This window comes from Paraburkholderia sp. (assembly GCF_028283785.1).
Taxonomy (GTDB): domain Bacteria; phylum Pseudomonadota; class Gammaproteobacteria; order Burkholderiales; family Burkholderiaceae; genus Paraburkholderia.
In genome coordinates this window covers 250,687-308,357 of the sequence record NZ_JAPWKB010000019.1, presented here as the reverse complement: position 1 = coordinate 308,357, position 57,671 = coordinate 250,687, and the positions used below count along the sequence as shown (strand labels likewise).

51 protein-coding genes, 1 tRNA gene and 1 riboswitch (2 of these 53 only partly in view) are annotated in these 57,671 nt (G+C 64.1%); of the genes, 32 read left to right on the top strand and 20 right to left on the bottom strand.

Features of this window, described 5'->3' with window-relative positions:
• Positions 1 to 1,110: the 3' portion of an acyl-CoA dehydrogenase gene (locus PW947_RS23680; RefSeq protein WP_299634837.1), read on the top strand. The gene continues 81 nt to the left of window position 1, outside the view; only the last 1,110 of its 1,191 coding nucleotides appear in the window; the start codon falls outside the window, past its left edge; its stop codon occupies positions 1,108 to 1,110.
• Between the two features lie 118 nt (positions 1,111 to 1,228).
• Here the strand turns inward: PW947_RS23680 and PW947_RS23675 are convergent, their stop codons facing one another.
• On the bottom strand, positions 1,229 to 1,870 hold the full coding sequence (locus PW947_RS23675) for a peroxiredoxin (protein WP_299634836.1): 642 nt from the start codon (positions 1,868 to 1,870) through the stop codon (positions 1,229 to 1,231).
• Between the two features lie 340 nt (positions 1,871 to 2,210).
• Between PW947_RS23675 and PW947_RS23670 the strand changes: the two genes are divergently transcribed.
• From PW947_RS23670 to PW947_RS23660, 3 genes are all read left to right on the top strand, one after another.
• Positions 2,211 to 2,513: a DUF883 family protein gene (locus PW947_RS23670; RefSeq protein ID WP_299634835.1), complete on the top strand. Its 303-nt coding sequence runs from the start codon at positions 2,211 to 2,213 to the stop codon at positions 2,511 to 2,513.
• A 155-nt stretch (positions 2,514 to 2,668) separates the two neighbouring features.
• Positions 2,669 to 3,052 (top strand): phage holin family protein, encoded by a 384-nt coding sequence (locus PW947_RS23665; protein ID WP_299634834.1) that lies wholly within the window; start codon positions 2,669 to 2,671, stop codon positions 3,050 to 3,052.
• A gap of 99 nt (positions 3,053 to 3,151) precedes the next feature.
• Positions 3,152 to 3,601: a DUF3318 domain-containing protein gene (locus PW947_RS23660; protein ID WP_299634833.1), complete on the top strand. Its 450-nt coding sequence runs from the start codon at positions 3,152 to 3,154 to the stop codon at positions 3,599 to 3,601.
• Positions 3,602 to 3,705: 104 nt separating this feature from the next.
• Here PW947_RS23660 and PW947_RS23655 read toward each other — a convergent pair whose 3' ends face one another.
• The 7 genes from PW947_RS23655 to glyA all read right to left on the bottom strand — a co-directional run bounded on the left by PW947_RS23655 (position 3,706) and on the right by glyA (position 8,682).
• Positions 3,706 to 4,197 carry a type IV pilin protein gene (locus PW947_RS23655; protein ID WP_299634832.1) on the bottom strand — a complete coding sequence of 164 codons (492 nt, stop codon included), beginning with the start codon at positions 4,195 to 4,197 and terminating at the stop codon, positions 3,706 to 3,708.
• Positions 4,198 to 4,218: 21 nt separating this feature from the next.
• A complete protein-coding gene (locus PW947_RS23650) occupies positions 4,219 to 4,755 on the bottom strand; it encodes a hypothetical protein (protein WP_299634831.1) in 537 nt (178 codons plus the stop codon).
• Positions 4,752 to 5,627, bottom strand: coding sequence for a PilW family protein (locus PW947_RS23645; RefSeq protein ID WP_299634830.1), 876 nt, complete (start codon positions 5,625 to 5,627; stop codon positions 4,752 to 4,754). The genes PW947_RS23650 and PW947_RS23645 overlap by 4 nt, the downstream gene beginning before the upstream one ends.
• Positions 5,624 to 6,151 (bottom strand): hypothetical protein, encoded by a 528-nt coding sequence (locus PW947_RS23640; RefSeq protein WP_366146141.1) that lies wholly within the window; start codon positions 6,149 to 6,151, stop codon positions 5,624 to 5,626. The genes PW947_RS23645 and PW947_RS23640 overlap by 4 nt, the downstream gene beginning before the upstream one ends.
• Positions 6,148 to 6,714, bottom strand: coding sequence for a GspH/FimT family protein (locus tag PW947_RS23635; protein ID WP_299634829.1), 567 nt, complete (start codon positions 6,712 to 6,714; stop codon positions 6,148 to 6,150). The genes PW947_RS23640 and PW947_RS23635 overlap by 4 nt, the downstream gene beginning before the upstream one ends.
• Before the next feature lie 231 nt (positions 6,715 to 6,945).
• Complete coding sequence (gene nrdR / locus PW947_RS23630) at positions 6,946 to 7,428, bottom strand: transcriptional regulator NrdR (RefSeq protein ID WP_299634828.1); 483 nt, start codon at positions 7,426 to 7,428, stop codon at positions 6,946 to 6,948.
• Between the two features lie 6 nt (positions 7,429 to 7,434).
• On the bottom strand, positions 7,435 to 8,682 hold the full coding sequence (gene glyA / locus PW947_RS23625) for a serine hydroxymethyltransferase (protein ID WP_299634827.1): 1,248 nt from the start codon (positions 8,680 to 8,682) through the stop codon (positions 7,435 to 7,437).
• Between the two features lie 167 nt (positions 8,683 to 8,849).
• A riboswitch (ZMP/ZTP riboswitch) is annotated at positions 8,850 to 8,949 on the bottom strand.
• 280 nt (positions 8,950 to 9,229) lie between these two features.
• On the opposite strand from glyA, the gene ydfG reads away from it, so the two are divergent.
• The 13 genes from ydfG (at position 9,230) to PW947_RS23560 (ending at position 20,332) form a co-directional block, all read left to right on the top strand.
• On the top strand, positions 9,230 to 9,976 hold the full coding sequence (ydfG, locus tag PW947_RS23620) for a bifunctional NADP-dependent 3-hydroxy acid dehydrogenase/3-hydroxypropionate dehydrogenase YdfG (RefSeq protein ID WP_299634826.1): 747 nt from the start codon (positions 9,230 to 9,232) through the stop codon (positions 9,974 to 9,976).
• Positions 9,977 to 10,168: 192 nt separating this feature from the next.
• Positions 10,169 to 10,693, top strand: a complete 525-nt coding sequence (gene ybgC / locus PW947_RS23615) for a tol-pal system-associated acyl-CoA thioesterase (RefSeq protein ID WP_299634825.1) — start codon at positions 10,169 to 10,171, stop codon at positions 10,691 to 10,693.
• Between the two features lie 193 nt (positions 10,694 to 10,886).
• On the top strand, positions 10,887 to 11,564 hold the full coding sequence (gene tolQ, locus PW947_RS23610) for a protein TolQ (RefSeq protein WP_299634824.1): 678 nt from the start codon (positions 10,887 to 10,889) through the stop codon (positions 11,562 to 11,564).
• A 10-nt stretch (positions 11,565 to 11,574) separates the two neighbouring features.
• Positions 11,575 to 12,021 (top strand): protein TolR, encoded by a 447-nt coding sequence (tolR, locus tag PW947_RS23605; protein ID WP_299634823.1) that lies wholly within the window; start codon positions 11,575 to 11,577, stop codon positions 12,019 to 12,021.
• On the top strand, positions 12,018 to 13,055 hold the full coding sequence (gene tolA, locus PW947_RS23600) for a cell envelope integrity protein TolA (RefSeq protein ID WP_299634822.1): 1,038 nt from the start codon (positions 12,018 to 12,020) through the stop codon (positions 13,053 to 13,055). Before tolR ends, tolA begins: the two co-directional genes overlap by 4 nt.
• Before the next feature lie 131 nt (positions 13,056 to 13,186).
• A complete protein-coding gene (gene tolB / locus PW947_RS23595; protein ID WP_299634821.1) occupies positions 13,187 to 14,479 on the top strand; it encodes a Tol-Pal system beta propeller repeat protein TolB in 1,293 nt (430 codons plus the stop codon).
• Between the two features lie 17 nt (positions 14,480 to 14,496).
• Positions 14,497 to 15,006 (top strand): peptidoglycan-associated lipoprotein Pal, encoded by a 510-nt coding sequence (gene pal, locus PW947_RS23590; protein WP_299634820.1) that lies wholly within the window; start codon positions 14,497 to 14,499, stop codon positions 15,004 to 15,006.
• Between the two features lie 15 nt (positions 15,007 to 15,021).
• The gene (gene ybgF / locus PW947_RS23585) at positions 15,022 to 15,771 is read left to right on the top strand and encodes a tol-pal system protein YbgF (RefSeq protein WP_299634819.1); all 750 of its coding nucleotides are present in this window, start codon (positions 15,022 to 15,024) and stop codon (positions 15,769 to 15,771) included.
• Positions 15,772 to 15,999: 228 nt separating this feature from the next.
• Positions 16,000 to 16,075 (top strand) — tRNA-Lys (locus PW947_RS23580).
• 243 nt (positions 16,076 to 16,318) lie between these two features.
• Positions 16,319 to 17,599 (top strand): HPP family protein, encoded by a 1,281-nt coding sequence (locus tag PW947_RS23575; protein ID WP_299634818.1) that lies wholly within the window; start codon positions 16,319 to 16,321, stop codon positions 17,597 to 17,599.
• A 46-nt stretch (positions 17,600 to 17,645) separates the two neighbouring features.
• Positions 17,646 to 18,065: a MarR family winged helix-turn-helix transcriptional regulator gene (locus PW947_RS23570; protein ID WP_299634817.1), complete on the top strand. Its 420-nt coding sequence runs from the start codon at positions 17,646 to 17,648 to the stop codon at positions 18,063 to 18,065.
• Positions 18,066 to 18,119: 54 nt separating this feature from the next.
• The gene (locus PW947_RS23565; protein ID WP_299634816.1) at positions 18,120 to 19,898 is read left to right on the top strand and encodes a chloride channel protein; all 1,779 of its coding nucleotides are present in this window, start codon (positions 18,120 to 18,122) and stop codon (positions 19,896 to 19,898) included.
• A 26-nt stretch (positions 19,899 to 19,924) separates the two neighbouring features.
• Positions 19,925 to 20,332, top strand: coding sequence for a hypothetical protein (locus PW947_RS23560; RefSeq protein WP_299634815.1), 408 nt, complete (start codon positions 19,925 to 19,927; stop codon positions 20,330 to 20,332).
• A gap of 139 nt (positions 20,333 to 20,471) precedes the next feature.
• Here PW947_RS23560 and PW947_RS23555 read toward each other — a convergent pair whose 3' ends face one another.
• Complete coding sequence (locus PW947_RS23555; protein WP_299634814.1) at positions 20,472 to 21,143, bottom strand: VTT domain-containing protein; 672 nt, start codon at positions 21,141 to 21,143, stop codon at positions 20,472 to 20,474.
• Positions 21,144 to 21,389: 246 nt separating this feature from the next.
• On the opposite strand from PW947_RS23555, the gene mutL reads away from it, so the two are divergent.
• Together mutL and miaA are read left to right on the top strand one after the other, a co-directional pair.
• A complete protein-coding gene (gene mutL / locus PW947_RS23550; RefSeq protein WP_299634813.1) occupies positions 21,390 to 23,498 on the top strand; it encodes a DNA mismatch repair endonuclease MutL in 2,109 nt (702 codons plus the stop codon).
• Positions 23,499 to 23,509: 11 nt separating this feature from the next.
• Entirely contained in the window at positions 23,510 to 24,469 is a 960-nt protein-coding gene (gene miaA, locus PW947_RS23545) for a tRNA (adenosine(37)-N6)-dimethylallyltransferase MiaA (RefSeq protein ID WP_299634812.1), read from the top strand.
• Between the two features lie 104 nt (positions 24,470 to 24,573).
• On the opposite strand, the gene purM is transcribed toward miaA, so the two are convergent.
• A complete protein-coding gene (purM, locus tag PW947_RS23540; RefSeq protein ID WP_299634811.1) occupies positions 24,574 to 25,629 on the bottom strand; it encodes a phosphoribosylformylglycinamidine cyclo-ligase in 1,056 nt (351 codons plus the stop codon).
• A 197-nt stretch (positions 25,630 to 25,826) separates the two neighbouring features.
• On the opposite strand from purM, the gene hda reads away from it, so the two are divergent.
• From hda to panB, 6 genes are all read left to right on the top strand, one after another.
• Entirely contained in the window at positions 25,827 to 26,582 is a 756-nt protein-coding gene (gene hda / locus PW947_RS23535; RefSeq protein WP_299634810.1) for a DnaA regulatory inactivator Hda, read from the top strand.
• Complete coding sequence (locus PW947_RS23530) at positions 26,575 to 27,261, top strand: HAD family hydrolase (RefSeq protein ID WP_299634809.1); 687 nt, start codon at positions 26,575 to 26,577, stop codon at positions 27,259 to 27,261. Before hda ends, PW947_RS23530 begins: the two co-directional genes overlap by 8 nt.
• Complete coding sequence (pcnB, locus tag PW947_RS23525) at positions 27,258 to 28,874, top strand: polynucleotide adenylyltransferase PcnB (RefSeq protein WP_299634808.1); 1,617 nt, start codon at positions 27,258 to 27,260, stop codon at positions 28,872 to 28,874. Before PW947_RS23530 ends, pcnB begins: the two co-directional genes overlap by 4 nt.
• 48 nt (positions 28,875 to 28,922) lie before the next feature.
• Positions 28,923 to 29,498: a 2-amino-4-hydroxy-6-hydroxymethyldihydropteridine diphosphokinase gene (folK, locus tag PW947_RS23520; protein ID WP_299634807.1), complete on the top strand. Its 576-nt coding sequence runs from the start codon at positions 28,923 to 28,925 to the stop codon at positions 29,496 to 29,498.
• Positions 29,495 to 30,175: a deoxynucleoside kinase gene (locus PW947_RS23515; protein WP_299634806.1), complete on the top strand. Its 681-nt coding sequence runs from the start codon at positions 29,495 to 29,497 to the stop codon at positions 30,173 to 30,175. The genes folK and PW947_RS23515 overlap by 4 nt, the downstream gene beginning before the upstream one ends.
• 64 nt (positions 30,176 to 30,239) lie before the next feature.
• Complete coding sequence (panB, locus tag PW947_RS23510) at positions 30,240 to 31,055, top strand: 3-methyl-2-oxobutanoate hydroxymethyltransferase (RefSeq protein WP_299634805.1); 816 nt, start codon at positions 30,240 to 30,242, stop codon at positions 31,053 to 31,055.
• Positions 31,056 to 31,073: 18 nt separating this feature from the next.
• Here the strand turns inward: panB and pabB are convergent, their stop codons facing one another.
• From pabB to hrcA, 8 genes are all read right to left on the bottom strand, one after another.
• On the bottom strand, positions 31,074 to 33,008 hold the full coding sequence (gene pabB, locus PW947_RS23505; RefSeq protein WP_299634804.1) for an aminodeoxychorismate synthase component I: 1,935 nt from the start codon (positions 33,006 to 33,008) through the stop codon (positions 31,074 to 31,076).
• A gap of 25 nt (positions 33,009 to 33,033) precedes the next feature.
• Complete coding sequence (dnaJ, locus tag PW947_RS23500) at positions 33,034 to 34,170, bottom strand: molecular chaperone DnaJ (RefSeq protein ID WP_299634803.1); 1,137 nt, start codon at positions 34,168 to 34,170, stop codon at positions 33,034 to 33,036.
• Positions 34,171 to 34,432: 262 nt separating this feature from the next.
• Entirely contained in the window at positions 34,433 to 36,391 is a 1,959-nt protein-coding gene (gene dnaK, locus PW947_RS23495; RefSeq protein WP_299634802.1) for a molecular chaperone DnaK, read from the bottom strand.
• A gap of 152 nt (positions 36,392 to 36,543) precedes the next feature.
• Complete coding sequence (locus PW947_RS23490; RefSeq protein ID WP_299634801.1) at positions 36,544 to 36,930, bottom strand: thioredoxin family protein; 387 nt, start codon at positions 36,928 to 36,930, stop codon at positions 36,544 to 36,546.
• Positions 36,931 to 37,035: 105 nt separating this feature from the next.
• Positions 37,036 to 37,614 (bottom strand): nucleotide exchange factor GrpE, encoded by a 579-nt coding sequence (gene grpE, locus PW947_RS23485; RefSeq protein WP_299634800.1) that lies wholly within the window; start codon positions 37,612 to 37,614, stop codon positions 37,036 to 37,038.
• Positions 37,615 to 38,116: 502 nt separating this feature from the next.
• Positions 38,117 to 38,524 (bottom strand): RNA-binding S4 domain-containing protein, encoded by a 408-nt coding sequence (locus PW947_RS23480; RefSeq protein WP_299634799.1) that lies wholly within the window; start codon positions 38,522 to 38,524, stop codon positions 38,117 to 38,119.
• 54 nt (positions 38,525 to 38,578) lie between these two features.
• Positions 38,579 to 39,649 (bottom strand): ferrochelatase, encoded by a 1,071-nt coding sequence (gene hemH, locus PW947_RS23475; RefSeq protein WP_299634798.1) that lies wholly within the window; start codon positions 39,647 to 39,649, stop codon positions 38,579 to 38,581.
• 219 nt (positions 39,650 to 39,868) lie between these two features.
• Complete coding sequence (hrcA, locus tag PW947_RS23470) at positions 39,869 to 40,888, bottom strand: heat-inducible transcriptional repressor HrcA (protein WP_299634797.1); 1,020 nt, start codon at positions 40,886 to 40,888, stop codon at positions 39,869 to 39,871.
• Between the two features lie 269 nt (positions 40,889 to 41,157).
• On the opposite strand from hrcA, the gene PW947_RS23465 reads away from it, so the two are divergent.
• Together PW947_RS23465 and recN are read left to right on the top strand one after the other, a co-directional pair.
• Positions 41,158 to 42,063: an NAD kinase gene (locus PW947_RS23465; protein ID WP_299634796.1), complete on the top strand. Its 906-nt coding sequence runs from the start codon at positions 41,158 to 41,160 to the stop codon at positions 42,061 to 42,063.
• Positions 42,064 to 42,183: 120 nt separating this feature from the next.
• Entirely contained in the window at positions 42,184 to 43,851 is a 1,668-nt protein-coding gene (gene recN / locus PW947_RS23460) for a DNA repair protein RecN (protein WP_299634795.1), read from the top strand.
• 88 nt (positions 43,852 to 43,939) lie between these two features.
• Here the strand turns inward: recN and glnE are convergent, their stop codons facing one another.
• Positions 43,940 to 46,732 carry a bifunctional [glutamate--ammonia ligase]-adenylyl-L-tyrosine phosphorylase/[glutamate--ammonia-ligase] adenylyltransferase gene (glnE, locus tag PW947_RS23455; protein WP_299634794.1) on the bottom strand — a complete coding sequence of 931 codons (2,793 nt, stop codon included), beginning with the start codon at positions 46,730 to 46,732 and terminating at the stop codon, positions 43,940 to 43,942.
• 539 nt (positions 46,733 to 47,271) lie between these two features.
• Here glnE and PW947_RS23450 point away from each other — a divergent pair.
• The 4 genes from PW947_RS23450 to aroG all read left to right on the top strand — a co-directional run bounded on the left by PW947_RS23450 (position 47,272) and on the right by aroG (position 55,790).
• Entirely contained in the window at positions 47,272 to 51,696 is a 4,425-nt protein-coding gene (locus PW947_RS23450; RefSeq protein WP_299634793.1) for an AsmA-like C-terminal region-containing protein, read from the top strand.
• 69 nt (positions 51,697 to 51,765) lie between these two features.
• Positions 51,766 to 52,626, top strand: coding sequence for a carbon-nitrogen hydrolase family protein (locus PW947_RS23445; protein WP_299634792.1), 861 nt, complete (start codon positions 51,766 to 51,768; stop codon positions 52,624 to 52,626).
• 215 nt (positions 52,627 to 52,841) lie between these two features.
• A complete protein-coding gene (gene tldD / locus PW947_RS23440; RefSeq protein ID WP_299634791.1) occupies positions 52,842 to 54,308 on the top strand; it encodes a metalloprotease TldD in 1,467 nt (488 codons plus the stop codon).
• 408 nt (positions 54,309 to 54,716) lie between these two features.
• On the top strand, positions 54,717 to 55,790 hold the full coding sequence (aroG, locus tag PW947_RS23435; RefSeq protein WP_299634790.1) for a 3-deoxy-7-phosphoheptulonate synthase AroG: 1,074 nt from the start codon (positions 54,717 to 54,719) through the stop codon (positions 55,788 to 55,790).
• 63 nt (positions 55,791 to 55,853) lie between these two features.
• Here the strand turns inward: aroG and PW947_RS23430 are convergent, their stop codons facing one another.
• Positions 55,854 to 56,486: a cob(I)yrinic acid a,c-diamide adenosyltransferase gene (locus PW947_RS23430; RefSeq protein ID WP_299634789.1), complete on the bottom strand. Its 633-nt coding sequence runs from the start codon at positions 56,484 to 56,486 to the stop codon at positions 55,854 to 55,856.
• A gap of 182 nt (positions 56,487 to 56,668) precedes the next feature.
• Between PW947_RS23430 and PW947_RS23425 the strand changes: the two genes are divergently transcribed.
• On the top strand, positions 56,669 to 57,671 hold the 5' portion of the coding sequence (locus PW947_RS23425; protein WP_299634788.1) for an FAD-linked oxidase C-terminal domain-containing protein. The gene runs 416 nt beyond the window's last position; 1,003 of the gene's 1,419 nt are visible here — the first part of the coding sequence; it begins with the start codon at positions 56,669 to 56,671; the stop codon falls past the right edge of the window.

The window sequence follows — 57,671 nt, the reverse complement described above, 5'->3', positions numbered from 1 at the left end:
GACGCCGCGCGCGCCTACGCGCAGGACAAACTTGCGCCGCGCGTCACCGAAGCCTTCCGCCACGAAAAAACCGACATCGAAATCTTTCGTGAAATGGGCGAACTCGGTCTGCTCGGCCCGACCATTCCTGAGCAATACGGCGGTCCGGGTTTGAACTACGTGAGCTACGGCCTGATCGCGCGCGAAGTGGAACGCGTCGATTCCGGCTACCGGTCGATGATGTCGGTGCAGTCGTCGCTGGTGATGGTGCCGATCTACGAATTCGGCTCCGACGCGCAAAAGGCGAAGTACCTGCCCAAGCTCGCGACGGGCGAATGGATCGGCTGCTTCGGGCTGACCGAGCCGAACCACGGCTCCGATCCGGGCAGCATGGTCACGCGCGCGAAGAAAGTGGACGGCGGCTATTCGCTGTCGGGCGCGAAGATGTGGATCACCAATTCGCCGATCGCCGACGTGTTCGTCGTGTGGGCGAAACTCGAACGCGACGGCAAGGACGAAATCCGCGGCTTCGTGCTCGAAAAAGGCTGGAAGGGTTTGAGCGCGCCGACGATCCACAGCAAGGTCGGTCTGCGCGCGTCGATCACCGGCGAGATCGTGCTCGACGAGGTGTTCGTGCCGGAAGAAAACATGTTTCCGGAAGTGCGCGGTCTGCGCGGACCGTTCACGTGTCTGAATTCGGCGCGCTACGGCATCGCGTGGGGCGCGCTCGGCGCCGCCGAAGCGTGCTGGCACACCGCGCGTCAGTACACGCTCGACCGTACACAGTTCGGCCGGCCGCTCGCCGCGAACCAGTTGATCCAGAAAAAACTCGCCGACATGCAGACCGAAATCACGCTCGGCCTGCAAGGCGTGTTGCGGCTCGGTCGGATGAAAGACGAAGGCACGGCCGCTGTCGAGATCACATCGATCATGAAGCGCAACTCGTGCGGCAAGGCGCTCGACGTCGCACGGCTTGCCCGTGACATGCTCGGCGGCAACGGCATTTCGGACGAGTTCGGCGTCGCGCGACACCTGGTGAATCTCGAAGTCGTGAACACGTACGAAGGCACGCACGACATTCACGCGCTGATTCTCGGACGCGCGCAAACGGGGATTCAGGCGTTCTTCTGAGTCAGCGATGGAAGTCAGCTAAGGATGCGTGAACGGAAATAAAAAGGCCGACCGGTTGCCCGGTCGGCCTTTTTTGCTTTGGTTCACGCGTTGCGTTGTTGCTCGCTTGCGTTGCCGCTTATTTCAGGTCCGGCTGCGGCGTCATGCGCAGATACGGACGCAGCGCCTTATAGCCCTTCGGGAATTTCTGCTTGATCACTTCTTCGTCTTTCAGCGACGGCACGATCACGACGTCATCGCCCTGCTTCCAGTTGCCCGGCGTCGCCACCGAGTGACTGTCGGTCAGTTGCAGCGAGTCGATCACGCGCAGCACTTCGTCGAAATTGCGGCCGGTGCTGGCCGGATACGTGATGATCAGGCGCACCGTCTTTTTCGGATCGATCACGAACAGCGAGCGCACGGTCAGCGTGGCATTCGCGTTCGGGTGAATCATGTCGTACAACTCCGACACCTTGCGGTCGCCGTCGGCCAGAATCGGAAAACCGACGCTCGCGGCTTGCGTTTCGTTGATGTCCTTGATCCACTCGCCATGCGACTCGGCGCTATCCACCGACAGCGCGATCGTCTTGACGTTACGCTTTTCGAACTCGCCCGCCAGCTTCGCGGTCAGGCCGAGTTCGGTGGTGCAGACCGGCGTGAAGTCGGCCGGATGCGAAAACAGCACGCCCCAGCTATTGCCGAGCCATTCGTGGAACTTGATACGGCCAATGCTCGAATCCTGTTCGAAATCCGGCGCGATATCGCCCAGACGTAGACTCATGATGCAGCTCCGTGAAATGTTCGAACCACCCCGTTCAGGCAAGCCTGTGGGTCCGCGAGATTGAAAGCATACGGGAACACCAAGTCACAATGAACCATTATCCCGTTAGAACTTTATGAATTTTTGTAATTTCGGGCGCGATGAGGGAAACTTTGCGGGACAGATCAACTCAATCAAGTGCGAGATCATCTGCCCACGTGATGCATCATTAGCGTGAAGCAAACGGAGCCGCCATTGCAGGAACGTTTCGTGCGTTCTGTTGCACGAGGCGTACTGTCCTCGCCAGCGGCGGTTTCTTTAGCTACGATTCATGCGTGGCGTGACACGAAGGGAGCAGTCAATGTCAGAAGTCAACAAGGAGAGATTGATGTCCGATATCAAAACCGTCCTCTCGGACGCGGAAGACCTGCTGAAACAGGCCGCGAGCGCCACCGGCGAGCGCGCTTCCGAGCTGCGCGAAACCGCGCTGTCCCGGCTCAAACAGGCCAAGGAAAAGGCGGCGGACGTGCAGGTCGTGGTCGTCGAGAAAGGCAAGAAAGCCGCTCGTGCCACGGACGACTACGTGCATGAACATCCGTGGTCGTCGATCGGCATCGCGGCCGGTATCGGCGTGCTGGTCGGCTTGCTGATCAACCGCAAGTAAGCACGCCGGTACGCGTCGCAGCGCCTGCGGGCGCTCGCCGGCGCATACGTGGCGTCGCTGCCGGAGCCGCTTCCGGCTTGTCGCTGAACGAACCGTCCGGCACCCTTCGCCGGGCGCCGCGTTCAGCGTACCTCCACGCGCACCGCACATAAGCCATGACGATCGATACACAATCGCAGCGCGGAGATCACGGCCCATTGCGCCGCATCCTCGGTTCCGTTTTTTCGATTCTGCAAACCCGGCTCGAACTGGTTGGGATCGAACTCGCTGAAGAAAAGACACGCCTGCTGAGCGTGCTGTTCCTCGGCCTGGCGGCCATGATGCTCGCAACGATGGCGTTGATCGCGCTGACCGCCTTGGTCGCCATTGCGTTTTGGGACACTTACCGCTGGCAGTCGCTGGCGGGCATCACCGGCGTCTACGCGATCGCCGCAGTGGTCTGCGCGATGAAAGCGCGCAACGGCATCCGTCACGCGCCGTTTGTCTTCGAAGCGACGCTGGCGGAATTCGACAAAGACCGCGATCTGTTTCGAAAGTAATCACGTTAGGGCGGCTCGCGCCGCCCGATACGGTTTCGATGCTTTCGTCGTGGTCATATCGCCGATCCCTTTCCAGTCACTACTCACCGCCCCTCTGCCATGAGCAACCCTTATCCGGACAATGCCTACCGCACCAGACGCCATGCGCCGAAGGACCTGAGCGCGCCGCATATGCGTGCGCTGCGCAAGGAACTGCTGCTCGTGCGGGCCGATGTGGAGCGCATGGAACTCGCCCAGGCCACCGTCGAACTGCGCGAAGCCGTCACGCATTTCAGCTGGCTCAAATTCCTCGTGCCGGGTTTTGCCGGTGCACGAATGGGCACCAAATCGGGCAGCATGGCCGGCTTCGGTGCGCTGCTGAAGGAATATCCGTTGATCAGTTCGCTGGCGTCGATGGCGCTCGCCAAGCCGCTGCGCTCGACCGTCGCCGCAGGCGCGAAGCCCGCGCTCAAGTGGGGCAGCCTCGCGCTGGCGGCATGGGAAGGCTACCGGATCTACAAACAGGTCCGCGACGAAGCCAGGTCCAAACCGCCCGCAGCGGATCGTTGAGCGCGGATTTCCGGATGGCGCGATAACCGCGCCTTTCGTCGTGCGACGTGCGGTGTACGGTTTCTGCGAAGGTTCGCGCAACTCCCGCCGCATTCGCTGCATCGTCATTTAGCGTTCCAGCAGTTCATGTTGTCGGCTGCGGCATTGCCGTCGGGGCCGCGATTGGTGCGCAGACCCGTCGCGTCGAGGATGAAAACGCCGCACGCATCGTCGCGCATCGGGCCGGTTTCCGACGGACGCGCCTCGACCGCATAGCCACCGTTGGTTTGATCGGCGGGCAGGATGCTCAGCCGATAAATCGCCGCCCCGAACGACGGCGCCTGATCCACACCAACGGGCAACACCGGCACGCCGCCGTTTTGCGAAGCGCCGCCCTGCGTTGCGCTCACGCCCGCCGACGTGTCGGCTTCGACGAACTGCGCCGCGCGATACAACGCCGTCGCCGCATCGACCCGATGCGTGTGCACGACATGCGTGCGATACGACGGCACCGCGAACGCCGCAAGGATCGCGGCAATCGCCAGCGCGATCACCAGTTCGATCAGCGTGAACGCGTCGGCATACGCGGTTTCCGTTCCATTCTTCATCTTCTTCATCGTCATTTCCATCGTCTCCATCTAGAACGGCCGCGACGCGATGCGCCGCCAGTGCCGTTCGACCTGGTCGCCATCGACGGCCAGTTGCAGCTGCAACCACGCCTGGATGTCCTCCGATTGACCGTAGCCACGCGCCGTCAAAAGATAGCCACGCACCGACGGTCGCCCGGCGATCTGCCACGTTTCCGCGACGCATTGCGGCGGCTTGGCCGTTCCCGGCCACGACGCGGACGACGCCGCAAACGACGAGACCGCGCGACTATCGAACGTGGCGGACGACTTCCACGCGACCGGCTCCGTCGTGACACCCGGCGTACCGGCGACGACAGTCGCAGCGCCGCTGAGCACGGCACGCGCGCACACGCGCAGCATCGAATCCGCGGCATGAAACGCGCTCACGTGACCGGCGATGTTGCGTGCCGCGCGCGCCGCCGCCAGCGACGTGTCGAACCACGCGGCGGCCGTGGTCAGCATCATCGATGAGATCAGCAGCACGATCGGCAGCGCAGCGCCTCGGGCACGTACACCGGTCGTGCCGGGTCTGACGCGCGAGCTCACGACGCGCTCCGTTCGCGATTGCGCACCGCAACCCTGCGCCAGAAGGTCTGCCGCGCGCGCAGGTCCGTGCCGAGCGTGCTTACGCCGTCGCAATCGACGTAGCGAACCCGTCGGGCTTGCGGCGCGCCGCGCACCAGCACGCACATATCGACGGCGACCACATCGGCCCACTGTGACGACGTCACCGCCGACGCGTCGAGCGCGCCCGGCGTGCCGTCGATCCAGTAACGAAACCGCAGACGTTCGACGCCTTCGACCAGCGGTTGCGCCGAACCCGTCTTGCCATTGCCTTCGCAATACAGCTCCGGCTCGCCGGTCGATGCGCTTGGCTTGGCGTAGTAACGGTTGACGATCAGCACGCCCTGCGCGCCCGCCGCCGCGCTGCCGACGCCGACGATCTGCCCGAGGCAATCCGTCGGTTGGCCGGTGGCGGACGGCCAGGTCGACACGGTATCGCCGATATAGCGCACCGCGATGCCGTCCGAGCGTCCTGCCAGCGTCTCGCACGACAGACTTTCGTCACCGCCCGACGGACGCGCTGCCGTGCAACCTGACAGCGTCGGTGGTGTGGCGCCCGGTGTTGCGTCGGCGGGAGCGAAACCGGCCATCTGGATCTGCTGCCCGATCAGCGTCAGTGCGGTGAGCCCGGCTTCGCGAATCTGCACGTCGTCGGCGGCACGCGTGAACGCGGCGCGCTGCGAGCGGTACAACGACACCGCACCCGCCGTGACGAGCAGCCCGAGCACGACCGCAATCGCCAGTTCGATCAACGTGTGGCCGCTCGTCAGACGCGGAAATTCGGGACCGCTGTTCGACGCGAGCCGGGACGCGATATGGGTCGACGCGCCGCGCGATAAACGATGCGGGGTCATGGGACGAACGCCAGCGCGACACAGCCGCTACCTGCCGGAACCGACACGTCGCCGCACGATTCGGGTTTGTCGATCACGTCGCCGGGCGGCAAATTGTGTGACACCGCCCACGTCACGCGTGCCACGGATGCCCCGCTACCGCGTGCGTCGAGCGCGGCCTCGCCGGACGGCAACATCGTCGACGCGCGACTCGCCCACAACCGGTATGCCGCGTCGTCGCGTGACGGTGCGCGCGAAATTTCCACGAGCGCATCCGCGACGAACAGTGCCCGCTCGCGTAGCGACGCGGCGCGGGCCTCGCGCGCGGTCCACAGTTCGACCGCAATCAGGCCGAGCGCAGTCGTCGCCATCAACGCCACCGCAAACAGGACTTCGATCAAGGTGCCGCCGCGAAGGCTGATCGCGCGCGGGATCTGTGCCGGCTGCGGCGGTCTGGATAAACGCGTTGGTGGTGCTGGCTTCGCTGTCCGCGTGATCGGCACGACCGGCGCGGGCGTCGCGCGCTGATGAAAACGTGCGCTCATGACGACGTCCCGCACGCGCCATCGGCCACGCGCGCGCGTCCGCCCGCGGCGATTCGCACACAGCGACGCCAGCCGTCGCCTTGGGTCGCTTTCGACGTCACGCGCGGTGCGAAATCGAAGCTACGAAAGCTGCCGATCAACTGTCCGGCCGGCGGCGTAAACACCAGACTGGTCTGCGTTCCGACGACGCTGACCGACACAAGTTCGGGCTGCGCATGCAGCAACGACGGCTGGCCCGCATGCTCGACCGTGACGGCCCAACCACACGACCAGTCCGTTGCACCCGGCCGGCACGGCTGTCCCGACGCCAGACAATGGCGCGCGGCGTCCACCCGGCACACGGTCACGCGCACGCCGCGCTTGAGCGCTTCGCTGCGGGCGAACACCAGCGTCGATGCTAATGCCCGCGCCCGCGCATCGACCTGATCGCGGATGCGCCACGTGACGAACGAAGGCGTTGCCATGACGGCGATGATCGCGAGCAGCACGAGCACCACCAACGTTTCGACCAGCGTGAAGCCGGGCCGCGAAGGCCGCGATAAACGAGTCCATTTCATCTGCATCCCTGAGCTTTGACGGAGAACGCAGTGACTCTATCGACGCAAACGGATGCGCACAATTAGCCGGATGGCCGAGTGGCGCGCGCTAAAAACACGCGCAACAATGCACGCAGCAACACCGTGGCAGCGGAAAAAACGGAGGGAATCGGGATGCAATCAACGCAACGGACGCGAGCGCGTCGATCGGGCAGACAGATGCGCGAAACGAAGCGAGCCATGCAGGCTCGCGAACGCTCAGCGTTTGCGGGGAGGCTTGGGCGGCGAGGCCGCGCGGCGGAATTCCTCGATCACGTCTTCGAATTCGGAGACGTCTTCGAAGCGCCGGTACACGGACGCAAAACGCACGTAGGCGATGGTGTCGAGCTGGCGCAACTCGTTCATCACGAGTTCGCCGAGACGTTCGCTGCGGATTTCGCGCTCGCCGCTGCCCAACAACTGATATTCGATACGGGCGACGGCCGCGTCGATCGCGTCTGCCGCAACCGGGCGCTTGCGCAGCGCCAGTTGCATGCTCGCGACGATCTTGCGGCGGTCGAATTCCGTGCGGCTACCGTCCTTCTTGACGACCGCCGGCAATGCCAGCTCGACCCGCTCATACGTCGTAAAACGTTTGTCGCAGGCCGTGCAGCGGCGGCGCCGGCGAATCGCGGCGCCGTCTTCGGATACGCGGGAATCAACGACCTGCGTATCGTCGTGCCGGCAGAAGGGGCAGTGCATGGTTGCTTAGCGATAAACCGGGAAGCGTTGCGTCAGCTCGGCAACCTGGCCACGCACGCGCTCGATGTTCGCTGTGTCTTCCGGATTGTCCAGCACGTCGGCGATCAGGTTGCCCACGATCTCCGCTTCCTTCACGCCGAAACCGCGCGTGGTCATTGCCGGCGAGCCCAGACGCACACCGCTCGTGACGAACGGCTTTTCCGGATCGTTCGGGATCGCGTTCTTGTTGACCGTGATATGCGCCGCGCCCAGTGCTGCTTCCGCTGCCTTGCCGGTGATGTTCTTCGCGCGCAGATCGACCAGCATCACGTGGCTTTCGGTGCGGCCCGAGACGATCCGCAGACCGCGCTTGACCAGCGTTTCAGCCAGCACGCGTGCATTTTCGACGACCTGTTGCTGGTATTCCTTGAATTCCGGCGACAGTGCTTCCTTGAACGCCACCGCCTTGCCGGCGATCACATGCATCAGCGGACCGCCCTGAATGCCCGGGAAGATCGCCGAGTTGATCTGCTTCTCGAACTCGGCCTTCATCAGGATCACGCCGCCGCGCGGGCCGCGCAGGCTCTTGTGCGTGGTGGTCGTGACGAAGTCGGCGAACGGCACCGGGTTCGGATACACACCCGCGGCGATCAGACCGGCGTAATGCGCCATGTCGACCATGAAATACGCACCCACCGACTTCGCGATCTTCGACAGACGTTCGAAATCGATGCGCAGCGCAAACGCCGACGCGCCTGCGACGATCAGCTTCGGCTTGTGTTCCTGCGCGAGCTTTTCCGCGGCTTCGTAGTCGATGTCTTCGGCTTCGTTCAGGCCGTAGCTGACCACGTTGAACCACTTTCCCGACATGTTGACCGGCGAGCCGTGCGTAAGGTGACCGCCGTGCGCGAGGCTCATGCCCATGATCGTGTCGCCCGGCTTGAGCATCGCGAAGAACACGCCCTGGTTGGCCTGCGAGCCGGAGTTCGGCTGCACGTTGGCCGCTTCCGCGCCGAACAGTGCCTTCACGCGATCGATCGCCAGCTGCTCGGCGATGTCCACGAATTCGCAACCGCCGTAGTAGCGCTTGCCCGGATAACCTTCGGCGTATTTGTTGGTGAGCTGCGAGCCCTGTGCGGCCATCACGGCCGGGCTCGTATAGTTTTCCGACGCGATCAGTTCGATGTGCTCTTCCTGACGGCGGTTTTCCTGCTCGATCACCGCCCAGAGTTCGGGATCGACGTTGGCGATGGTGCTTTGGGCTCTGTCAAACATACGGGTTCCGTTGAGTGTTTTCAGGTTGACCGGATTGTGCGCAGAACGTGTAACCGGCGTAGCGGGTACGCGGCGCTGCTGGCGGCTGGGCCAGCCCTGACGTGGCGGATGGGATACGGCACACGCGAGCGGGGACAGCCAACGGCAGCGCTATCAAGCGCGCGAATCACGGCTGCCCAGGCGAACGGCAAAACGGCACCCTGCGCTTCACGGTGGGTTGCTCCACCTTGAACCTGTTTGGTTCTATCGCCAGTCACGCAGGGATGAGCGCGTAAGTGTATTGGAACCGTCTCGAATAGGCAACCGGCGGCCCGGCTCGCGCCTTCCCCACGCGGCCTTCGAGGCCGGGCGGCGGGCGCCTGAAAGGTATATCGAAACCCGATGAAAACCGTGTGTCAACTGCCGCTCCAACCACGCTCACGACGCCGTCGCACCGGACCGCCGCGCGACCGTGAGGCCCGCCGTATCGAATGTCCCGCGTTCTTGCCGCAGCGCAATATTGCAAGTAGGCTGGGGACCTTTTTCTCTTACCGACCAGGGAACTGCAATGATCGTATTCGTAACCGGCGCGTCCGCAGGATTCGGCGCCGCCATCGCCCGCGCTTTCGTGAACGGCGGCCATAAGGTCGTCGCAACCGCCCGCCGCAAGGATCGTCTGGACGCGCTCGCAGCCGAGCTCGGCGACGCGCTGCTGCCGGTCGAACTCGACGTCCGCGACAACGCCAGCATCGAAAAAGCCGTCGCATCGCTGCCGGCCGATTTCGCTGCCATCGACCTGCTGGTCAACAACGCCGGTCTCGCGCTCGGCCTCGAACCGGCGCAACGTGCATCGCTCGACGACTGGACCACGATGATCGACACCAACTGCACAGGACTCGTGCAGGTCACGCGCGCACTGCTGCCGGGCATGGTCGAGCGCAATCGCGGCCATGTGGTGAATCTGGGCTCGGTCGCGGGCACCTACCCCTACGCGGGGGGCAACGTCTACGGCGCGACCAAGGCGTTCGTGCGCCAGTTCAGCCTGAATCTGCGCGCCGACCTGAGCGGCACCGCGATCCGCGTGACCGACGTCGAGCCGGGCCTTTGCGGCGGCACCGAATTCTCGAACGTGCGCTTCCACGGCGACGACGCGAAAGCGGCCAACGTCTATCAGAACGTCCAGCCGCTCACGGCCGAAGATATCGCCGAGTCGATCTACTGGATCGCAACGCGTCCCGCGCACGTCAACGTCAATACAATCGAGCTGATGCCCGTCGCGCAAGCTTTCGCGGGGCTGTCGATCCATCGCGGCTGAAATGTCCGGCAATGATTGGCGGATATCGCCGTCAATCATCTGATTAATAAGGAAAATTGGCCGGCCGCCCCGCCGCCGGACCGAATCGCGACGCAGCGCATTCGCTCGTTCGAATCGCGCTGCGCCCCGCCCGGCAACCGGCCGGCGGGATACGTCGCTCGAAAAGCGCTTCGGCCTGGCCGATCCGGTAAAATGCCCGCCATGAAACTATCCGCCAGCCAGCCCGGCGCGGAAATCGGGTTCACGTGGCCGGTTCGCGTGTACTACGAAGATACCGACGCGGGCGGCATCGTGTTTTACGCGAATTACCTCAAGTTTTTCGAACGGGCGCGCACCGAATGGCTACGTGCGTGTGGAATCGACCAGCGCCGTCTCGCCGACGAAACCGGCGCGCTGTTCATCGTCAGCAGTACCGCGATGGACTACAAAGCCCCGGCCCGCCTCGATGACGTAATCGAAGTCGTCAGCCGGATCGCCCGGCTGGGGCGTGCATCCGTCGATTTCGCGCAGGAAGCGTGGCGCGACGGCACGCTGCTTGCTACAGGGACCATCCGCGTCGGCTGTGTCGATCGCGACGCGCTGCGCCCGGCTGCGATTCCCGCGCCGGTACTGGCCGCGCTGCGACGCGGACCGGGCATCGAAGCGCCCGGCACAGCGGGCGTGACGCAGCCAACCGTCGCGAATAGCGGGGCAAACGCGTCGAACGGAACAACTTAGGGTTTACGGCCACCCACGTGTCAACGGACATTCACCGAGTCCCGTTGTTACCGGGGCCAGTGAACTCATATCGATCAAGCAGCACAAAGCATGGTTCGGCTTGCAACGCCCCGAAGCTTCCGGATTCCTCACGGAATGCTTCGTCAGAACTTGCAGCCGGACGCCCCCTTCCGGGACGTTACAGCGAACCTTTATGAACACTACACAAGATCTGTCGATCATTTCTCTCGTCCTCAACGCGAGCCTGCTGGCGCAGGCGGTAATGGCCCTGCTGCTGTTGCTGTCGCTGCTGTCTTGGACTTTTATCTTCCGCAAGTGGTTTGCGATCCGTCGCGCCCGCGCGCAAACCGAGCGTTTCGAACGCGATTTCTGGTCGGGCGGCGACCTGCAGGCGCTGTATCAGAGCGCAGCCAACAACCGTCACACCATCGGCGCGCTCGAACGCATCTTCGAATCGGGCATGCGTGAATTCCTGAAGGGCAAGGAAAAGCGGCTCAACGATCCGGGCCTGATCCTCGACGGCGCCCGTCGCGCGATGCGCGCCGCGTTCCAGCGTGAAATGGACGTGCTCGAAGCCAACCTCGCGTTCCTCGCGTCGGTGGGTTCGGTCAGCCCGTACATCGGTCTGTTCGGCACGGTCTGGGGGATCATGAACGCGTTCCGCGGTCTCGCGAACGTCCAGCAGGCCACGCTCGCGAACGTCGCGCCGGGCATCGCGGAAGCGCTGACGGCAACCGCCATCGGTCTGTTCGCCGCGATTCCGGCCGTGGTCGCCTACAACCGCTACGCCCACGATATCGACCGCCTCGCGATCCGCTTCGAAACCTTCATCGAAGAGTTCTCGAACATTCTTCAGCGCCAGGCGCAGTAAGGAGCACACGATGGCCGGTTCAAGCAACTCCAGCATGCGCGGCAGCCGTTCGCGCCGTGCCATGGCCGACATCAACGTCGTGCCGTACATCGACGTGATGCTCGTGCTGCTCGTGATCTTCATGGTGACCGCGCCGCTGGTCGCACCGTCGATCGTCAATCTGCCGACCGTCGGCGGCGCCGCGCCGCAGCAGCAAACGCCGCCCGTCGTCGTCAACATCCGCGCCGACGGCAACATGAGCGTCAAGTACAAGGACGACGCCGGCGCGATGCAGCAGGAAGACATGAGCAAAGCCGACCTCGACGGTTTCGTCACCGATCGTCAGGCGGCGCATCCGGATCAACCGGTCGTGATCGCCGCCGACAAGACCGTCAAGTACGAAGTCGTGATGAACGTGATGTCCGATCTGAAGGCGCGCGGCGTCAAACGCGTTGGCTTGCTCGTCAAATCGCAATGAGTCGAGAGCAGCGATCCAACCGTCCCGTCCGGCCGCCGAGCGAACGCGGCACCTGGCGAGCTTTTGTGCTCGCGCTGGTGATGCACGCGCTGCTCGGATTTTTCCTGTATCACGGCATCCAGTGGCAAAACAGCACGCCCGAGGGCGCCGAAGCCGAACTGTGGACCGCCGTCCCCGATACGCCGTTGCCGACGCCCACGCCCACACCGCCGGCGCCGGTCGCGCCTGCCCCGCCGCCCGTCCCCGACGAGCAGGCGGATATCGCGCTGCAGGAAAAGAAGCGTCAGCAGCAACAGCAGGCCGCGCGTGAAGCCCAACTGGCCGAGCAGCAACGTCAGCTGAAGCAGCAGCAGGAAGCCGAGGCGAAGCGCCAGCAACAGCTTGCCGCCGACCAGGCCGCGCAACTCGCCGCGCAGAAGGCAGCCGCAGCGGCGAAGCTCAAGCAGCAGCAACAGCAGCAAGCCGACAAGCTCAAGCAGCAACAGCTCGCCGATCAGCAAAAGCAGCAGCAGTTGCAAAAGCAGCAGGAACTGAAGGAACAGCAGGAGCAGGCTGACAAACAGGCGCAGGCCGACGCGCAGAAGAAGGCTGACGCGCAGAAGGCCGCGAAGGCCAAGGCGGCGGCGCAGGCCTCGGCCGACGCGAAAAAGCTCGACCAGGAACGCCGTCAGCGGCTCTCGCAGATGCAAGGCATGGCCGGCGGCGACAGCTCGTCGAGCAACGGTCTGGGCAAGAGCGGTGCCGGCAGCGGCTCGGGCGGCAATGCGACGTCGCCGGGTTACGCCGACAAGGTCAAGCGTCGCGTGGGTCCGAACATCGTCTGGGGAGGCGAAACCACTGGCCTCGAAACCGTGGTAGCCGTGCGTTGCGCGCCGACCGGCACGTTGCTGAGCGCAACCATCCGGCATAGCAGCGGCAACGACGCCTGGGACGCCGCCGCGCTACGCGCCGTGCAGCGCTCGGACCCGATGCCGCAAGATACGGACGGCAAGACGCCGGGCAGCTTTACCATTACGTTGCGTCCGGCAGGCTGACCGCCCGTCGAGATTCCCCGCGCGCCGCCAGGCCTTGTCCGGAGCGGCGCGCGCGGGAACGAAATCGATCTTTGCGAGTCTGTCTGCTGTCGTGAAGTGTTAGAAACCTGTTTTTGGGGAAACCATACAGCATGAGTTTGATGACCAAGCTAGGCCTGCGGACACTTGTAGCTTCGTGCCTGATCGCCACCGGTGGCGCCGCCCATGCACAGCTCAACGTCCTCGTGACAGGCGTCGGATCCACCCAGTTCCCGATTGCAACGGCGAACTTCGCCAACGAGGCGAACTCGCCGCAGCAGGTCAGCACGATCGTGCGTCAAGACTTGCAGCGCAGCGGCAAATTCACCAACATCGACGCGGGCAGCGCGCCTGTCGCCGAAACCGATTCCGTCGACCTCGGCAGCTGGAAGGCCAAGGGCGCGAATGCGTTCGTGTCCGGCAGCGTCAATCGCCTCGCCAACGGTCAGGTCGAAGTGCGCTTCAAGCTGTACGACACCGTCAAGGGCGAAAGCCTTGGCGGCCTCGTGCTGGTGAGCCCCGAAAGCGGCTTGCGGATGAGCGCGCACAAGGTGGCCGACTACATCTACGCAAAGTTGATGGGCGGCCGCGGCGTGTTCGCGACGCGTCTGTCCTACGTGATCAAGACCGGCGGCCGCTATCAGTTGCAGATTTCCGATTCGGACGGCCAGGATGCGCATATCGCGCTGTCCAGCCCCGAGCCGATCATCTCGCCGGCCTGGTCGCCTGACGGCACGAAGGTCGCGTACGTGTCGTTCGAAAAGAAAAAGCCGGTCGTCTACATTCACGATCTGCCCACGGGCCGTCGCATCGTCGTGTCGGACCAGAAGGGCAACAACAGCGCACCGGCATGGTCGCCTGACGGCCGTACGCTGGCTGTCGCGCTGTCGCGCACCGGCAATACGCAGATCTTCCTCGTCAACGCAGACGGCAGCGGTCTTCGCCGCCTGACGCAAGGCACCTCGATCGACACCGAACCGGCCTTCTCGCCGGACGGCCAGTCGATCTACTTCACGAGCGATCGCGGCGGCCAGCCGCAGATCTACAAGATGCCGGTCGGTGGCGAAAATGCCGGCGCGGCACAGCGCGTGACGTTTACCGGCAACTACAATACGAGTCCGCGAATCAGCCCGGACGGCAAGGAACTCGCGTATATCTCGCGAACGGGTGGCGGCTTCAAGCTCTACCTCCAGGACCTGCAGGCAGGCACGGCAACCGGCCTGACCGACACAACACATGACGAATCGCCGAGCTTTGCCGCGAATGGTCAGTACATTCTTTACGCCACACAGGTGAACGGCCGTGGCGTGTTGGCCGCAGTGTCGACCGACGGTCGAACCCGGCAGGTCCTGTCCGTTCAGGGCGGCAGCGTACGCGAGCCGTCCTGGGGCCCGTTTATGCAATAACACAAGGAGAGTAAAACATGATGTCCAAACTTCGTATCGCATGTGCAGTGGCGATGGTCGGTGCACTGGCTGCCTGTCATTCGGGCGTCAAGCTCGATGAAAACGCTAACAAGGGTGGCGCAGTCAGCACGCAACCGAACCCGAACGCCGTCGCGCAAGTGAACGTCGATCCGCTGAACGATCCGAATAGTCCGCTGGCCAAGCGCAGCATCTATTTCGATTTCGACAGCTACTCGGTCAAGAGCGACTATCAATCGCTGCTGCAACAACACGCGAACTACCTGAAGAGCCATCCGCAACGTCACGTGCTGATTCAAGGCAACACCGACGAACGCGGCACCAGCGAATACAACCTGGCACTGGGTCAAAAGCGTGCTGAAGCCGTGCGTCGTTCGCTGTCGCTGCTGGGCGTGACCGACTCGCAAATGGAAGCCGTGAGCCTGGGCAAGGAAAAGCCGCAAGCTGACGGTCATGACGATTCGTCGTGGGCACAAAACCGCCGCGCCGACCTCGTGTACCAACAGTAACGGGTGATAAGCCGTATGACGCTTCGTTTCTCCTGGCTGCGGTTTGCCGCAGCCGCCTGCGTCGCGGGGACGGCCTTCACGGCCGTGCCCGCGCACGCGGGCATGTTCGACGACGATCAGGCCCGTCAGGCCATCCTCGATCTGCGTACGAAGACCGATAGCCTGTCGAGTCAGCTTGCGGCCGCACAGCGCACGATCCTCGATCAATCCAACCGTCTCGATCAGCAGAATCAGCAGATTGCAACGCTGCGTGGACAGAACGAAGATCAGGCGAACCAGCTTGCCACGCTGCAAAAGCAGCAAAAGGACTACTACACCGATCTGGACACGCGTCTGAAGAAATTCGAGCCGCAGCAGCAGACGGTGGACGGCGTTCAGGGCACGGTGCAGCCGGGTGAAACCGAATCGTTCAACGCGGCTTCGCAGCAGTTTCGCAATGGCGACTTCAAGAACGCGGCGGTGTCGTTCCGCACGTTCATTTCGAAGTATCCGGACAGCCCGTATCAGCCGACCGCGCAGTACTGGCTCGGCAACGCGTTGTATGCACTGCGCGACTACAAGGGCTCGACGGCGACGTGGCAAGGTGTGGTGAAGAACTATCCGCAGCATGCGCGTGCGCCCGAAGCGCTGCTCGCGATTGCGAACAATCAGATCGAGCAAGGCCAGAAGGCAGCGGCCAAGAAGACGCTCGAGCAGATCGTCGCGCAATACGGCAGCTCTGACGTCGCGCAAACGGCGCAAGGCAAGCTGTCGCAGATCAAGTAGTCGGGTGGTCGGGCGTAGCGCTGGTTTTTGTAGTGTTGATGGGCAGTAGCAGTCGTTGTACGCGTAGTGCCGCATTGAACGTCACGCGCGCGCCTCTCGCCGGAAAGCCCGGACGTGTCACCACGCTTCGGGCTTTTCTTATTGACGGTGGCGCTCGAATTGACGCATTTAAAATGCGGCACTGTTGACAGCCCTGCAAAGCGCTCGCTATAATCCCGCTTCTCTTTTGGGTCGTTAGCTCAGCTGGTAGAGCAGCGGACTTTTAATCCGTTGGTCACAGGTTCGAATCCCGTACGGCCTACCAAAGATTTGAAGGGCTCAGCGCAAGCTGAGCCCTTTTTCTTTGCGCGCTCGCTTTAGCGATGCCGCGCAATCCTTGCCCGCACACCACCTCCCCCGCTTCCCGAGTTGCCCCGCATCGACCCCGTCGACTGCGCGATCAGCACATACCCCGATCCACCACCGCGCGCAGATTTATATCGCGTTGACATATAATCACGAAAACGCCGCGCTCGCTCACCCTCAACCCGACCCGCCCCAACGCACCTTGGCTCGCCTACCCGTCCTCCGCTGGCTCAGCACCTTCGCACCGCCTCCCGTCGCCGTCAGATGGCCGGAGCGCGTGCGTGCGTGCCTCGGCGCGCTGGTGGGGATCGCGTGTACCGGCGTCGTGATGCATCTGCTGCTGGGCGCGCATCCCGCGTCGATACCGCTGCTGGTCGCGCCGATGGGTGCGTCGGCGGTTTTGCTGTTCGCCGTGCCCGCCAGTCCGCTCGCGCAGCCGTGGTCGATCATCGGTGGCAATCTGGTGTCGGCCACGCTCGGCGTGATCTGCGCACGCTGGATCCCCGATCCGTTGATCGCCGCTTCATTCGCCGTCGCGCTGGCCATCACCGGTATGTTCGCGCTGCGCTGCGTGCATCCGCCGTCGGGTGCGGTCGCGTTGACGGCCGTGCTCGGCGGTCACGACATTCGCGCGCTCGGTTTCGGCTTCGTCGTGTCGCCGATCCTGCTGCAATCCATCGCGCTGCTCGGCGCGGCGCTCGTGTATCACGCGCTCACCGGCCATCGCTATCCGCATGCGAACCGGTCTGATGCCGCGAAGCCGAAGCCGCTCTCCCCTGCGTCACCTGCCAGCTTCACACGCGGCGATCTCGACGCCGTGCTGCGACGTCAACGCGAACTGCTCGACATCGATCCCGACGACCTCGAAACGCTGCTGCGCGAAGTGCAGCTACAGGCCTACGCGCGAACCTTCACGGAACTCCGTTGTGCCGACATCATGTCGAACCAGGTCGTCTCGGTGACCGCGCACACGCAGATCAAGGCCGCGTCGGACATCCTGAAGCGCCATCGGGTCAAGGCGTTGCCAGTGACGGACGCTGCGCACCACCTGATCGGCATCGTCACGCGTGCCGATCTGATCGGAGCGGCCGCGCACGACGCCACGCCGGCAAGCGTCACGAGCCGCAAAAGCCGCACGCGCCGCAAGCCGGGCAAAGTCGGACCGAACCTGGCCGCGCGACGCCATCCGCTTTTGCGTCTGACGATCCGCGTGCGCCGCTGGCTTCGACGTGGCGCAGCGACGCCCGCACGCACCGTTGAAGACGTGATGACGACGCACGTGCACAGCGTGTCGGCGGCCACGCCGATCGCAGAACTCGTGCCGCTCTTCGCGCACCACGGGCATCACCACATCCCCGTGCTGGATCGCGACCGGCAGATCGCCGGCATGGTCACGCAAGCCGATCTGATCGCGGGGCTTTACCGGCAAGCACATCAGCCGCGCACGTCGCAGCCGCAGCAACCGCAGCAGCACAGCGCGTAATCCCAGCCACACGCGCAACCTCGCCATATCACGAACACAGCCTCGCATGACCGCTCCCAGCAAACCCGGCAAACTCGCCAAAGCCGATTTCGCGCAACTTTCCGAATTCCGCTATCAGATGCGACGCTTCGAGCGCTTCTCCGAGCAGGCCGCGCAGAGCGAAGGCGTGACACCGCTGCAATATCTTTTGATGCTGCATATCAAGGGCTATCCGGAACGCGACTGGGCGACCATCGGCGAGTTGGCCGAACGCCTGCAGGCCGCGCACCACAGCGTGGTCGCGCTGGTGACCCGTTGCGAAGCCGCCGGTCTCGTCAAACGACGTGTCAGTGAACACGACCGGCGTCAGGTCGAAGTGCATCTGCTCGACGACGGCGAACGCGTGCTCGCGCGGCTCGCGCAGTTGCATCGCGCGGAACTGAAGTCGTTGAAAGGCGCGTTCACAGTGCCGCAGATCGATCTATAGCCGGGCTTTAGCCTTCCAGCGCACCGCCCGCCCCACGAGCCATCCGGAGACGCAATGAGCCACCACGACGCCTACAAGCGCGATTTCGCCGTCAACACGCGCTTGCCGCGCATTGCAGCACTCGCGACCTGCATCGGCGTCGTCGCGACCCTCGCCGCTTTCCTGTTGCTGAGCCTGATCCACCTGTTCACGAATCTGTTCTTCTTCGGTGCTTTGTCATTCGTCGATCGTTCGCCTGCGCAACACGCGCCCGGCGCATGGGTGATCGTCGTGCCGGTGATCGGCGGCCTGATCGTCGGCCTGATGGCACGGTTCGGCTCGGACAAGATTCGCGGACATGGGATTCCCGAGGCGATCGAAGCGATCCTGTTCGGCAAAAGCCGCATGTCGCCGAAAGTCGCGCTTCTGAAACCGCTGTCATCGGGCATTGTGATCGGCAGTGGTGGCCCGTTCGGCGCAGAAGGTCCGATCATCATGACGGGCGGCGCTATCGGCTCGCTGATCGCTCAATATCTGAAGCTGACGGCGGCGGAACGCAAGACGCTGCTGGTCGCCGGCGCGGCGGCTGGGATGACCGCCGTGTTCGGCACACCCGTCGCAGCCGTCCTGCTTGCGGTCGAATTACTATTGTTCGAGTGGCGCCCGCGCAGCTTTCTACCGGTGGCGCTTGCGTGTGCGGTAGCGGGCTTTGCGCGCATCCCGTTGTTCGGCGCAGGTCCGCTGTTCCCGCTTGTCACCTCGCCGCCCGACGCAATTTCCCTGCTGTCGTGCGTGGTTGCGGGTTTGCTGTCGGGCGCGTTGGCGTCCGGCTTGTCGGCGGCGTTATACAAGGTCGAGGATCTGTTCGCCAGGCTGCCGATCCACTGGATGTGGTGGCCTGCACTCGGCGGCATCGCGATCGGAATCGGCGGCTATCTGGAACCGCGCGCGCTCGGCGTCGGTTATGACGTGATCGGCGATCTTCTGCATCAAAATATTGCGCTGCAGGCGGCTGTAGCACTGCTCGCCGTCAAGGCGGTGATGTGGGTCGTCGCGCTCGGCTCGGGCACGTCGGGCGGCGTGCTTGCGCCGTTGCTGATGCTCGGCGCCGGACTCGGTGTGGCGCTCGGCCCGGTGCTGCCGGGGGGCGAACCGGCGCTATGGCCGCTGGTCTGCATGGCCGCGACGCTCGGCGCGACCTTGGGTGCGCCGCTCACCGCGATCGTGTTCGCGTTCGGACTGACTCACGACAGCAACGCATTGCTACCGCTGCTCGCGGCGACACTGGTGGCGCATGGTTTCGCGACGATCGTCATGCGCCGTTCGATCATGACCGAGAAGATCGCGCGGCGCGGTTATCACATTTATCGTGAATATGGCGTCGATCCGCTGGAACGGCATTACGTCGACGAAGTGATGACGCGCGAGGTCGAAACAATCGACGCCAGCCAGTCCGCGCAAGACGTGCTCGACACGCGATTTGGCGCAGCGCAGACACATCGCGCGTATCCATTGGTGCGCGACGGCGCAGTGGTCGGCATGGCCGATCGCGGATGGTTCGAGGCGCAGCGCGCAACGGAGCATGATCGAAGCACGCACGCGACAACGCCTGTTTTCGCGCTGGCCAGCGAAACCTGTCGCCTTGTCGCGACCCGACTCGCCGTACATCGGCTGGAACGGCTGCCAGTGGTCGCCGATCGTCAGTCGATGCGGCTGATCGGAATCGTCTCTCGCAGCGATCTCGTCAAACCGTCGCTTGCGCACTTCGACGAAGAACACAAGCGTGAGCGCTTTCGCCGCCTGCCGCCCATCATCCGTCGTCGACGCTTTCCGCCGGTCCGTCGCGCCGGCTGAGATTTATCGAGACATACCGCCATGTCATGATCGCGCCCACCCAACGCTTTCATGGCAAGCTCGTGAGCAACTTCCTGTCCTTTCTGCTTCTGAATTTCGGGCTGCTGGCAGCCGTGCTGGCCGTATGCGGGCTGTGCCAATGGATCTGGCCGGACACTGCGCTGAAGCGCCGGAGCATGTGCACGCTGACCGCGATCTCCGCACTAACGCTCGACGCGGCGTTGACGTTTCTGGTTTTCTCCGACGCACGAAACCGCTACGGCCAGTTCAGCAACGCCGACGCGTTCGTGGTCCGCGCGCTCGCCTACGTCGCAGCCGGTGCGATTGCCGTGTGCGGTATCGAGCTGTTGCACCGCGCGCGGATCAAGTCGAACACGCCGCCGCATCTCGTCATCAAAACGTCGCCGTACACGGATTCCCGCTTGCCGATGTAAGCCGCACATCGCCAGCGCTCCGCACGAGCGAAATCAAAAAAAACACAAAAAAAAGGCGTCGCGATTCGACTCGCGACGCCTTTTCGCATCCGGAGCGCCAACCGTAAAACGGTCAGCGCTTCGACGCGCGACGATCCACTCAGCGGCCGCCCGCTGTCGGCGGCGACTTGCGGAACACTTTCCACAGCGCGCCGAGCAACACCGGCACGATTGCCGCGCCGATCCCGACCAGCACGATCAGATTCAGGTACTGGCGGATAAACGGGATATTGCCGAAGAAGTAGCCGAGCAACACCAGCAGCAACACCCAGAACAGCGCGCCGGCGATGTTGAACAGCTGGAAGCGGCTGAACGTCATTCGCGACACACCCGCAACGAACGGCGCGAAGGTGCGCACGACCGGAATAAAGCGCGCGAGCACGATGGTCTTGCCGCCGTGTTTCTCGTAAAAATTGTGCGTTTTCTGCAAAGCCGTGCGATCCAGAAAGCGCTCCAGCACCGGGATATGCGACTCGAACACCTTCGGCCCGATCGCGCGTCCGATCATGTAGTTCAGCGTGTTGCCGCCCGTCGCGCCGACGAACAGCAAAATCAGCAGCAGACCGAGATTCATCTCGCCGGTCGCGCAAAACGCACCGCCGATGAACAGCAGCGAATCGCCCGGCAGAAACGGCAGCACCACGAGGCCGGTTTCGCAAAACACGATCAGGAACAGCACCGCGTAGACCCACGCGCCGTACTGGTGGATGAAGACCCCGAGAAACTTGTCGATGTGCAAGACGAGGTTTGCGAACTGAAGCAACGTGTCCAAAAGGGTTCCTTAATGATCGACCGGTGACGGGAACGGCCAGCGTCGTGGCCCGCGTGAAAGCGGCGGCGTACGATGCGCCGCCGACCGAAATTGACCGCGCCATGATACCGAAAGTGCCCGCACGCGCCTGAGAAAAAAATGTGGCAATTCGTGTCTGCCGGGCGCACCCGGCGTCACGTGCGCGGCGTCGGTTGCGCCGCGATCCGACGGACGAAGCCGGGTCGCGCGAGTCGTTATAATTCGTCCATGTCCGAATTCTCCGAAAATGCCGTCGACGCGCTGTCATCCGGCGCATCGTCGCCGTCGGCCGCTGCCGACGCCACCGCTTCCATCGCCGCCACGCGGCCGTTGCGCGCGATCCAGCCGCTGCCCGATCAACTGATCAGCCAGATTGCCGCCGGCGAAGTCGTCGAGCGGCCGGCGTCGGTGGTGAAAGAATTGCTGGAAAACGCGCTCGATGCGGGCGCGCGCGCGCTGCGCATCGTGCTCGACGAAGGCGGCGTCAAACGCATTGCCATCACCGACGACGGCTGCGGCATCCCCGAAAGCGAATTGCCGCTCGCGCTGATGCGCCACGCGACCAGCAAGATCCGCTCGCTCGCGGAACTCGAATCCGTCGCGACCCTCGGGTTTCGCGGCGAAGCGCTCGCGTCGATTGCGTCGGTGGCGGAGATGTTCATTACGAGCCGCACCGGCGACGCGCCGCACGCGGTGAAGATCGATGCGCAGACTGGCGTGTTGAGCCCCGCCGCGGGCACGCAAGGCACGACCATCGAAGTGCGCGAGTTGTACTTCAACACGCCCGCGCGCCGCAAATTCCTGAAAACCGAACAGACCGAACTCGGCCATTGTCTGGAGATGATCCGTCGCGCGGCGCTGTCGCGGCCGGAAGTCGCGATCTCGGTGCTGCACAACGGCCGCCCGGTCGAACACTGGAACGCGACCGATCCCGCCAGCCGCGTCGCAAAAATTCTCGGCGAAACCTTCGCCACCGCGCATCTGCCGCTCGACGAAAGCGCCGGGCCGCTGGCCGTGTTCGGTTGCGCCGGCCTGCCGACCGCAAGCCGCGGCCGCGCCGACCAGCAGTATTTCTTCGTCAACGGCCGCTTCGTGCGCGACAAGCTGCTCACGCACGCGGTGCGCGCAGCGTATCAGGACGTGTTGCACGGCGATCGTTATCCGTCGTACGTGCTGTTCCTCGATTTGCCGCCCGAAGCGGTGGACGTGAACGTGCATCCGTCGAAAATCGAAGTGCGTTTCCGCGACTCGCGCTCGATTCACCAGTTCGTGTTTCACGCGGTGCAGCGCGCGTTGGCGCGTCACGCGGGGGCGTCGCCGGAAACCACGTCGGGCGGCCACTCGGCGCAGATCGCGCCGGTCGCCGCGAATCCGGCGTCGTTCGGCGCGACCCCGTTGGGCGGTGGATTCGGCAACACGGCCGGCATCGGCGCGGTGGCGGGGATGACTTCCGGCGGCTTCGGCGGCGGTTCAGGCGGTTCGTATAGCGGCTCGAACGGCGGTTTCGGCAGTTCGGGCACCGGCCACGCGCAGCCCGGCAATACCTGGTTGCGGCAATCGCGGATGACCCAAGGCACCTTGCCCGTCGCGCAACCGCTCGCGCTGTACGACGCGCTCTACGGCGGACGACGCGACGTCGGCGCAGGCACCGCCGACGGCACCACGACGCTCGAAGCGCGTGACGGCGCCTCGGAAGCGCCATCGTTTTTCGGTGCACCGTTCGGCGGCGCAGCGCCGATGCCGATGTCGGACGAGCAACCGCTCGGTTTCGCGCTCGGCCAGATCCACGGCATCTACGTGCTGTCGCAAAACGCGCGCGGCCTCGTGATCGTCGATATGCACGCGGCGCACGAGCGCATCCTGTACGAGCAGTTCAAGAGCGCGATGGCCGATCGCGCTATCGCCGTGCAGCCGTTGCTGATCCCGTTGACGATGACCGCCGACGCGATCGAAATCGGCATCGTCGATGAAGCGCGCGACACGCTCGACGCGCTCGGCTTCGACCTCGCCGTGCTGTCGCCGACCACCATCGCGATTCGCGCCGTGCCCGCGTTGCTGAAAGACGCCGATCTGCAAGCGCTCGCGCGCGCCGTCCTCGCCGATCTGCAGGCTTACGGCGCGTCGCGCGTGCTGACCGAGCGCCAGCACGAACTGCTCGGCACGCTCGCCTGCCATCACGCCGTGCGCGCGAACCGTCGTCTGACGCTCGATGAAATGAACGCGCTGCTGCGCCAGATGGAGGCGACCGAGCGCGCCGATCAATGCAACCACGGGCGTCCGACGTGGTATCAGCTGACGCTGTCGGATCTCGACCGCCTGTTCATGCGCGGCCAATGAGCGAGTCGCGGATGACGGCGAATTCGCCAACCCCTGTTGCCTGCCTGCTCGGTCCGACCGCGTCGGGCAAGACTGCGGCCGCGCTCGCATTCGCGTCGCGGCGGCCGGTCGAAATCATCAGCGTCGATTCGGCGCTGGTGTATCGCGGAATGGATATCGGCACCGCGAAGCCAAACGCGGCCGAACTGGCCGCCGTGCCGCATCATCTGATCGATATCGTCGATCCGCTGGATGCTTATTCCGCCGCCGATTTTCGCGCCGACACGTTGCGCCTCGTCGCCGACATTACGGCGCGCGGCCGCACGCCGTTGCTGGTGGGCGGCACGATGCTGTACTACCGCGCGCTGACCCAAGGCCTCAACGATTTGCCGTCGGCCGACGCCGAGGTTCGCGCGTCGCTCGATTCCGACGCGGCCCGCGACGGCTGGCCGGCGTTGCACGCGCGGCTCGCGCAGGTCGATCCCGTGACGGCTGCCCGTCTCGCACCGAACGACTCGCAGCGGGTCCAGCGCGCGCTCGAAGTGTTCATGCTGACGGGACACACGATGTCCGCGTTGCTGGCCGCGCCCGCCCGCATCGACGACGCCGCGCGCGACTGGCGCTTCGTGCCGGTAGCGCTGGAGCCGTCGGATCGCAGCGTATTGCACGCCCGGATCGAACGACGCTTCGACGCGATGCTGCGGGATGGATTCTTGGCCGAAGTGGAAGGCTTGCGCGCGCGCGGCGATTTGCATCTCGGTTTGCCGTCGATGCGCTGCGTCGGCTATCGACAGGCCTGGGAATATCTCGACGGCGCGTGCGACTATCCGACGATGCGCGACAAAGGCGTGTTCGCGACGCGGCAGCTGTGCAAGCGTCAGTTGACCTGGCTGCGCGGCATGGAACGCACGGTGGTGGATTGCTGCGCGGCCGATGCGACGGAGCGTGCGGTGCGCGCGGTGGAATCGGTGTTGCGGACGCCGGAAACCTGAACGGGTCGCGCTGGAACACGCGGCGTCAGCGGCGACAACGAAAAAGGCCGTCCAGGATCACCTGGACGGCCTTTTTCAGAACAGCAGCGGAATCAGCCTAAAACTTAGACCACCACCGTTTGCGCTTCGCCCGCTTGCGATTCGCGGATCACGCCGATCGTCCAGACCTGTTCGCCCGCCGCCGACAGCAGGCCGGTCGCCTGTTCCGCCACGTCGGCCGAGACGATCACCGCCATCCCGATCCCGCAATTGAACACGCGATGCATCTCGGCATCTGCCACGCCACCATGCTTTTGCAGCCATGCGAACAGCGGCGGCAGCGGCCAAGCGCGATGATCCAGCTCGGCGGTCAGGCCTTCGCGCAGCACGCGTGGAATATTCTCGACCAGGCCGCCGCCGGTGATGTGGGCCATGCCCTTCACTTCGACCTGCTGCATCAACGCCAGCAGCGGCTTCACGTAAATATGCGTGGGCGCCATCAGCGCGTCGGCCAGCGAACGGCCGTCGAAATCGGCGTTCAGATCCGGCTGCGCGCGCTCGATCACCTTGCGCACCAGCGAAAAGCCGTTCGAGTGGATGCCGCTCGATGCGAGGCCCAGCACGACGTCGCCCGGCTTGATCGTGCTACCGTCGATGATCTTGCTCTTTTCCACCGCGCCGACCGCAAAACCGGCCAGATCGTATTCGCCGTCCGGATACATGCCCGGCATTTCAGCGGTTTCGCCGCCGATCAGCGCGCAACCCGCGAGTTCGCAGCCTTGAGCGATGCCTTTCACGACCGTCGCCGCGGTCGCGACGTCGAGCTTGCCGCATGCGAAATAGTCGAGGAAGAACAGCGGCTCGGCGCCTTGCACGAGAATGTCGTTGACGCTCATCGCGACCAGATCCTGGCCGACCGTGTCGTGCTTGTTCAGCTGGAACGCCAGGCGCAGCTTGGTGCCGACGCCGTCCGTGCCCGAAACCAGCACCGGCTCGCGGTACTTTTTCGGCACTTCGAACAGTGCGCCGAACCCGCCGATGCCGCCCAGCACGCCGTCACGCAAAGTCTTCTTGGCAAAGGGTTTAATTGCGTCGACGAGGGCGTCGCCCGCGTCGATGTCCACGCCGGCGTCGCGATACGACAAACCTTGGGCGTCAGAGGCGGATTTCGGTTGATTCATGGGGAAGAGCGAGAAGGTCGGTAAAATACGATTTTAACCGATGACGGCCGCTTGGCTGGAATTTGCCGCTGTCGGGTCCGACGACACCAAAGAACAACCTTGCAGCCGAACTCTCCGATTCCTACGCCGTGTCCGCGCCACCCGATAGTCGGCGTGCTTTATACGTAGAAATCGCCTTCGGCCCATTTTCCGGTTTTATGACTGTGCTTCGTCAATTGACGCTCGATCTCGGCACCCCGCCGCCATCGACATTCGACAACTTCTTTGCCGGCGCGAACGCTGAACTCGTCACGCGCCTGCGCGAACTGGACACGGCGCTCGCCGCCGGTCCGGTGCCCGATCGCTCCTTTTATATCTGGGGCGAAACCGGTTGCGGCCGTACTCATCTGTTGCAGGCGCTGGTTCACGAAGCGCCGCCCGGACACGCGCATTTCGCCGGCCCGCAGAGCAGTCTGGCCGCGTTCGCGTTCGATCCGCGCGTCGCGCTGTATGCGATCGACGATTGCGACCGCCTGTCTGGCGCGCAGCAGATCGCGCTATTCAATCTGTTCAACGAAGTGCGTGCGCATCCGACCAGCGCGCTGGTCGCCACCGGCAACGCCGCGCCGATCGGGCTCGCGGTGCGTGAAGACCTGCGCACGCGGCTCGGCTGGGGTCTGGTGTTCCATCTCGCGCCGCTCGCCGACGAAGGCAAAGCCGCCGTGCTCAAGCACGCCGCGAAAGAGCGTGGCATTGCCCTCGCCGACGACGTTCCCGCCTATCTGCTGACGCATTTCCGGCGCGACATGCCGAGCCTGATGGGCCTGCTCGACGCGCTCGACCGCTTCTCGCTCGAGCAGAAACGCGCCGTCACGTTGCCGCTGTTGCGCACGATGCTGGCCTCGCCCGGCGTCGACGATCCGCGAACCGCTAACGCTTCAGCCGCTTCAAGTAAAATAGGCCCCCATGACTAACCTCGCTCTCTTCGACCTCGACCACACGCTCATCCCCACTGACAGCGACCACGAATGGGGCCGCTTCATGGTGAAGCACGGCATGGTCGACGCCGAAAGCTTCGCGCGTGAAAACGACGCCTTTTTCGCCGACTACAAAGCCGGCCGGCTCGATATTCACGCGTACCTGGTCGCGATGCTGACGCCGCTGACGAAATACTCGCGCGCGGAGTTGTCCGATCTGCACAAGCGCTACATGAACGACGTGATCGTGCCGACCATCGCACCGGTCGCGCTCGAACTGGTGCGCGAACATCGCGACGCCGGCGATCTCTGCTGTATCGTCACCGCTACCAACGAATTCATCACCGGCCCGATCGCCGACGTGTTCGGCGTCGACAAGCTGATCGGCTGCGAAGTGGAAACCACCGACGGCCAGCCGCATTCGCCGTTCACGGGCCGCCCAACCGGCACGCCCAGCTACAAGGAAGGCAAGATCGTGCGTACCGAGGCATGGCTCGCGTCGCTCGGCAAAACGTGGTCCGACTTCGATCGCAGTTATTTCTACAGCGATTCGCACAACGATATCCCGTTGCTCGAAAAAGTCACGGACCCGATCGCGACCAATCCCGATGACACGTTGCGCGCCCACGCGCAATCCAAAGGCTGGCGCATCCTCGAACTCTTTCAACCCTCGTGATCAAAAAACTCATCCGCAAGCTGTTCGGACAGGATCCGGCCTCCGGCGACGACACTTCGACGCCCCCGGAAGATTGGCGCGCCTCACGCGACGCCGAAGACACCCGCCACGCTGACGCGTCCGGCGAGCACACCTCCACTCCCGCGAAACCGCGCAAGAAGCCGGCGCGCCCCGCCGTCAAGACCGCGCGCGATCCCGACACGCCGGTGATCATTCCCGCCGACGTCCACGGCATCGACCCGTCGCTGATTTCCCGCAACGCGATTCGCGTGACCGAAGGTCTGCAACAGGCCGGTCATCGTGCGTTTATCGTCGGCGGTGCGGTGCGGGATCTGCTGCTCGGGATCGCGCCGAAAGACTTCGACGTCGCGACCGACGCCACGCCGGATCAGGTGCAAAAGCTGTTCCGCCGCGCGCGGATCATCGGTCGCCGGTTCCAGATCGTGCACGTGCAGTTCGGCCAGGAAATCATCGAGACCTCGACGTTCCGCGCGCTGGTCGATCCGCCCGCCGCCGACGCCGCGCCGCCGCGCCGTCTGAAGCGCGACGAACTCGATCGCCGCACGCACGCGGTAGATGCGAGCGGCCGCGTGTTGCGCGACAACGTGTGGGGCGAGCAGCACGAAGACGCCACGCGTCGCGATTTCACGATCAACGCGATGTACTACGATCCGGCCACGCAGACCGTGCTCGACTATCACAACGGTATGGCCGACATGCGCGCGCGCCTGCTGCGGATGATCGGCGATCCTGCCACGCGTTATCGCGAAGATCCGGTGCGGATGCTGCGTGTGGTGCGCTTCGCAGCGAAACTCGGCTTCGAGATCGAAGACGCGACCCGCGCGCCGATCGTCGAGATGGCCGACCTGATCAACAACGTGCCCGCCGCGCGTCTGTTCGACGAAATGCTGAAGCTGCTGCTGTCGGGCCACGCGCTCGCCTGCCTGAAGCGACTGCGTCAGGAAGGTCTGCATCACGGTCTGCTGCCGCTGCTGGACGTGGTCCTCGAACAGCCCACCGGCGAGAAATTCATCACGCTCGCGCTGACCAACACGGATGCGCGCGTCGCCGCGGGCAAGCCGGTGTCGCCGGGTTTCCTGTTCGCGACGCTGCTGTGGCACGACGTGCAACAGCGCTGGCAACAGTACGAAGCGAACGGCGAGTATCCGGTTCCCGCGCTGCATCGCGCGATGGACGACGTGCTCGACATGCAGACGGAAAAGCTGGCGATCCACAAGCGCTTCTCCGCCGACATGCGCGAAATCTGGGGTCTGCAATTGCGCCTCGAAAAACGCTCGGGCCGCAGTGCGCTGAAGCTGCTGGAACACCAAAGATTTAGAGCAGGGTATGATTTCCTCCTGTTGCGCTGCGCGTCGGGCGAACTCGACGAAGCGGTCGGTGTCTGGTGGACCGAGTTCAGCGAAGCCGACCCCACAGCGCGCGAAACCTTGCTCACGCAAGGCGGCAAGGATCGCGCACCACGCAAACGCCGGCGCCGCAGCGGCGCACGACGCAAGGCGGAAGGTGCCATGGAAGGCGGCTCGGGTAGCGAGCAACCAGCGGACGACGCGGACCACGACTCAGACCACGACGACGGTCCGCACGAAAGCTGACGCACGCGCCCCGGTCGTCGTCGAACGAAAGTTGCAGGAAGTTATGCCATGACGGTTGCTTATCTCGGCCTCGGCGCGAACCTCGGGGATGCGCGCCAGACCCTGAAAGACGCGGTGGTGTGTCTCGCACAACAGCACACCATCGCCGTGCTCGCCAAATCGAGCCTCTATCGCACCGCGCCGATCGACGCGGGCGGCGATGACTACTTCAACTGCGTCGTGAAGATCGATACGACGTTGACGCCCCATCGTCTGCTGGCGTTATGCCAGCAGATCGAACATCACTTCGGCCGCGAGCGTCCTTACCGCAACGCGCCCCGCACGCTCGACATCGACATCCTGCTGTTCGACGAGCAATCCATCGAAGAACCCGACCTAATCGTGCCGCACCCGCGTCTCACCGAGCGCGCGTTCGTGCTCGTGCCGCTGCTCGAAATCGACGCTGCATTGACCATTCCGCAACAAGGCCGCGCCGACACGTTCCTCGCGCACGTCGCCGATCAGCGCATCGAAAAAATGAAATCGCCGTGTCAGTGTCCGATGCTCAACGCGCTGTCCGCGAATGACGCCGGCGAACCCGCCGACGCAGCGAACGGCGCGTCCGCGAAAGGCCGCTGCTCATGAACGCGACGCCGCTGACGGTCACCGCACCGGATTTCCGCGCACCGTTCCAATACCTCGCAATCGAAGGGCCGATCGGCGTCGGTAAGACGTCATTGGCGCGTCGGCTGGCCGAACGCTGGTCGATGAGCACGCTGTTCGAACAGCCGCAGGACAATCCGTTTCTCGAACGCTTCTATCGCGACACCGCGCGTTACGCGCTGCCGGTCCAGCTGCATTTCGCGTTGCAGCGCGCGCAGCAGGCGCAAGAAGTGGCGACCGCGCAAATCCAGCGCACGCCGCTGGTCGCGGATTTCATGACGCAGAAGAACGACATCTTCGCGCGGCTGACCTTGCAGGACGACGAATGGCAGCTGTATCGCGCCCTCGCCGCCCGCATCGACACACCCGCGCCCGCACCCGATTTCGTCGTCTATCTGCAGGCGAGTCCGGAAGTGCTGTTCACGCGCATCCAGAAGCGCGCGATCCCGATGGAACTGCATATCAGCGACGCCTATCTGCGCGCGCTGTGCGACGCGTACAACGAGTTTTTCTATCACTACGACAGCACGCCCGTGCTGACGGTCAACGCGGAACATCTGAACCCGCTCGAATCGGACGCAGACCTCGCGCTGCTCGCCGAACGCATCGAAACGATGCGCGGGCGTAAAGAGTTCTTTGTCAAAGGCACCGCGCTGTAAGTGCAACCGCTTCGGCGGTCGTCCGGCTCACCGCGCGTGCTCCCTCTTTTTCACGGATTCACCTATGACGTATTTGCAGGAAACGAGTCGCAAAGCCATCACGGTGCCGAAGCTCCAGGCGATGCGCGACGCCGGCGAAAAGATCACGATGCTGACCTGCTACGACGCGAGCTTCGCTTCGTTGCTGGATCGTGCGGGTGTCGACACGCTGCTGATCGGCGATTCGCTCGGCAATGTCGTGCAGGGACATACCACCACGTTGCCGGTGTCGCTCGCCGACATCGCGTATCACACCGCGTGCGTGGTGCGCGCGAAGCCGTCGGCGCTGATCATTGCCGATTTGCCGTTCGGCACCTACGGCACGCCCGAGGACGCGTATGCGAGCTCGGTCGAACTGATGCGCGCGGGCGCGCAAATGGTCAAACTGGAAGGCGGTGAATGGCTCGCCGATACCGTACGGTTTCTGATCGAACGCTCGATTCCGGTCTGCGCGCACATCGGGCTGACGCCGCAATCGGTGCACGCGTTTGGGGGCTTCAAGGTGCAAGGCAAGACCGAAGCCGGCGCAAACCAGTTGCTGCGCGACGCACGCGCATTTCAGGATGCGGGCACGCAACTTCTGTTGATGGAAGCGATTCCCACGCTGCTCGCCAGCGAAGTGACGCAACAGGTTTCGATTCCGACAATCGGCATCGGCGCGGGAATCGACTGTTCGGGTCAGGTGTTGGTGCTTCACGACATGCTGGGCATTTTCCCCGGCAAGCGACCGCGTTTCGTGAAGGATTTCATGCAAGGGCAGCCGAACATTTTCGCGGCCATCGAGGCCTATGTTCGTGCGGTCAAGGACGGTTCGTTCCCCGGTCCGGAACACACGTTCTAAGCGTCCGGCGCCGCTCGTCTAGCGCGTCTGCGGCGTATCGAGCAGGCGCGCCGGCATTGCACCGCGCAGCGCGTTACAGATCATCAACGCTTCGGCGTTCAGCACATCGTCCCGCGACAGCACACGCTCGGCGGCGCCCAGAGCGGGGTCGTCGAGCAGCACGCTGCGCATCACGCCCGGCAGCACGCCCACGCGCAACGGCGGCGTCCACCACTGGCCGTCCAGCTTCACGAATACATTCGAACGGCCGCCTTCGGTCAACTCGCCGCGCTCGTTGAAAAACAGCATGTCGAACGCGCCGTGTGCTTCGGCTTCGTGCCAGCCGCGGTCGTATTCGGCGCGGCGCGTGGTCTTGTGCAGCAGCAACGCGTCGCCGGATTGCATCGTCGCAAAACCGTGATCCGGTCCGAGCAGCACGCCGGCCGTTTCGTCGTGCAACGGCGCGAGCAAACCCGTCACCAGATCGACATTGCCGTGTTTATCCAGCGCCAGCCGCACTCGATGAGCGCTCCCGGCCGGCAACGCCGCGCACTGCGCGGCGAGTTGCGCGCGAACCGTGGCTTCGTCGAAACGGAACGCCAGATAGGTAGCGCTGGCTTCGAGCCGCGCCAGATGACGTTCGAGATGACGCACGCCGGTTTCACGGGTCGCGTACATCGTTTCGAACAGTTCGAAGCCGGGATCGGCCTCGGTGACAAAGCGTGCTTTCAATGTGCACTCCGCGAATTCATCGGCCGCGACGCTGTCGAGCACGATGCCCGCACCGATGCCCATACGCCCTCGCCGCGCGCCCGCTTGCGCCGACGCGTCGAGCGTCAACGTACGGATCGTGACCGAGAGACAAAAATCGCCGCAATCGTCGGCGGTCGCGACGCTCGGAATCAGCGCGGGCATTCCGCTGTTGACGGGCGCGTCCAGCCAGCCGATCGCGCCCGTGTAGAGACCGCGCGGCGTGCTTTCCAGCGCGTCGATCAATTGCATCGTGCGATGCTTCGGCGCGCCCGTGATCGAGCCGCACGGAAACAGCGCGCGAAGAATCGATGCGAACGATGTGCGGGCGCGCAACCGGCCCTGAACGGTGGACGTCATTTGCCACACCGATGCGTACGGCTCGACCGAAAACAGCGCCGGCACCGACACCGAGCCGAGCTCCGCCACCCGCGACAAATCGTTGCGCAGCAGATCGACGATCATCACGTTTTCCGCGCGATTTTTCGGATCGCTGCCGAGAAAATCGGCGGCCGCCCGATCGGTAACCGGGTCGGAAGAACGGGGCGCGGTGCCCTTCATCGGGCGCGTGCGCAGCATCGCGCCGTGCTTCTCGATAAAGAGTTCGGGCGAACACGACAGGATCCATTCGTCGTCCGGCAACGCGATCAGCGCGCCGAACGGCACCGGCTGACGCGCGCGCACGCGGCGATACAGCGCGGTCGGCGACCCGAACACGTCGAAACCGAGCCGGTACGTGTAATTGACCTGATACGAATCGCCATTGCACAACGCTTCGTGAATCGACGCGATCGCATGCTCGAACTGCGCCGCGTCGACGCTCGCCCGCACCCCGCCGATCCCCGCCGCCGACGGCACCACCGCGCCGCCGTCCTGTTGCGCAAGCCACGCGTCGGTCTCATCGGCCGACAGCTTCACGCAGCGTTCGAACAATAAAAAACGCAACGAGGCATCGCCGCGCTGCGTTTCGTGATCCTGCCGGGTGTGCTGATGTTGCGTGCCGAGCTGCATGTCGCGGCCGAACGCGTAGTCGGCCAGCATTACGGCAAACAGCCCGCCGTTGATGTCGGCGGACACGTCGTTGCACACGGCTTCGAGCTGCGCCGGATTCGCGCAGCGTCTTTGATGCAGATAGCCTGTGTACAGACGACTTGTCCGTCGCTCATCCGTCGAGCCGGAATCGTCGAGCAGCGCGAACACTGCGCTGCGCGCATCCACCGTCATACGTGCCGCCTACTTCAGTTCACCGTCAATCGAAAAAGCTCTTCACACGGTCGAACCAGCTTTTGCTTTGCGGGCTATGCCGTGCTCCACCTTCGACAAGCGACTTCTCGAACTGTTGCAGCAATTCGCGCTGGGGGTCCGTGAGCTTGACCGGCGTTTCGACCTGCACGTGAACGTAGAGGTCGCCGGCGATGCTCGAACGCAAGCCCTTGATGCCCTTGCCGCGCAGACGGAACGTCTTGCCCGACTGCGTGCCTTCGGGCACCGTGAACGTTGCGCGACCTGCGAGCGTCGGCACTTCGATCTCGCCGCCAAGCGCTGCCGTCGTGAACGGGATGGGCATCTGGCAATGCAGATCGTCGCCATCGCGCTCGAACACCGTGTGCGCCTTGATATGAATCTCGACGTACAGATCGCCCGACGGGCCGCCGTTGATGCCCGGTTCGCCGTTGCCGGCCGAACGGATCCGCATGCCGTCGTCGATCCCTGCCGGAATCTTCACTTCGAGCGTCTTGGTTTCCTTCACCTTGCCCGCGCCGTGGCAATGCGTGCACGGGTCGGGGATGTAGGTGCCGGTGCCGTGGCACTTCGGGCAGGTTTGCTGGATGCTGAAGAAGCCTTGCGACATCCGCACCGAACCCGAGCCGCTACAGGTCGGGCAGGTTTCCGGCTTGGTGCCGGGCTTGGCGCCCGCGCCGTGACAGATTTCGCACGAAACCCAGCTCGGTACGCGGATTTGCGTGTCGTATCCGTGCGCAGCCTGTTCGAGCGTGATTTCCATGCTGTAGCGCAGATCGGCGCCGCGATACACCTGCGGACCCGCGCGACCGCCGCGTGCGGCGCCACCGGCCGCCTGGCCGAAGATGTCGCCGAAAATATCGCCGAATGCGTCTGCAAAACCGCCGAAGCCCTGCGCGCCCGCGCCGCCCATATTCGGATCGACGCCCGCGTGACCGTACTGGTCATAAGCCGCGCGCTTCTGCGAGTCCGAGAGCATTTCGTAGGCTTCTTTCACCTCTTTGAACTGCTCTTCCGAATCCTTGTTGCCCGGATTGCGGTCGGGGTGGTGCTTCATCGCGAGCTTGCGATAAGCCTTCTTGATTTCGTCGTCGCTCGCATTCTTTGCGACGCCCAGAACCTCGTAGTAATCCCGTTTCGCCATATCGGTTCAACGCCATCCGCGCGATGCACGCGGCGGCTCCTTTTGAATGCTGGAGTCTCGCGACTCGTCCGGCCGCCATTTTTGCCGCGAATTCGCGGTTCGAACAGCGCCCTCCATAAAACAAATGTGCCCGGAGAGCCCAAAAGGCTCACCAGGCGCGTTCACCGCTTTAGCGCAAGCCGCGCCCGTCAAGGCGCGACCCGCTTTTGCCGGGCCGCGCACAGTGGTGTGCGCGGCTTTACGGTCTGACTGCAACCCGGCTTTAGTCTTTCTTCACTTCCTTGAACTCGGCGTCGACCACGTCGTCGGCCTGTTGCTGGCCAGCGCTGCCTGCCGATGCGCCTGCTGCACCTGCCGCGCCGGCTGCCGCACCTGCTGCGCCCTGCTCAGCCTGCATCTCGGCGTACATCTTTTCACCGAGCTTTTGCGACGAGGTTGCCACGGCTTCGATCTTCGCTTCGATCGCGGCCTTGTCGCTCGCGCCGCTCTTCAGCGTGTCTTCGAGGTCCTTCAGCGCGGTTTCGATCTTTTCCTTCTCAGCGGCTTCGATCTTGTCGCCGTACTCGGTCAGCGCCTTCTTCGTGCTGTGGACCAGCGCGTCGCCCTGATTGCGGGCATCGGCCAGTTCGCGCAGCTTATGGTCTTCCTCGGCGTTCGCCTCGGCATCCTTCACCATTTTCTCGATTTCAGCTTCCGACAGACCGGAGTTCGCCTTGATCGTGATGCGGTTTTCCTTGCCGGTCGCCTTGTCTTTCGCGCCGACGTGCAAGATGCCGTTCGCGTCGATGTCGAAGCTCACTTCGATCTGCGGCACGCCGCGCGGTGCCGGCGGAATACCTTCGAGGTTGAACTCGCCCAGCAGCTTGTTGCCCGCTGCCATTTCGCGCTCGCCCTGGAACACCTTGATCGTCACGGCGCCCTGATTGTCGTCAGCCGTCGAGTAGACCTGAGCGTGCTTGGTCGGGATCGTGGTGTTCTTGTTGATCATCTTCGTCATCACGCCGCCGAGCGTCTCGATACCGAGCGACAGCGGGGTCACGTCGAGCAGCAAAACGTCCTTACGGTCGCCCGACAGAACCTGACCTTGAATCGCAGCGCCAACCGCCACGGCTTCGTCCGGGTTCACGTCACGGCGCGGATCCTTGCCGAAGAATTCCTTAACCTTTTCCTGCACCTTCGGCATACGCGTCATACCGCCGACCAGGATCACGTCGTCGATCTCGCCGACCTTGACGCCTGCATCCTTGATTGCGGTGCGGCACGGTTCGATCGTGCGTTCGATCAGTTCTTCGACCAGCGCTTCCAGCTTGGCGCGCGTGATCTTCAGGTTCAAGTGCTTCGGACCCGATGCGTCGGCCGTGATGTACGGCAAGTTGATTTCGGTCTGCTGGCTCGACGACAGTTCGATCTTCGCCTTTTCAGCCGATTCCTTCAGGCGTTGCAGCGCGAGCACGTCTTTCGACAGGTCGACACCTTGTTCCTTCTTGAACTCGGAAATGATGTAATCGATGATGCGCTGGTCGAAGTCTTCGCCGCCGAGGAACGTGTCGCCGTTCGTGGACAGCACTTCGAACTGCATTTCACCGTCGACGTCGGCGATTTCGATGATCGACACGTCGAACGTGCCGCCACCCAGGTCATACACCGCAATCTTGCGGTCGCCCTTTTCAGCCTTGTCCAGACCGAACGCGAGCGCGGCTGCGGTCGGTTCGTTGATGATGCGCTTGACTTCCAGACCCGCGATGCGGCCCGCGTCTTTGGTTGCCTGACGCTGGCTGTCGTTGAAGTACGCGGGAACCGTGATCACAGCTTCCGTGACCGGCTCGCCGAGGTAGTCTTCAGCGGTCTTCTTCATCTTGCGCAGCGTTTCCGCCGAGATTTGCGGCGGTGCGAGCTTCTGGTCGCGCACTTCGATCCATGCGTCGCCGTTATCGGCCTTCATGATCTTGTACGGCATCAGACCGATGTCTTTCTGCACTTCCTTTTCTTCGAAGCGGCGGCCGATCAGGCGTTTGACCGCGTACAGCGTGTTTCTCGGGTTCGTGACCGACTGACGCTTCGCAGGCGCGCCGACGAGAATTTCGCCGTCTTCCATGTAAGCGATGATCGACGGCGTGGTACGCGCGCCTTCCGAGTTCTCGATCACCTTGACCGAGTTGCCTTCCATGATTGCCACGCACGAGTTGGTCGTGCCGAGGTCGATACCAATGATTTTGCCCATTTTACTGATCTCCTGATCTTTGATCGCTGCGGCGACTGCCTTGCGCCATCTGGCTGAGAGGCAATCTGCCGACAAATTCGTAACCTGCACTCAACATAAGTGCGACCGCATCGATTTCAAGACCTCTTTTACGATGCGGTCTTTAAATTTTTTCAATCGGTTGCGGGGATTTTGGCCCGCGCCGCCGCTACTGCCGCCTCGAACTGCGCGAAACCGTGCCAGCCGGTCGCGCGGCCAAGCTGTTTGCCGCGAAAAAAGAAGAACCACGTGGGGACGCCGTGAAGCAGAAAGCGCCGCCCAAGCTCGCGGTGTTCGTACACGTTGCTATGAAACCATCTGAGGCCGAGCGCGTGAATCGCGTCCGGCCGGGCCAGCATCGCTTTCTTCGCGATCTCGCAGTTGAAGCAGTCCAGCCCCCAAAAGAACACGACGGCAAGTTCGTCGCCCGCACCGGCCAACGCGGCGTCGAGCGACGCCCCACTCACTTCCTGCATATCGAATACGGCGAAAGCCGTAGCGTCAACGGGAATGGCGGTCATGGCTGAACTCCACCCAATTCGTGCCGTTTCAGGACGGCGCGCTGCAAGATCGTGGCCTTCACGCAGAGCGGCCGTCACCCGAAGGCGCGGCCGCGAACGTGGCGCTTACTTCGGCGCGGCGACCGTCACCAGCGCCGGACGCAGCACGCGGTCGGCGATCACGTAGCCCTTTTGCAGCACGGCGACCACGGTGTTGGCTTCCTGCTCGGCGGGCACCATCGAGATGGCCTGATGACGATGCGGATCGAACTTCTCGCCAACCGGATTCAGCGCGACCACGCGGCCTTTTTCCAGCGCGCCGGTGAGTTGGCGCAGCGTGAGTTCGACGCCTTCGCGGACCTTTTGCAGGTCGTCGGACGAGTGCGCGACGGCGGCTTCGAGGCTGTCGATCACCGGCAGCAGATGTTCGGCAAAGCTTTCGATCGCGAACTTATGCGCCTTGGTGACGTCTTCCTGCGCGCGGCGGCGGACGTTTTCCGTTTCCGCCTTGGCACGCAGGAAGCTTTCCTGGAGTTCGGTGATTTTGGCCTGTGCTTCCGCCAGCGCGGCGTCTACGCCTGCGGACGCGGCTTCGGCGGAAGTGGCTTCCGGCTGACCGGCAGCGGCGGCCTCTGCGGCCTGGCGCGCGGCTTCGTCGGCGGGCGTCGGATTCTGGCTCGTCGGGTTATCTTGCGTGTTTTCCATGTCGCTGAAAGTCGTTAAAGGTGGAAGCTGAGATGATGGTGAAGCAAGCTGCGCAGCCTTGGCCGCACGTTGCATCGGCGCCACACCACCATCGACCGTCGAGGGTGGAGATTAGGTCGCAAATGCTGTTTTCAAGCCAAGCGGAACAACTTTTCGCACCGGCGATGTGCAGCGGAAATGACCGGTTACAACCATTTCGAAACGATTCGCAGATTGAGATTGAGTGGCGTGGATGGCTCGCCTAAACTCCAATCATGCACTGAAAAAGGCACGTTTACCCTAGGCTAACGGTTTCATTACGGCAGCCAGTGCACACAGCGCTTTTCCCTCCGTTTTGATACCCGTTGCCAGCGTCCCTTGGGGAACACCGTGAAACTGACCTTTGCCATCTCCGTGGTCGCGCTGGTACTGATAGCGGGGACCACGACCATCTGCATGTCAGGTGCCGTGAACGAGCACACCACGGAATACGGCGGCGTGCACGCCACGATGGAGCAACTGTTCAATCCCCACCTGAAAGTTTGTCGATAGTCCGGCGGTCGCGTTTGGTCGGCCGGCCGTGCAATGCGGCGGCAGGCTCACGATACGTCTTGCGCCGCTCCAGTTCCACCTCCCGCTTCGCCTTGCTGTCGCCGGTCTCCGCGTAAAGCGTTTGCGCAATGCTCGCCGGGCCACGCACGTCGCAGATGCCCAGCACTTCGATCTGCCATACGATCCGCTCGATATCGATCTCGACCAGGTCGCCGACGCGCACGTCTTTCGCCGGCTTGACCGCCGCCCCGCCGATCCGCACGCGACCTTTCTCGACCGCGTCCGCCGCCAGCGAACGTGTTTTGAAAAAGCGCGCCGCCCACAGCCATTTATCGATGCGCAAGCGGGCGCCGGGTTCGGTAAAAATCTTGTAGTTCATGCGTATTCCAACCTCAAAAGACGCAAAACGCACAGCCGGACGACCAGCCTGATGTCACGCGGCGATCGCGCCGGGCAACTGCACCGCCTGAACCGGCCAGCCCTGCAGATTCTGCGCGACGATCTCGCCGAGCGCAGCAATGAACGCCTGCGACGCGTTCACGCACGGAATCCGGTGGAAATCCTTGCCGCCCGCATGCAAAAACTCGTCGCGCACTTCCAGACCGATTTCCTCGATCGTCTCCAGACAGTCAGCCGTAAAGCCCGGACAGAAAACATCCGCACGACGCACGCCCGCCGCACCCAGTTCTTTCAGCGTCGGCGCGGTGTACGGTTGCAGCCATTCGGCCTTGCCGAAACGCGACTGGAACGTGATCCGGCATTCCACCGGCGTCAGCTCGAGCGCGTGCATCAACAACGCACCCGTCTGCTGACATTGCTCGTGATACGGATCGCCGAGGTCGAGCGTGCGCTTGGGTACGCCGTGAAAACTCAAAATCAGTTTGTCGCCGGCCGCGAAATCCGGACGGCCGTGTTGATGCCAGTAATGATGGACTTGCGCGGTCAACGCGGCGATATAAGCCGGATGATCGGCGTACTGGCGGATAGTGCGGATTTCCGGCTGGTTGCGCATGCGCTTGAGCGCGGAGAAAGCGTCGTCGAACGCGGTTGCCGTCGTGGACGACGAATATTGCGGATACATCGGCACCAGCAGCACGCGCTCGGCGCCCGCCAGCTTCAGTTGATTGAGCATGGCCGGGATGCCTGGCGTGCCATAGCGCATCGCGTAATCGACCAGCACGTTGTAGTCGTTCAGCTGCAACAGATGACGCAGCGCTTCGGTCTGTTTCTCGGTGTACACGCGCAGCGGCGAGCCTTCGGGCATCCACACGGCCGCATATTTTTTTGCGGACGCACGCCCGCGAAACGGCAGGATCAACCCGCGCAGAATGATCTGCCACAGCAATGCGGGAATCTCGACCACCCGCGGGTCGGACAGGAATTGCGCGAGATAGCGGCGCACCGCGCGCGGCGTCGGCGCATCGGGCGTGCCGAGGTTGATCAGCAGCACCGCGACACGATGTGACGTAGCCGGCTGCGACGGCAGCTCGAGGTCGAAACGCATAGGCGCAAGGTCAGCCGCGACAGGCGGCGAAACGGTTCAGGTGGGATTCATTATAGCGGCGCGCCCTCATGCCCATACCCTGGCCGTTTGGCCGATTGGCGCAGCGCGCGAGGCCGTGCATGATCTGTAGCGGGACGTGCGGAGCGAATCCGGCAAGCCGGCTTCACGCTGTCGTCACAGTGTCTTGAAAGCGGTTTATCACCGTGATGCGTGTGGCCGTTACTGCTGGCTCAACGTCAACGAAAGCAAACGCGCGGTGATATCGACGATAGGAATCACGCGGTTATAGGCCATCCGCGTCGGGCCGATCACGCCGAGCGTACCGACGATCTTGCCGTTCACTTCGTAAGGCGCGGTAACGACGCTCATTTCCTCGATCGGCACGAGATTCGACTCGCCGCCGATAAAAATCTGCACGCCTTGGGCGTGGCTCGATACGTCGAGTAACTGAAGGAGGCTGGTCTTTTGATCGAACACGTCGAACAGTTTGCGCAGGCGCGCCATGTCGGACGACAGGTCGGCGACTTCGAGCAGATTACGCTCGCCGGAAATCAGCACGGTCTCGCCGGTGTCGGCTTCGTCGGTGCTGGCGGTCACGGCGGCGTGCATCAGCGTGGTCATGTCGCCGCGCAATGCGTCGATCTCTTCGCGCAAACGGCGGCGCACTTCGTCGAACGACAGACCGGCAAAATGCGCGTTGATGTAATTCGACGCCTCCACCAGTTGCGACGGCGAAAAGTCGCGCTGGGTGGCCATGATGCGGTTTTGCACGTCGCCTTCCGGCGTCACGATGATCAGCAGGATGCGCTTGTCGGACAGCCGCATGAACTCGATCTGCTTGAACACGTGCGAGCGGCGCGGCGTCAACACGACACCGGCGAACTGCGAAAGACTGGACAGCACGCTTGCCGCGGCGGCGACGATTTTCTGCGGCTCGCCCTTTTGCAACGTGGTCTTGACGACGCGCATCACGGCTTCTTCGTCGGCGGCGGACTCGACGGTCAGCATCGTGTCGACGAACAGACGATAGCCGCGCGGCGTGGGAATGCGCCCCGCCGACGTGTGCGGGCTGATCACCAGGCCAAGCTCCTCCAGATCGGACATCACGTTGCGGATCGTGGCCGGGCTCAGTTCGAGACCGGAGTACCGCGACAGCGTGCGCGAGCCGACCGGCTGACCTTCGGCGATGTAGCGCTCGATCAGCGTTTTGAGGAGGGTTTGTGCGCGAGGATCTAGCATGACGGAAAATTTTAGCTTAATGATGCGGCTACCGCGAGCGCCGACGGCGCGGGAACGACACTTGGCTCGCAGCGACCAGGCAGGCACCGCTGCCGGCACTCGTCGCCGCTGGCACGAACCCTGCACCGGCTCCTGTAACCTCGTCATTCTAACGACAATCGCGGGCCAGCCGGACAGATCCGTCCAGGACCGTCGAACCGGCCCGGAAACCGCGTCGGAGCGGGAGACCACCGGTTTTTTTCAAGCCCCACCTATGGTGTAATGCCGGCATGCAAGAAGCTAACAGCCAGTTCAAGACCGTCGCGCTCGTCGGGCGTAACAACACGCCGGGTATCGGTGAGCCGTTGACGGCGCTCGCCACGTGTATCGCCAGACGCGGCTTCGAAGTCGTGTTCGAGGCAGAAACCGCTGCGGAAATCGGCATCAAGGACTATCCGGCGCTGCGTCCGGCGGAGATCGGCGCACGTGCCGACGTCGCCGTCGTGCTCGGCGGCGACGGCACGATGCTCGGCCTCGGCCGGCAACTCGCGCCGTATCGCACACCGTTGATCGGCATCAACCACGGCCGCCTCGGCTTCATCACGGACATCCCGATCTCCGACATGCAGGAGATCGTGCCGCAAATGCTGAGCGGCAATTTCGAGCGCGAAGAACGGATGCTGCTCGAAGCGCGCATCATGCGCGACGGCGCGCCGATCTACCACGCGCTCGCATTCAACGACGTGGTCGTGAACCGCAGTGGTTTCTCGGGCATGGCGGAGCTGCGCGTGTCGGTGGACGGCCGCTTCATGTACAACCAGCGTTCGGACGGGCTGATCGTCGCCACGCCCACCGGTTCGACCGCGTATGCGCTGTCGTCGAACGGGCCGATTCTCCATCCGCAACTGCAAGGCATCGTGCTGGTGCCGATCGCGCCGCACGCGTTGTCGAACCGCCCTATCGTGTTGCCGGACGACTCGAAAGTCAGCATCCAGATCGTGTCCGGGCGCGACGTGAACGTGAATTTCGACATGCAGTCGTTCACCGCGCTCGCGCTGTCCGATACGATCGAAGTGCGCCGCTCGCGGCATACGGTGCCGATGCTGCATCCGGTGGGCTACAGCTATTACGCGACGCTGCGTAAAAAGCTGCACTGGAACGAGTATCCGTCGCACGAAGACGACCCGACCGTTTGACGTGCCCGGCCGGTTGCAGCGCGAAGCGCCACCGGCCTCGACCGCAGTGACCGTAGCATCCGCGATCATCGCCGTAACCCGGCCGCCCAGGCCGACCGACCAGAGCCAACAGACGACCTCATGCTTCGCCACCTTTCGATACGCGACTTCGTCATCGTCGCCGCGCTCGACCTTGAATTCGACAGCGGCTTCACGGTCTTTTCAGGCGAAACCGGCGCCGGCAAATCCATCCTGATCGACGCGCTCGCGCTTGCGCTCGGCGCGCGCGCCGACGCGAGCGTGGTGCGAACCGGCGAGAGCCGCGCCGACATCACCGCCGAATTCGACACGCACGAACACCTCGATCTCTGGCTCGACGAACAGGCGCTCGGCGCCGGCAGCGACGACGCCCACGCGGGCACCGTGATGCTGCGGCGCGTGGTGGACGCGAACGGCCGCTCGCGCGCGTTTATCAACGGCACCGCGGCGACGCTCGCGCAGTTGCGCCACGTCGGCGAAATGCTGGTGGATATCCACGGACAGCACGCGCATCAATTGCTGATGCGTCCCGACGCGCAGCGCGAAATGTTCGACGAACACTCGGGGCTGACCGCGACCGCCGCAACTGTCAGCCGCGCGTGGCGCGCGTGGCGCGACACGGTCCAGGCGATCGAAAGCGCGCAAACCCGCGAGCGCGAATTGCAACTCGAACGCGAGCGGCTCGCGTGGCAACTGACCGAACTCGACAAGCTCGCGCCGCAACCCGGCGAATGGGAAGACGTGAACAGCGAGCATCGGCGGCTGTCGCATTCCGCGAGTCTGATCGACGGTGTACAGGGCGCGCTGACCGCGCTGTCGGAATCCGACGACGCAATGATCACGCATCTGTCGTCGATCATCTCGAAGCTGCGCGATCTCGCCGACATCGATCCCGCGCTGAACGACGCGCTCGCCGCGCTCGAACCCGCCGAGATCCAGTTGCAGGAAGCGGCTTACTCGCTGAGTCATTACGCACAACGCCTCGAACTCGATCCCGACCGGCTCGCGCAAGTCGAAAAGCGGCTCGACGCGCTGCATTCGGCTGCGCGCAAATTCCGTTTGCAACCGGAAACCTTGCCGGACGAACACGAAACCCGTCGCGCGCAACTCGCCGCGCTCGACGCCGCAGCCGATCTCGACAGCCTGCACGCCGCCGCAGCCAAAGCCAAAGACGCGTTCGTCGCCGAAGCGCAGCAACTGTCGAAAGCCCGCACGAAGGCCGCGAAGGCGCTGGGCAGCGCGGTGACGACCGGCATGCAGGAATTGTCGATGAAAGGCGGCAGCTTCGAAATCGCGCTGGTGCCGCTGCCGGAAGGCGGCGCACACGGAATGGAACAGATCGAGTTTCGCGTCGCCGGTCATGCCGGTGTGCCGTTGCGCCCCCTCGCGAAGGTTGCGTCGGGCGGCGAACTGGCGCGGATCAGCCTCGCGCTGGCGGTGATCTCCAGCGCGGCCAGCCCGACGCCTACGTTGATCTTCGACGAAGTGGATACGGGCATCGGCGGCGGCGTCGCGGAAGTGGTCGGACGCCTGTTGCATCAACTCGGCCAGATGCGCCAGGTGCTGTGCGTCACGCACTTGCCGCAAGTCGCGGCGCGCGGCGATCATCATTTCCAGGTGGCGAAATCCGGCGACGGCAAGGGCGGCACGGCCAGCAGCGTGACGCCGCTCGACAAGGCCAGCCGGATCGAAGAAGTCGCGCGCATGCTCGGCGGCCTGGCCATCACCGCGACCACGCGCAAACACGCGAAAGAAATGCTGACGGCCTGAGCCCGAACGGACTGCGACCGCAGCCACATCCGGCTCGCGAGGTCACGCACGAACACGTGGCCTCGCCGCTTACGACACCGTTCCAGCGTTAGCCGAACACCCGCGTCCACAAACCCAGCACGGCTTCGCGTTCGGCGATCACCGTGTCGGGCGGGACACGCGCCTTTTCCATCCCGTCGAGCCGCAGCTTGTGCTGCAACTTCCGGTAGCGCCGGTACGCCGCGCCGACCGTTTCCGCCTCGTCCTCGGTCATCAGCCCCTGTCGCGACACTTCGCGCAGCAGCGCGATATTGCCCGTGTTCCGGATCAATTCAGGGTCGCGCGCGGCGTGCAGCAGCACCCAATACTGAACCGTGAACTCGATATCCACCATGCCGCCGCGATCGTGCTTCAGATCGAATAGCGGCGTGCGGTTCGGATGTCCGGCACCAACCCGCTCGCGCATTTCCACGATCTCTTTCGACAACGCCGCTTCCTCGCGCGGCGTCGTCAGCACCTGCGTGCGGATCGCCTCGAACTTCGCGCCGATCTCCGTATCGCCCGCGCAATACCGCGCGCGCGACAGCGCCTGGTGTTCCCACACCCACGCCGTATTCGCCGCGTCGCCTTCGCGCAGCTGGTATCGGCGGAACGCGTCGAGATCGGTGACGAGCAGACCGGATTCACCGTTCGGACGCAACCGCAGATCGACGTCGAACAACGTGCCCGCGCCAGTCGCCATCGTCAGCCAGGTGATCAGGCGACGTGTGAACGTGGCGTAGATATCCGCCGCGTTGTCGTCGGAATCGTCGTACAGGAAGATCAGATCGAGATCGGATGCGTAGCCGAGTTCCTTGCCGCCGAGCTTGCCGTACGCGATCACCGCAAACTTCGGCACGTCGCGATGACGCTTCGACAGTTGCGCCCAGACCGCTTCGAGCGTCACGTCGAGCACGGCATCGGCAAGTTCGGACAGCCGGTCGCTGACGTGCTCGACGCTCAGCTTGCCCGCCAGATCGATCAGCAGAATGCGGAACACTTCGGCCTGGTGCGCGTGGCGCAGCAAGTCCATCTGATGTTCGACGCCGTCGGCGGCCGCAAGCCGCAAACGCAGCGTGCGCTTGAATTCGGGCCAGTCGAACGGGCTGGCGATCGCTTCGTCGTCGAGCAGTTCGTCGAGCAGTTGCGGGTGGCGGATCAGATACCCGGCGCCCCAGCGCGACGCGCCCAACACCTTCAGCACCCGATGCAACGCCTGCGGATATTCGTTCAGCAACGCCAGATAGGCGCCGCGCCGCCCGACCGTCTCCAGCAGATCGAACAGCCGCGCGAGCGTGTCGCCGCGCCGTTCGGCGGGTTCGAGCGTGCGCGCGGCCTCGAGCGCGCGCTGCGCGACGATGTCGAAGCGTTGCCGGCTGCGTTCCGGCAAACCGGTATAGCGCGACGATTGCCACACGCCGCGCAGACGGCTCAGCAGATCGGCCGGTTCGGCGATGCCCAGTTCGACGAGACGCGCGGCGAGTGCGTCGTCCGCGCTGTCGTCGGCGAGCGCGCTGCTCCAGACCCACGCTGCCGCGCCGTCCTCCGGCACCGCGCAGCCGTCGCGACCGCCCACCTTATCGGCGAAAATCTGGTCGAACTGCCGCTCGACCATCTCGCGATGCGCATCCAGCTTGGCCATCAACGCCGCGTAATCGGCGCAGCGCATCGCTTTCGCCAGCAGTTCGCGCTCGTCGGGATCGACCGGCATCGCATGCGTCTGCGCGTCGTTACGGTATTGCAGACGATGTTCGAGTTCGCGCAAAAACCGGTACGCATGCGACAGGCTCACGCACACCGGCGTCGCGACGAGGCCGTGGGCGGAGGCGTGGCGCAGCACGGCCAGCGTCGGACGCACCCGGAAACCCGCATCCTGGCCGCCGCGGATCAACTGGAACACCTGCGCGCTGAATTCGATCTCGCGGATGCCGCCGCGTCCGAGCTTGATATCGTCGGCCTTGTCCGGACGCATCGACGCACGCCGCTGCGCTTCCTGGCGAATCTGCACATGCAGCGCGCGGATCGCGCTGATCACGCCGAAGTCGAGATAACGCCGGTAGACGAACGGCGTGGCGATCGCGTCGAGTTGCTTCGCGAGTCGCTGCGCGGCATCGCTGTCGCCTTCCGACACGAGCCGCCCCTTGATCCACGCGTAACGCTCCCACTCGCGGCCCTGCACGTAAAAATATTCTTCCAGCATGCCGAGACTACAGACCAGCGGCCCGGAATCGCCGTTCGGACGCAGCCGCATATCGACCCGGAACACGTAACCGTCCGCCGTGACTTCGGCCAACGCGCCGATCAGCCGCTTGCCGAGGCGCGTGAAAAAGTCCTGCGTCGCGATGGCCGAACGCTGGCCGCCCGCGGTTTCGCCGTCGTCTTCGTAGACGAAGATCAGGTCGATATCCGACGACACGTTCAACTCGCGCCCGCCCAGCTTGCCCATCCCGACCACGCCGAGCGTCAGGCGCTCGCCTTCCGGTCCGCGCGGCTCGCCGTAAAGCACCTCGAGATCCGCCGACAACACCGCGAGCGCCCGCTGGACGGTCGCTTCGGCGAGATCGGTCATCGTGCCGGTGACTTCGGCGACGTCGGCGTCACCGCGCAGATCGCGCTCCATCACCGCGCAAAATACCTCCGTGCGCAGCCGCCGCAGGGCCCGTTTCAGTGCATCTTCGGTGAGCGGCGCGGCGGCCGAACCGGCCGGCGACGCGCTCAGTTCGTCGAGGCGCGCATCGATCCGCGCGCGCGTGACGGGCGCGGCGGCCAGCGTCGCGATCCGCCCGGCAAGCTCGGGACGGGCGGCCAGCGCACGGGCCGCGTAATTGGAATAGGCGGAACTCAACAGGGATACGTCGGTCATCAAATGCTCGGGCTCGCTCGTTGCTTCACTGATCGTGTGGCCGTTCGCCGTGACGGGAAAGGCCGGTCGTGGTGTGTCGTTGCAGATTCCGTGGGATTAAAGCTGGTCTGGCATTGCAGCATGCCCGTTCCGGGCGTGAGTTCAGTGCGTGGTGATGCAGTACGGTAATGCGCGTGAAGCAGCGCGTGAAGCGGTAACGGGGTTTCACAACGTGACAGCGGTTGCAGCGGCGACGCGGAAAACTTTCCGCGCCTGACGCGGCATAAAGGTGGTCGTGGGACCGGCCGATAAGCTGGTCATACAGCCTTCGGACGAACCGCCGGACCATCCGTGAACCGGCCGACAGGCTACCCGAAAACCGCGCCGTTACCCACGCTCGTTACACACGTCCCATGCCATTCCAGCGGCATCCGAAACGACCGCCGACAGGCCGCCAGGCGGCATCGCTACAGGGTTTCCGGAGATTCGTCGCCGATGACCCGTGTGTTACATTTCGTTCGTCCTATCCTCAAATTACCATACGCCCAACCCGCCGCAGCATGTCCGAGCGCACCGATTCCGCCGACCCGCACGAAGCCGGACAGATCGCCCCCGCACGCGGCGGCGATCATGCGGTGCTGCGTCACACGTTGCGTGTCGTGCTGGCGATCGCGGTGGTGCTGTATTTCATCGCGGTCGGGCTGGTGGCGGGTCTGCGTTATGTCGTGTTGCCGCGCATCGACGCGTTCCGCCCGCGCATCGAAGCGACGGTCTCCAGCAAGATCCACGCGCAACTGTCGATCGGCAAACTCGCGCCGCACTGGACCGGTTTTCAGCCCGGTCTCGACATCTCCGACCTGACGATCCGCGACCGCAACGGCAACGTCGCGCTGACGATTCCGCACGCCACCGCGACGGTGTCGTGGAGTTCGCTATGGCAGTTCGCACCGATCCTCTCGACGCTCGTGGTCGATCAGCCCGATGTGCTGGTTGCGCGCGCGTCGGATGGTTCGCTGTCGGTGGCGGGCGTGACGATGGCGACCACGCACACGGGCAACGACACGTTTTCCACCTGGCTTTTGCGTCAGCAGGCAATCGTTTTACGTGGCGGCACGCTGCGCTGGCGCGACGCGCGACACGACGCGCCGGAACTCGCGCTGCGCGACATCCGTCTCGCCATCCTGAATACGCACACCGATCACCATCTCGCATTGCAGGCGCCGCCGGACGGTCGTGTGCTGCACGGCCCGCTCGATTTTCGCGCGCAGTTCAAGAGCGCGCCGATGAAGCCGATCGGCAAGCCGATCAACTGGAGCGGCCACGCGTATGTGTCCACCGGACCGGTCGATCTGCCGGCGCTGGCCGGCTATATGGATTTCCCGATCGAAACTTTCGCGGGCCGCATCGATAACGCGATCTGGATGGATTTCGCCGACGGCAAGCTGACCTCGGCGGGCGGCCAGTTGTCGGGCACCAACGTGTCGATGCGCGTGCGGCCGACCCAGCCGCGTCTCGACGTGCCGGTCGCGAATTTTTCGTGGAACGTGAACGCGCAGCCGGGCGACTACACGCTACAACTCGACAACCTGCATGCCGAACTCGGCCAGCCGCCGCTCGACGACGGCACGCCCGTCACCCGCACGCTGGCGCTGACGACCTTGCGCGGCCATTACCGGATGGCGTCGGTGCAGCATGGCCAACTGATCAGCGTGGCCGGCGATCGCGTCGATCTCGGCATCCTTGCCGAATTCAGCCGTGCGTTGCCGCTGCCGCGTCCGCTGCTGAACAATCTGGTGAAGTTCAATCCGCGCGGGCTCGTGTCGGATTACGTGATCGAAGTGGAACGCGCGAAGCCGGAAAGCGGTCCGGGCGGCGCCGAACGGCATGCGACCGGCGCGGAGCCGATCGTGCGTTACCGGTTTAAAGGCAATCTGAAAGGCATCAGCGTCGCCGCGCAGGAACCGCCGCCGGGCCTCACGCCGATGAACCACCCGCGCGCCGGGATTCCAGGCATCGAGAATTTGTGGGGCACGGTGGACGCCGACGAAAATCACGGTTCGGTCTCGCTCGACACGCATCAGGTCGCGCTGACCTTGCCGGGCGTGTTCGACGATCCGCGCCTGACCTTCGACCGGCTTCAGGGCGATGCCGACTGGACCATCCTGCCCACGCCGCAGGGCGAAACGCACAAGGCGTTTTCGGTGAACGTGTCGAAGCTGAGCGTCTCGAACGACGACACCGCCGCCACCGCCACCGCGCAGTACACCAATCCGGGCCACGGACGCGGCTCGCTGGACCTGAAGGCGACCGTGCAACGCGCGCAGGTCAAGCGGATCGTCCGCTATCTGCCGACCAGCATCAGCGAAAAGCTGCGGATTTATCTCGGTCACGCGTTGCAGGGCGGCACGTCGCACGGTGCGACGTTCGAAATTCACGGCGATCTGACCAAGTTCCCGTACTCGCGCGCGCCTGAGGCCGGCATTTTCCACATCGTCGCGCCGTTCAAGGGCGGCCGTTTCGAGCCGTCGCCGTTTCCGCCGCGCAAGATGAAGAATGGCACGCCGAGCGTGTGGCCGGGCTTCGACGGGATCGACGGCACCTTCGAATTGAGCCAGAACAAGTTGCGCATCGACGCGTCGCACGCGAATTACAAACGCGTCGGGCTGTACGACGTCAAAGGCCGGATCGACGATCTCGGCAACCGCGCGTCGAACTTCACGGTGGACGGTCACGCGCGCGGCCCGCTGGCCGACATGCTCGACTATGTGAACGAGAGCGCGCTCGGCGGCCTGTCGAAACACGCGACCCAAAAACTGCAGGCCGACGGCACCGCCGCACTCGCGCTGAAACTGACGATTCCCCGCACGCCGAAGCCGCATATTTCGGTGGAAGGCGGACTGGCGTTCGACCACAACCGGCTGTCGATCGACAACGTGCCGCCGCTGTCCGATCTGACCGGCCGCGTGCGCTTCACCGAATACACCGCGCAGGTCGAGCGGCTCGCGGGCCAGTTCCTCGGCGGTGAACTGCATGCCGACGGCGGCATGAAAAAAGACGGCACGTATGCGCTCGATCTGAACGGCAAGGTCGCCGTCGATGCCGCGCGCGGTCTGAACCTGCACGGTCCCGCCGCGCAGGTGCTGACGCGGATCAGCGGCACCGCGCCGTACGCGCTGAACGTGCGCGGCGCGAAGGGCCGCTTGCCAGAAGTGACGGCGAATTCCGATCTGACCGGCCTCGCGCTCGACTTTCCCGCGCCGTTCAACAAACCGGTCGGCGCGCCGATGCCGCTGCATTTCGGTCTGCGGCCGGAAGCGGACGGTGTGGCGGGCAGCACGGTCGGCAACGTCGCGCAAAGCGCCGCCCGCAAAGCGACGACGACGCCCGCGCGGAACGCCGATGACCCTACCGCCGCGCTGGCGGGAGCCAGTGTTCAACGCGCCGACCTGACCTTCGGACCGATCGCCGCCAGCTATCTGCTGCGCTACGTGCCGCACGAAACGCCGACCGTGATCGTCGGTGCGGTGGGCGTGAACAAACCCGCCGAATTACCGACCGAAGGCGTGATCGCCGCCGTCGATCTCGATACCTTCGACGCCGACGCGTGGCGCGCCGTCATCACGCAATTGCGGAGCCAGCCGGCGGCGGCCCGACCGGCCGAACACGTGGCGCAAGCGCCGGCATCCGTCACGCAAGCGACGTCCGCCTTGCCCGCCTCTTCCGCTTCACCCGACCCGGCTCAAACCGCGAGCGCCGCCGCGCCGCGTCCAAATCCGGCGCCCGAAACGACCGCATCCGCCGACACGCCGCTCCCGGCCAACGCGCTCACGCCGTTTCTGCCGAACCGCTTTGCCGTCCACATCAACACGCTGACGCTGCTGAAGCGTCACTGGGAAAGCGTGATCGTCGGTGCGTCGCACGCGGACGGCAAATGGCAGGCGAACGTCGCGTCGAATCAGGTGTCCGGCCACGTGTCGTGGCTGCCGGGCGCGACCCACGATTCGCCCGGCACGTTGCAGGCGCGCTTCGCACGCGTCGTGATTCCGTCGGCCACAGAGAACGACCTGCTGGGCCGCGCGATGTCCGCGCCCGCGCAGAACATGCCGTCGATCGACCTGGTCGTCAACGAACTGATTTATCGCGGCCGGGATATCGGACGGCTCGAAGTGGACGCGCACAACTTCGACGAAGACGGCGTGCCGGTCTGGCAACTGGACAAGCTCGACATCAGCAACCCGGCCGCGACGCTGACCGCGACCGCGAATTGGCGCACGTCGACCGATTTCCCGGTCAATCCCGACGACGATATCCCGCGCCGCACCGTGTTCGATTTCAAGCTGAACATCAAGGACGCGGGCGCGTTGCTGGAACGCGCCGGCCAGCCGCGCACGATCAAATACGGCAGCGGCACGCTGTCGGGCAAGGTCGTGTGGCGCGGCGGCCCGACCTCGATCGATTACACGACGCTCAACGGCAACCTCGCCGTCGATCTGCATCACGGCCAGATCCTGAAGGTCGATCCGGGCGTCGCGAAGCTGCTCGGCGTGCTGAGCCTGCAAAGCCTGGCGCGTTTCGCGACGCTGAATTTCCGCGATGTGATCGGCGAAGGCCTGCCGTTCGAACGCGTCACGGGCACCGCCGAAATCCATAACGGCATCGGCCGCACCGACAACTTCAAGCTCGTGACGGCCCCGGCGCGCGCTGAAATGAAAGGCAGCGTCGATCTCGCGCAGGAAACCCAGAACCTGCACGTGCAGGTCGTGCCGACCGTCAGCGCGGGCGCGGCGGTGGTCGCGGCCGCGGTGATCAATCCGCTGATCGGCCTGGGCGCGCTGGTCGCCGATCTGGCGCTGACCAAGTCGATCTCGACCGCGTTTGCGCGCGAATATGCGATCACCGGTTCGTGGAAGAAACCGCACGTCGAGCGGGTAAAAGGCGATCGCGGTAATATGACCGGGCCGGCTTCGACGGTCGGCGCGCAATGATCGACAGATGATCCACCACGGCGGCGCTCGCGCAGTCCGCCGTCCAGCCGGGAGTCACGCGACACGCCTATGAGCGAACCGAACGTCAACTCATCCCCAGCGCCGGCGCAGCCTGCCGATCCGCATCAGATCGCGCGCGTCGCCGCGCTGCAAATGGTCAGCACGCCCGATCCCGACCGCAATCTCGCCGAAGCCGAACGTCTGATCGCCGAAGCCGCCGCCGACGGCGCGCAACTGGTGTTGCTGCCCGAATACTTCTGCTTCATGGGCTTCAAGGACACCGACAAGCTGAGCGTCCGCGAACCGTGGCAGGACGGCCCGATCCAGCGTTTTCTCGCCGACGCCGCGCGTCGCCACGGCGTCTGGGTGATCGGCGGCACGCTGCCGCTGACCGCACCAGAGCCGGAACGCGTGCTGAACACCACGCTGGTGTTCGACCCGCAAGGCAACGAGGCCGCGCGCTACGACAAGATCCATCTGTTCAGTTTCGAAAAAGGCGAAGAATCGTTCGACGAAGCGCGCACGATCCGGCCGGGCGAAACCGTCCGCACCTTCGATGCGCCGTTCGGCCGGGTCGGTCTGTCGGTCTGCTACGATCTCCGCTTCCCCGAGCTGTACCGGGCGATGGGCAATTGCGCGCTGATCGTCGTGCCGTCCGCGTTCACGTACACCACCGGCCGCGCGCACTGGGAACTGCTGCTGCGCGCGCGGGCCGTCGAAAACCAGTGTTACGTGCTGGCCGCGGCACAAGGCGGCAAGCACGAAAACGGCCGTCGCACGTGGGGTCACAGCATGCTGATCGACCCGTGGGGCGAAATCGTCGCGGTGCGTGACGAAGGCGCAGGCGTGGTGGCCGGCAACCTGGATCGCGCGCGGATCGCCGAAGTGCGGCAGAGCCTGCCCGCGTGGCGTCATCGCGTGCTGACGTGAGCGCGCGGCGACCGGGAACGGCAGCCGTCGCATCGTGCCGATTCAAAGTTTCAATCGCAGATTCCCCCGAAGTGCAGGACACTGACAGAATCAGGACATCCGCGGCTCGTATCGGGCCGCATGAATGACAGGCGGCATTGAAAGCAAGGCGGCGCCCACCATCTGACAGGTGCGCCCACCCCCGAATCCTTCGTATCGAGCAGAACATACTCCGCATGAATATCATCGAACCCGGAATCCGAAACCTCGCCACTGCCAAGGACATCCTCCTCACGCCGTACGGCCTCGACGAAGCGCTGCTGATCAAGACGCTCGGCGAAATTTTCACGCACCGTATCGACTACGCGGATCTGTATTTCCAGATGACGCGCAGCGAAGCGTGGAGCCTTGAGGAAGGCATCGTCAAATCAGGCAGTTTCAGCATCGATCAAGGCGTCGGCGTGCGCGCCGTGTCCGGCGATCGCACCGCATTTGCCTATTCCGACGACCTGTCGCCCGAGGCGATCCGTCAGGCGGCGCTGGCCACGCGTTCGATCGCGAAGGCCGGCGGCGGCAAGCAGAAAATCAAGGTGGCATCGTCGTTGACCGAAATCACCGGCCGCGATCTGTATCTGCCCGCCGATCCGCTCCATTCGCTCGACGCCACCGCCAAGGTGAAGCTGCTCGAACGCATCGAGGAAATCGCCCGCACCAAAGACCCGCGCATCAAACAGGTGATGGCCGGTCTCGCCGGTGAATACGACGTCGTGCTGGTCGCGCGCAGCGACGGCGCGCTCGCGGCGGATATCCGTCCGCTGGTGCGCGTGTCGGTCACGGTGATCGCCGAGCAGAACGGCCGTCGCGAAGTGGGCAGCGGCGGCGGCGGCGGACGTTTCGACTACGGCTACTTCACCGACGAACTGCTGTCGAAGTACGTCGACGACGCGGTGCATGCGGCGCTGGTGAATCTCGAAGCGCGTCCGGCACCCGCCGGCGCGATGACCGTCGTGCTCGGACCGGGCTGGCCCGGCGTGCTGCTGCACGAAGCGATCGGCCACGGTCTCGAAGGCGACTTCAACCGCAAGGGTTCGTCGGCATTTGCCGGGCGGATCGGTGAACAGGTGGCGGCGAAAGGCGTCACGGTCGTCGACGACGGCACGTTGCCGAACCGTCGCGGCTCGCTGAACATCGACGACGAAGGCAATCCGACCCAGTGCACGACGCTCATTGAAGACGGCATCCTGAAGGGCTATATCCAGGACACGCTGAACGCGCGCCTGATGAAGATGCCGGTAACGGGCAACGCGCGCCGCGAATCCTACGCCGCGCTGCCGATGCCGCGCATGACCAACACCTACATGCTCAACGGCGACAAGGACCCGCAGGAAATCCTTCAGTCGGTGAAGAACGGCCTGTATGCGGTCAATTTCGGCGGCGGTCAGGTGGACATCACGAACGGCAAGTTCGTGTTCTCCGCGTCCGAGGCTTACATGATCGAAAACGGCAAGATCACGTACCCGGTCAAGGGCGCAACGCTGATCGGCAGCGGTCCGGAATCGCTGAAGTTCGTGAGCATGATCGGCAACGACATGGCGCTGGATTCGGGCGTCGGCGTGTGCGGCAAGGAAGGCCAGAGCGTGCCGGTCGGCGTCGGTCAGCCGACGTTGCGGATCGACAAAATGACGGTCGGCGGTACGGCCTGATTTTTTGATGGAATCGGCAATTTGCACGTTTCATGCATAAAAGCATTGAAACGTGCGGATTGTCCGCATTTTAACGTGACAACGCTTGTCAGCCGAGCATTCGCAGGTTATAAAGTCATCCACCTTACCCAAGCTTAATTTTCTCGATTCCCTAAACGCCATGTCCGCCAAGTTTTACTTTTATTCCTTTTGGGCATCTCAGACCGTTGGCGGATCGAGAGGGGTGTAAGCGCACGTTAAACACCAGAATTCACGAAAAACCGCCAGCGAGTCTGGCGGTTTTTTTTCGCCTGACACAGCTGATCCTCACACTGAAACGTCTGTCCTGATTGATGGTTGTCCGCTCCGGCATCACCGTTTTTCTTGCCCGCGCGAACACGCTACGAACTGAAGAATTGGAGAAAAAACATGCCCCCGCACAACACCGACGATGTCCGGATTCGCGAATTGAAAGAACTCACGCCGCCCGCCCACCTGATCCGCGAATTCGCTTGCGACGAAGCCGTGTCGAGCCTGATCTACAACTCGCGTCAGTCGATGCACCGCATCCTGCACGGCATGGACGACCGGCTGATCGTGATCGTCGGCCCGTGCTCGATTCACGACACGAAAGCCGCGATGGAATACGCGAACCGTCTGGTCGAGCAACGTAAGCGTTTCGCCGGCGAACTGGAAATCGTGATGCGCGTGTACTTCGAAAAGCCGCGCACGACGGTGGGCTGGAAGGGTCTCATCAACGACCCGCACATGGACAACAGCTTCAAGATCAACGACGGCTTGCGCACCGCGCGCGAACTGCTGCTGCGCATCAACGAACTCGGTTTGCCGGCGGGCACGGAATACCTCGACATGATCAGCCCGCAGTACATCGCCGATCTGATCTCGTGGGGCGCGATCGGCGCGCGCACGACCGAATCGCAGGTTCACCGCGAACTGGCGTCGGGCTTGTCGTGCCCGGTGGGTTTCAAGAACGGCACCGACGGCAACGTGAAGATCGCCGTCGATGCGATCAAGGCGGCTTCGCAGCCGCACCACTTCCTGTCGGTGACGAAGGGCGGCCATTCGGCGATCGTCTCGACCGCGGGCAACGAAGACTGCCACATCATCCTGCGCGGCGGCAAAGCGCCGAACTACGACGCGGAAAGCGTGAACGCGGCGTGTGCCGACATCGGCAAGGCGGGCCTCGCGGCGCGCCTGATGATCGACGCAAGCCACGCGAACAGCTCGAAGAAGCACGAGAACCAGATTCCGGTTTGCGCGGATATCGGTCGTCAGATCGCGTCGGGCGATGAGCGCATCGTCGGCGTGATGGTCGAATCGCACCTGGTGGCGGGCCGTCAGGACTTGCAGCAAGGCTGCGCGCTGACCTACGGCCAAAGCATCACCGACGCATGCATCGGCTGGGAAGACAGCGTCAATGTGCTCGAAGGACTGGCGGAGTCGGTGAAACAGCGACGCGTCGCGCGAGGCAGCGGCAATTGAGCCGTCGCGGTTGAGCAACGCGTTGTTTCCGTAAGAAAAAACCCGGCCGGGCGCCGGGTTTTTTTATGATCGTTCGGGCGAATCGTCGGGCTGGTCGGGCTGGTCGGCCTGCGCGTTGCCGCCGCGATCGTGCCGCCACAACACGTCGGCGCCGCCGTCCGCGCGATTCAGCACGCGGGCCAGCACGAACAGCAGGTCCGACAGCCGGTTCACATAACGGCGCGGCGCATCGTTCACACCAGCGGCATCGTTGCCCGCGTTGCCCGCGCCGCCCGCTTCGCCCAGCGCCACGATCGACCGCTCCGCGCGACGGCACACGGTCCGGCACACATGGGCGAGCGCCGCCGCGCGCGACCCGCCCGGCAAGATGAACTCCTTCAGCGGCGGCAATGTCGCGTTGTACGCCGCCAGCCACGCGTCGAGTTGCGCAAGCTGCGCATCGGCGATCATCGTATGGCCGGGAATACACAACTCGCCGCCGAGATCGAACAGATCGTGCTGGATCGTCACCAGCGCCGCCCGCACGTCGTCCGGCACGCTTTCGCACAGCAGCACGCCGAGATTCGAATTCAGTTCGTCGACATCGCCGATCGCGGCAATCCGCGCGCTGTCTTTGCGAACCCGGCTGCCGTCGCCGAGGCCCGTCGTGCCGTCGTCGCCGGTGCGGGTTGCAATCTTGCTCAAGCGGTTACCCATGATCTGCACGTCCTTTCGTTGCGTTACTGCTGCCGGCGACAAGCGCCGGAATCCGCCGCCGAAACCACGCCGGAAGCCGCTGACATTATAGTTTTCCCCTGCCCGACTGGCCGCCGGGCAGCAAACGAACGGCGTAAAATAAGCCATCTTATAAAACGCAATTCCGTCATCTGGAGACACGCGTGAACCAGCCCACTCCGTCGGCCGCCCTGCGCCGCCCCTTTCCCGCCGAACTCCTCGCCGCGCTGAAAGATGCGTTCGCCGACCGCGTGACCACCGCCGACGCCGTGCGCGCCCATCACGGCCGCGACGAATCGCCGTTCGACCCGCAACTGCCCGATGCAGTCGTATTTGCCCGCACCACCGAAGACGTGCAAACCGTCGTCAAGCTATGCGCCCAGTACAACGTGCCGGTCATTCCGTATGGCAACGGCTCGTCGCTGGAAGGACATCTGCTCGCGGTACAAGGCGGCGTGTCGATCGATCTGTCGGAGATGAACCGCGTGCTGTCGATCGACGCGGAAGACCTGACCGTCACGGTCGAGCCCGGCATTTCGCGCAAGCAGCTGAACGAAGCGCTGCGCGACACCGGACTGTTCTTCCCGATCGACCCGGGCGCGGACGCCAGCATCGGCGGCATGGCGGCGACGCGTGCGTCGGGCACCAACGCGGTCCGCTACGGCACGATGCGCGAAAACGTGCTCGGCCTGTCGGTCGTGCTGGCGGATGGCCGCGTCATCAAGACCGGCACGCGCGCGCGCAAATCGTCGGCGGGTTACGACCTGACGCGTCTGTTCGTCGGATCGGAAGGCACGCTCGGCGTCATCACCGAAATCACCGTGCGCCTGTATCCGCAACCGGAAGCGGTGTCGGCGGCAATCTGCACGTTTCCGTCGATGGGCGAAGCGGTGCGCACCGTCATCGAAACGATCCAGATCGGCGTGCCGATCGCGCGGGTCGAATTCGTCGATTCGCTCGCGATCCGCTCGATCAACCGTCATTCGAACCTGACGCTGCGCGAAGCGCCGACGCTGTTCTTCGAGTTCCACGGCACCGAATCCGGCGTCAAGGAACAGGCGGAGCTGGTTCAGGAACTGGCCACGCAAAACAACGGCGAAGGCTTCGAATGGGCGACCCGCCCCGAAGATCGCAGCCGTCTGTGGAATGCGCGGCACAACGCCTATT

Excerpts from the sequence above, each read along its gene's own strand:
- PW947_RS23675 (WP_299634836.1), bottom strand. The coding sequence starts at position 1,870 with ATGAGTCTACGTCTGGGCGATATCGCGCCGGATTTCGAACAGGATTCG.
- PW947_RS23670 (WP_299634835.1), top strand. The coding sequence starts at position 2,211 with ATGTCAGAAGTCAACAAGGAGAGATTGATGTCCGATATCAAAACCGTC.
- PW947_RS23665 (WP_299634834.1), top strand. The coding sequence starts at position 2,669 with ATGACGATCGATACACAATCGCAGCGCGGAGATCACGGCCCATTGCGC.
- PW947_RS23660 (WP_299634833.1), top strand. The coding sequence starts at position 3,152 with ATGAGCAACCCTTATCCGGACAATGCCTACCGCACCAGACGCCATGCG.
- PW947_RS23655 (WP_299634832.1), bottom strand. The coding sequence starts at position 4,197 with ATGAAGAAGATGAAGAATGGAACGGAAACCGCGTATGCCGACGCGTTC.
- PW947_RS23645 (WP_299634830.1), bottom strand. The coding sequence starts at position 5,627 with ATGACCCCGCATCGTTTATCGCGCGGCGCGTCGACCCATATCGCGTCC.
- PW947_RS23640 (WP_366146141.1), bottom strand. The coding sequence starts at position 6,151 with ATGAGCGCACGTTTTCATCAGCGCGCGACGCCCGCGCCGGTCGTGCCG.
- PW947_RS23635 (WP_299634829.1), bottom strand. The coding sequence starts at position 6,714 with ATGCAGATGAAATGGACTCGTTTATCGCGGCCTTCGCGGCCCGGCTTC.
- nrdR (WP_299634828.1), bottom strand. The coding sequence starts at position 7,428 with ATGCACTGCCCCTTCTGCCGGCACGACGATACGCAGGTCGTTGATTCC.
- glyA (WP_299634827.1), bottom strand. The coding sequence starts at position 8,682 with ATGTTTGACAGAGCCCAAAGCACCATCGCCAACGTCGATCCCGAACTC.
- ydfG (WP_299634826.1), top strand. The coding sequence starts at position 9,230 with ATGATCGTATTCGTAACCGGCGCGTCCGCAGGATTCGGCGCCGCCATC.
- ybgC (WP_299634825.1), top strand. The coding sequence starts at position 10,169 with ATGCCCGCCATGAAACTATCCGCCAGCCAGCCCGGCGCGGAAATCGGG.
- tolQ (WP_299634824.1), top strand. The coding sequence starts at position 10,887 with ATGAACACTACACAAGATCTGTCGATCATTTCTCTCGTCCTCAACGCG.
- tolR (WP_299634823.1), top strand. The coding sequence starts at position 11,575 with ATGGCCGGTTCAAGCAACTCCAGCATGCGCGGCAGCCGTTCGCGCCGT.
- tolA (WP_299634822.1), top strand. The coding sequence starts at position 12,018 with ATGAGTCGAGAGCAGCGATCCAACCGTCCCGTCCGGCCGCCGAGCGAA.
- tolB (WP_299634821.1), top strand. The coding sequence starts at position 13,187 with ATGAGTTTGATGACCAAGCTAGGCCTGCGGACACTTGTAGCTTCGTGC.
- pal (WP_299634820.1), top strand. The coding sequence starts at position 14,497 with ATGATGTCCAAACTTCGTATCGCATGTGCAGTGGCGATGGTCGGTGCA.
- ybgF (WP_299634819.1), top strand. The coding sequence starts at position 15,022 with ATGACGCTTCGTTTCTCCTGGCTGCGGTTTGCCGCAGCCGCCTGCGTC.
- PW947_RS23570 (WP_299634817.1), top strand. The coding sequence starts at position 17,646 with ATGACCGCTCCCAGCAAACCCGGCAAACTCGCCAAAGCCGATTTCGCG.
- PW947_RS23565 (WP_299634816.1), top strand. The coding sequence starts at position 18,120 with ATGAGCCACCACGACGCCTACAAGCGCGATTTCGCCGTCAACACGCGC.
- PW947_RS23560 (WP_299634815.1), top strand. The coding sequence starts at position 19,925 with ATGATCGCGCCCACCCAACGCTTTCATGGCAAGCTCGTGAGCAACTTC.
- mutL (WP_299634813.1), top strand. The coding sequence starts at position 21,390 with ATGTCCGAATTCTCCGAAAATGCCGTCGACGCGCTGTCATCCGGCGCA.
- miaA (WP_299634812.1), top strand. The coding sequence starts at position 23,510 with ATGACGGCGAATTCGCCAACCCCTGTTGCCTGCCTGCTCGGTCCGACC.
- purM (WP_299634811.1), bottom strand. The coding sequence starts at position 25,629 with ATGAATCAACCGAAATCCGCCTCTGACGCCCAAGGTTTGTCGTATCGC.
- hda (WP_299634810.1), top strand. The coding sequence starts at position 25,827 with ATGACTGTGCTTCGTCAATTGACGCTCGATCTCGGCACCCCGCCGCCA.
- PW947_RS23530 (WP_299634809.1), top strand. The coding sequence starts at position 26,575 with ATGACTAACCTCGCTCTCTTCGACCTCGACCACACGCTCATCCCCACT.
- folK (WP_299634807.1), top strand. The coding sequence starts at position 28,923 with ATGACGGTTGCTTATCTCGGCCTCGGCGCGAACCTCGGGGATGCGCGC.
- PW947_RS23515 (WP_299634806.1), top strand. The coding sequence starts at position 29,495 with ATGAACGCGACGCCGCTGACGGTCACCGCACCGGATTTCCGCGCACCG.
- panB (WP_299634805.1), top strand. The coding sequence starts at position 30,240 with ATGACGTATTTGCAGGAAACGAGTCGCAAAGCCATCACGGTGCCGAAG.
- pabB (WP_299634804.1), bottom strand. The coding sequence starts at position 33,008 with ATGACGGTGGATGCGCGCAGCGCAGTGTTCGCGCTGCTCGACGATTCC.
- dnaJ (WP_299634803.1), bottom strand. The coding sequence starts at position 34,170 with ATGGCGAAACGGGATTACTACGAGGTTCTGGGCGTCGCAAAGAATGCG.
- dnaK (WP_299634802.1), bottom strand. The coding sequence starts at position 36,391 with ATGGGCAAAATCATTGGTATCGACCTCGGCACGACCAACTCGTGCGTG.
- PW947_RS23490 (WP_299634801.1), bottom strand. The coding sequence starts at position 36,930 with ATGACCGCCATTCCCGTTGACGCTACGGCTTTCGCCGTATTCGATATG.
- grpE (WP_299634800.1), bottom strand. The coding sequence starts at position 37,614 with ATGGAAAACACGCAAGATAACCCGACGAGCCAGAATCCGACGCCCGCC.
- PW947_RS23480 (WP_299634799.1), bottom strand. The coding sequence starts at position 38,524 with ATGAACTACAAGATTTTTACCGAACCCGGCGCCCGCTTGCGCATCGAT.
- hemH (WP_299634798.1), bottom strand. The coding sequence starts at position 39,649 with ATGCGTTTCGACCTCGAGCTGCCGTCGCAGCCGGCTACGTCACATCGT.
- hrcA (WP_299634797.1), bottom strand. The coding sequence starts at position 40,888 with ATGCTAGATCCTCGCGCACAAACCCTCCTCAAAACGCTGATCGAGCGC.
- PW947_RS23465 (WP_299634796.1), top strand. The coding sequence starts at position 41,158 with ATGCAAGAAGCTAACAGCCAGTTCAAGACCGTCGCGCTCGTCGGGCGT.
- recN (WP_299634795.1), top strand. The coding sequence starts at position 42,184 with ATGCTTCGCCACCTTTCGATACGCGACTTCGTCATCGTCGCCGCGCTC.
- glnE (WP_299634794.1), bottom strand. The coding sequence starts at position 46,732 with ATGACCGACGTATCCCTGTTGAGTTCCGCCTATTCCAATTACGCGGCC.
- PW947_RS23450 (WP_299634793.1), top strand. The coding sequence starts at position 47,272 with ATGTCCGAGCGCACCGATTCCGCCGACCCGCACGAAGCCGGACAGATC.
- PW947_RS23445 (WP_299634792.1), top strand. The coding sequence starts at position 51,766 with ATGAGCGAACCGAACGTCAACTCATCCCCAGCGCCGGCGCAGCCTGCC.
- tldD (WP_299634791.1), top strand. The coding sequence starts at position 52,842 with ATGAATATCATCGAACCCGGAATCCGAAACCTCGCCACTGCCAAGGAC.
- aroG (WP_299634790.1), top strand. The coding sequence starts at position 54,717 with ATGCCCCCGCACAACACCGACGATGTCCGGATTCGCGAATTGAAAGAA.
- PW947_RS23430 (WP_299634789.1), bottom strand. The coding sequence starts at position 56,486 with ATGGGTAACCGCTTGAGCAAGATTGCAACCCGCACCGGCGACGACGGC.